52 protein-coding genes, 1 pseudogene and 1 other annotated feature (1 of these 54 only partly in view) are annotated in these 57671 nt (G+C 31.9%); of the genes and pseudogenes, 16 read left to right on the forward strand and 37 right to left on the reverse strand.

Features of this window, described 5'->3' with window-relative positions; genetic code table 11:
- The first annotated feature begins 452 nt into the window (after positions 1-452).
- Positions 453-1670, forward strand: a complete 1218-nt coding sequence (locus tag RBH29_RS01660; RefSeq protein ID WP_306694676.1) for a sensor domain-containing diguanylate cyclase — start codon at positions 453-455, stop codon at positions 1668-1670.
- Positions 1671-1673: 3 nt separating this feature from the next.
- Here the strand turns inward: RBH29_RS01660 and nagA are convergent, their stop codons facing one another.
- The gene (gene nagA, locus RBH29_RS01665) at positions 1674-2819 is read right to left on the reverse strand and encodes an N-acetylglucosamine-6-phosphate deacetylase (protein WP_306694677.1); all 1146 of its coding nucleotides are present in this window, start codon (positions 2817-2819) and stop codon (positions 1674-1676) included.
- Positions 2820-3083: 264 nt separating this feature from the next.
- Here nagA and RBH29_RS01670 point away from each other — a divergent pair, with 264 nt between their 5' ends.
- Complete coding sequence (locus tag RBH29_RS01670) at positions 3084-3293, forward strand: helix-turn-helix domain-containing protein (protein ID WP_306694679.1); 210 nt, start codon at positions 3084-3086, stop codon at positions 3291-3293.
- 20 nt (positions 3294-3313) lie between these two features.
- Complete coding sequence (locus tag RBH29_RS01675; RefSeq protein WP_306694680.1) at positions 3314-4108, forward strand: PDDEXK family nuclease; 795 nt, start codon at positions 3314-3316, stop codon at positions 4106-4108.
- Between the two features lie 3 nt (positions 4109-4111).
- Here RBH29_RS01675 and dcm read toward each other — a convergent pair whose 3' ends face one another.
- Positions 4112-5119 carry a DNA (cytosine-5-)-methyltransferase gene (gene dcm, locus RBH29_RS01680; protein WP_306694681.1) on the reverse strand — a complete coding sequence of 336 codons (1008 nt, stop codon included), beginning with the start codon at positions 5117-5119 and terminating at the stop codon, positions 4112-4114.
- A 662-nt stretch (positions 5120-5781) separates the two neighbouring features.
- Between dcm and glgB the strand changes: the two genes are divergently transcribed.
- A complete protein-coding gene (gene glgB, locus RBH29_RS01685) occupies positions 5782-7989 on the forward strand; it encodes a 1,4-alpha-glucan branching protein GlgB (RefSeq protein ID WP_306694682.1) in 2208 nt (735 codons plus the stop codon).
- A gap of 96 nt (positions 7990-8085) precedes the next feature.
- Here the strand turns inward: glgB and sigI are convergent, their stop codons facing one another.
- The 8 genes from sigI to RBH29_RS01725 all read right to left on the reverse strand — a co-directional run bounded on the left by sigI (position 8086) and on the right by RBH29_RS01725 (position 16593).
- The gene (gene sigI / locus RBH29_RS01690; RefSeq protein WP_306694683.1) at positions 8086-8796 is read right to left on the reverse strand and encodes an RNA polymerase sigma factor SigI; all 711 of its coding nucleotides are present in this window, start codon (positions 8794-8796) and stop codon (positions 8086-8088) included.
- Positions 8797-8915: 119 nt separating this feature from the next.
- The gene (locus tag RBH29_RS01695) at positions 8916-9176 is read right to left on the reverse strand and encodes a hypothetical protein (RefSeq protein ID WP_306694685.1); all 261 of its coding nucleotides are present in this window, start codon (positions 9174-9176) and stop codon (positions 8916-8918) included.
- Between the two features lie 46 nt (positions 9177-9222).
- Complete coding sequence (gene cimA / locus RBH29_RS01700; protein WP_459076746.1) at positions 9223-10791, reverse strand: citramalate synthase; 1569 nt, start codon at positions 10789-10791, stop codon at positions 9223-9225.
- A gap of 6 nt (positions 10792-10797) precedes the next feature.
- Positions 10798-12315 (reverse strand): 2-isopropylmalate synthase, encoded by a 1518-nt coding sequence (locus RBH29_RS01705; RefSeq protein WP_306694688.1) that lies wholly within the window; start codon positions 12313-12315, stop codon positions 10798-10800.
- Positions 12316-12448: 133 nt separating this feature from the next.
- On the reverse strand, positions 12449-13441 hold the full coding sequence (gene ilvC, locus RBH29_RS01710) for a ketol-acid reductoisomerase (protein WP_306694689.1): 993 nt from the start codon (positions 13439-13441) through the stop codon (positions 12449-12451).
- A 5-nt stretch (positions 13442-13446) separates the two neighbouring features.
- Positions 13447-13959: an acetolactate synthase small subunit gene (gene ilvN / locus RBH29_RS01715; protein WP_306694691.1), complete on the reverse strand. Its 513-nt coding sequence runs from the start codon at positions 13957-13959 to the stop codon at positions 13447-13449.
- 81 nt (positions 13960-14040) lie between these two features.
- Positions 14041-15669, reverse strand: a complete 1629-nt coding sequence (gene ilvB, locus RBH29_RS01720; RefSeq protein WP_306694693.1) for a biosynthetic-type acetolactate synthase large subunit — start codon at positions 15667-15669, stop codon at positions 14041-14043.
- 72 nt (positions 15670-15741) lie between these two features.
- Positions 15742-15980: a binding site (T-box leader), on the reverse strand.
- Positions 15981-16128: 148 nt separating this feature from the next.
- Positions 16129-16593: a nucleoside deaminase gene (locus tag RBH29_RS01725; RefSeq protein WP_306694695.1), complete on the reverse strand. Its 465-nt coding sequence runs from the start codon at positions 16591-16593 to the stop codon at positions 16129-16131.
- 464 nt (positions 16594-17057) lie between these two features.
- Between RBH29_RS01725 and RBH29_RS01730 the strand changes: the two genes are divergently transcribed.
- Positions 17058-18590: a serpin family protein gene (locus RBH29_RS01730; protein ID WP_306694696.1), complete on the forward strand. Its 1533-nt coding sequence runs from the start codon at positions 17058-17060 to the stop codon at positions 18588-18590.
- Positions 18591-18783: 193 nt separating this feature from the next.
- On the opposite strand, the gene RBH29_RS01735 is transcribed toward RBH29_RS01730, so the two are convergent.
- The 8 genes from RBH29_RS01735 to RBH29_RS01770 all read right to left on the reverse strand — a co-directional run bounded on the left by RBH29_RS01735 (position 18784) and on the right by RBH29_RS01770 (position 26098).
- Entirely contained in the window at positions 18784-20175 is a 1392-nt protein-coding gene (locus RBH29_RS01735) for a TraB/GumN family protein (RefSeq protein ID WP_306694698.1), read from the reverse strand.
- A gap of 249 nt (positions 20176-20424) precedes the next feature.
- Positions 20425-21960: an HlyD family efflux transporter periplasmic adaptor subunit gene (locus RBH29_RS01740; RefSeq protein ID WP_306694699.1), complete on the reverse strand. Its 1536-nt coding sequence runs from the start codon at positions 21958-21960 to the stop codon at positions 20425-20427.
- Positions 21957-24206 (reverse strand): peptidase domain-containing ABC transporter, encoded by a 2250-nt coding sequence (locus RBH29_RS01745; RefSeq protein ID WP_306694700.1) that lies wholly within the window; start codon positions 24204-24206, stop codon positions 21957-21959. The genes RBH29_RS01740 and RBH29_RS01745 overlap by 4 nt, the downstream gene beginning before the upstream one ends.
- A 111-nt stretch (positions 24207-24317) precedes the next feature.
- A complete protein-coding gene (locus RBH29_RS01750) occupies positions 24318-24509 on the reverse strand; it encodes a hypothetical protein (RefSeq protein ID WP_306694701.1) in 192 nt (63 codons plus the stop codon).
- 35 nt (positions 24510-24544) lie between these two features.
- Positions 24545-24718, reverse strand: a complete 174-nt coding sequence (locus RBH29_RS01755; protein WP_306694703.1) for a hypothetical protein — start codon at positions 24716-24718, stop codon at positions 24545-24547.
- A gap of 147 nt (positions 24719-24865) precedes the next feature.
- Complete coding sequence (locus RBH29_RS01760; protein WP_306694705.1) at positions 24866-25120, reverse strand: hypothetical protein; 255 nt, start codon at positions 25118-25120, stop codon at positions 24866-24868.
- 33 nt (positions 25121-25153) lie between these two features.
- Positions 25154-25420 (reverse strand): hypothetical protein, encoded by a 267-nt coding sequence (locus RBH29_RS01765; RefSeq protein WP_306694706.1) that lies wholly within the window; start codon positions 25418-25420, stop codon positions 25154-25156.
- 210 nt (positions 25421-25630) lie between these two features.
- On the reverse strand, positions 25631-26098 hold the full coding sequence (locus tag RBH29_RS01770) for a GyrI-like domain-containing protein (RefSeq protein ID WP_306694707.1): 468 nt from the start codon (positions 26096-26098) through the stop codon (positions 25631-25633).
- Positions 26099-26726: 628 nt separating this feature from the next.
- Here RBH29_RS01770 and RBH29_RS01775 point away from each other — a divergent pair.
- From RBH29_RS01775 to RBH29_RS01785, 3 genes are all read left to right on the forward strand, one after another.
- Positions 26727-27110 (forward strand): hypothetical protein, encoded by a 384-nt coding sequence (locus RBH29_RS01775; RefSeq protein ID WP_306694709.1) that lies wholly within the window; start codon positions 26727-26729, stop codon positions 27108-27110.
- 223 nt (positions 27111-27333) lie between these two features.
- Complete coding sequence (locus RBH29_RS01780) at positions 27334-27891, forward strand: RNA polymerase sigma factor (RefSeq protein WP_306694710.1); 558 nt, start codon at positions 27334-27336, stop codon at positions 27889-27891.
- Between the two features lies 1 nt (position 27892).
- Complete coding sequence (locus RBH29_RS01785; RefSeq protein ID WP_306694712.1) at positions 27893-29296, forward strand: hypothetical protein; 1404 nt, start codon at positions 27893-27895, stop codon at positions 29294-29296.
- Positions 29297-29358: 62 nt separating this feature from the next.
- Here RBH29_RS01785 and RBH29_RS01790 read toward each other — a convergent pair.
- The 3 genes and pseudogenes from RBH29_RS01790 to RBH29_RS01800 form a co-directional block, all read right to left on the reverse strand.
- Positions 29359-30366: pseudogene (locus RBH29_RS01790) on the reverse strand (class I SAM-dependent DNA methyltransferase); the annotation flags it as partial.
- Complete coding sequence (hsdR, locus tag RBH29_RS01795) at positions 30363-33623, reverse strand: type I restriction-modification system endonuclease (RefSeq protein ID WP_306694714.1); 3261 nt, start codon at positions 33621-33623, stop codon at positions 30363-30365. The gene hsdR and the pseudogene RBH29_RS01790, both read right to left, overlap by 4 nt.
- Before the next feature lie 175 nt (positions 33624-33798).
- Positions 33799-34383, reverse strand: a complete 585-nt coding sequence (locus tag RBH29_RS01800) for a vWA domain-containing protein (RefSeq protein ID WP_306694716.1) — start codon at positions 34381-34383, stop codon at positions 33799-33801.
- A 101-nt stretch (positions 34384-34484) separates the two neighbouring features.
- Here RBH29_RS01800 and RBH29_RS01805 point away from each other — a divergent pair, with 101 nt between their 5' ends.
- Positions 34485-34988 carry a hypothetical protein gene (locus tag RBH29_RS01805; RefSeq protein ID WP_306694717.1) on the forward strand — a complete coding sequence of 168 codons (504 nt, stop codon included), beginning with the start codon at positions 34485-34487 and terminating at the stop codon, positions 34986-34988.
- Positions 34989-35337: 349 nt separating this feature from the next.
- On the opposite strand, the gene RBH29_RS01810 is transcribed toward RBH29_RS01805, so the two are convergent.
- Positions 35338-35997, reverse strand: a complete 660-nt coding sequence (locus RBH29_RS01810; RefSeq protein WP_306694718.1) for a DUF3800 domain-containing protein — start codon at positions 35995-35997, stop codon at positions 35338-35340.
- Positions 35998-36078: 81 nt separating this feature from the next.
- Positions 36079-36456, reverse strand: a complete 378-nt coding sequence (locus RBH29_RS01815; protein WP_306694719.1) for a helix-turn-helix domain-containing protein — start codon at positions 36454-36456, stop codon at positions 36079-36081.
- 205 nt (positions 36457-36661) lie between these two features.
- Here RBH29_RS01815 and RBH29_RS01820 point away from each other — a divergent pair, with 205 nt between their 5' ends.
- Positions 36662-36886: a hypothetical protein gene (locus tag RBH29_RS01820; protein ID WP_306694720.1), complete on the forward strand. Its 225-nt coding sequence runs from the start codon at positions 36662-36664 to the stop codon at positions 36884-36886.
- A gap of 183 nt (positions 36887-37069) precedes the next feature.
- Here the strand turns inward: RBH29_RS01820 and RBH29_RS01825 are convergent, their stop codons facing one another.
- From RBH29_RS01825 to RBH29_RS01855, 7 genes are all read right to left on the reverse strand, one after another.
- Positions 37070-38182 carry a slipin family protein gene (locus tag RBH29_RS01825; RefSeq protein ID WP_306694721.1) on the reverse strand — a complete coding sequence of 371 codons (1113 nt, stop codon included), beginning with the start codon at positions 38180-38182 and terminating at the stop codon, positions 37070-37072.
- A gap of 693 nt (positions 38183-38875) precedes the next feature.
- Positions 38876-39892 carry a WYL domain-containing protein gene (locus RBH29_RS01830; RefSeq protein ID WP_306694723.1) on the reverse strand — a complete coding sequence of 339 codons (1017 nt, stop codon included), beginning with the start codon at positions 39890-39892 and terminating at the stop codon, positions 38876-38878.
- Positions 39879-41168, reverse strand: a complete 1290-nt coding sequence (locus tag RBH29_RS01835) for a WYL domain-containing protein (protein ID WP_306694724.1) — start codon at positions 41166-41168, stop codon at positions 39879-39881. Before RBH29_RS01835 ends, RBH29_RS01830 begins: the two co-directional genes overlap by 14 nt.
- A 252-nt stretch (positions 41169-41420) precedes the next feature.
- Complete coding sequence (locus tag RBH29_RS01840; protein WP_306694726.1) at positions 41421-41714, reverse strand: hypothetical protein; 294 nt, start codon at positions 41712-41714, stop codon at positions 41421-41423.
- A gap of 83 nt (positions 41715-41797) precedes the next feature.
- Entirely contained in the window at positions 41798-42967 is a 1170-nt protein-coding gene (locus tag RBH29_RS01845; protein ID WP_306694727.1) for a S1C family serine protease, read from the reverse strand.
- A 133-nt stretch (positions 42968-43100) separates the two neighbouring features.
- Positions 43101-43283: a DUF951 domain-containing protein gene (locus RBH29_RS01850; RefSeq protein WP_306694728.1), complete on the reverse strand. Its 183-nt coding sequence runs from the start codon at positions 43281-43283 to the stop codon at positions 43101-43103.
- A gap of 32 nt (positions 43284-43315) precedes the next feature.
- A complete protein-coding gene (locus tag RBH29_RS01855; protein ID WP_306694730.1) occupies positions 43316-44227 on the reverse strand; it encodes a DUF368 domain-containing protein in 912 nt (303 codons plus the stop codon).
- 322 nt (positions 44228-44549) lie between these two features.
- Between RBH29_RS01855 and RBH29_RS01860 the strand changes: the two genes are divergently transcribed.
- The gene (locus RBH29_RS01860; protein ID WP_306694732.1) at positions 44550-45071 is read left to right on the forward strand and encodes a COG2426 family protein; all 522 of its coding nucleotides are present in this window, start codon (positions 44550-44552) and stop codon (positions 45069-45071) included.
- Positions 45072-45158: 87 nt separating this feature from the next.
- Positions 45159-46430, forward strand: coding sequence for a M14 family metallopeptidase (locus RBH29_RS01865; protein ID WP_306694734.1), 1272 nt, complete (start codon positions 45159-45161; stop codon positions 46428-46430).
- 51 nt (positions 46431-46481) lie between these two features.
- Here the strand turns inward: RBH29_RS01865 and RBH29_RS01870 are convergent, their stop codons facing one another.
- Together RBH29_RS01870 and RBH29_RS01875 are read right to left on the reverse strand one after the other, a co-directional pair.
- Entirely contained in the window at positions 46482-48434 is a 1953-nt protein-coding gene (locus tag RBH29_RS01870; protein WP_306694735.1) for a DNA topoisomerase 3, read from the reverse strand.
- A gap of 97 nt (positions 48435-48531) precedes the next feature.
- Complete coding sequence (locus RBH29_RS01875; RefSeq protein ID WP_306694736.1) at positions 48532-49350, reverse strand: sporulation peptidase YabG; 819 nt, start codon at positions 49348-49350, stop codon at positions 48532-48534.
- Positions 49351-49521: 171 nt separating this feature from the next.
- On the opposite strand from RBH29_RS01875, the gene RBH29_RS01880 reads away from it, so the two are divergent.
- From RBH29_RS01880 to RBH29_RS01890, 3 genes are all read left to right on the forward strand, one after another.
- Positions 49522-49758 carry a YkoF family thiamine/hydroxymethylpyrimidine-binding protein gene (locus RBH29_RS01880; RefSeq protein WP_306694738.1) on the forward strand — a complete coding sequence of 79 codons (237 nt, stop codon included), beginning with the start codon at positions 49522-49524 and terminating at the stop codon, positions 49756-49758.
- Positions 49759-49893: 135 nt separating this feature from the next.
- Positions 49894-50430, forward strand: a complete 537-nt coding sequence (locus tag RBH29_RS01885) for a hypothetical protein (protein ID WP_306694739.1) — start codon at positions 49894-49896, stop codon at positions 50428-50430.
- Between the two features lie 3 nt (positions 50431-50433).
- Positions 50434-51051, forward strand: a complete 618-nt coding sequence (locus RBH29_RS01890) for a cyclase family protein (RefSeq protein ID WP_306694741.1) — start codon at positions 50434-50436, stop codon at positions 51049-51051.
- 110 nt (positions 51052-51161) lie between these two features.
- On the opposite strand, the gene ablB is transcribed toward RBH29_RS01890, so the two are convergent.
- From ablB to RBH29_RS01910, 4 genes are all read right to left on the reverse strand, one after another.
- Positions 51162-52010, reverse strand: a complete 849-nt coding sequence (gene ablB, locus RBH29_RS01895) for a putative beta-lysine N-acetyltransferase (RefSeq protein ID WP_306694742.1) — start codon at positions 52008-52010, stop codon at positions 51162-51164.
- Between the two features lie 163 nt (positions 52011-52173).
- Positions 52174-54162 (reverse strand): hypothetical protein, encoded by a 1989-nt coding sequence (locus RBH29_RS01900; RefSeq protein WP_306694743.1) that lies wholly within the window; start codon positions 54160-54162, stop codon positions 52174-52176.
- A gap of 38 nt (positions 54163-54200) precedes the next feature.
- Positions 54201-55448, reverse strand: coding sequence for an ATP-grasp domain-containing protein (locus RBH29_RS01905; protein WP_306694744.1), 1248 nt, complete (start codon positions 55446-55448; stop codon positions 54201-54203).
- Between the two features lie 187 nt (positions 55449-55635).
- Positions 55636-56124, reverse strand: coding sequence for a hypothetical protein (locus RBH29_RS01910; protein ID WP_306694745.1), 489 nt, complete (start codon positions 56122-56124; stop codon positions 55636-55638).
- Between the two features lie 522 nt (positions 56125-56646).
- Between RBH29_RS01910 and RBH29_RS01915 the strand changes: the two genes are divergently transcribed.
- A complete protein-coding gene (locus RBH29_RS01915; RefSeq protein ID WP_306694746.1) occupies positions 56647-57024 on the forward strand; it encodes a desulfoferrodoxin in 378 nt (125 codons plus the stop codon).
- Positions 57025-57128: 104 nt separating this feature from the next.
- Here the strand turns inward: RBH29_RS01915 and RBH29_RS01920 are convergent, their stop codons facing one another.
- On the reverse strand, positions 57129-57671 hold the 3' end of the coding sequence (locus RBH29_RS01920; protein ID WP_306694748.1) for a leucine-rich repeat domain-containing protein. It continues 600 nt past the right edge of the window; 543 of the gene's 1143 nt are visible here — the last part of the coding sequence; the start codon falls outside the window, past its right edge; the stop codon is at positions 57129-57131.

Consider the following 57671-nt stretch of genomic DNA (forward strand, 5'->3'; position numbering starts at 1 on the left):
AAACAGAGCAAGGATTTTACAATCTAAGATTATATCATATAATTACCTCTATTACAACCTATTTTTTCAATTTTGCATAAATATTTTTTTATTCCCTTCAAAACTTATTGAAAAGCTTACCAATTCAACATTTGAAAACTAACTGTTACATAATGGATTCACAAAACTATTCCCAAAACTCAAGTTATATGGTATCATATAATATATAGAAAGAGAAAATTAAAATTATCAAGTATCACACTAGGGGGAGTGAATAATTTACTTGCTTTTATAGAATTAAACATAAAAAAAAGCAATGTTTTTATATGTTTAATTTTCTGGCATTTTTCAATTTCAAAATTTACCATTACAAGTTATCCACCGTTATTGACTAAAAAACCATGAAACTTACTTTTTTTGTAAACATCAAGCTAATTTGTAATGCTAGACATCCTTATGGAAAGGGTGATGATGTGTTAAAAAAATCTCCTTTGAGAAGACGCTTAGGAACCTTTAGCCTAATAATAATAGCAATACTTGCCGGAGCAGGACTTTCTGTACCTACCTTCATTATTTTTGATTGGTACAGTAACAATGTTTCAGAAGATTTAACAAAATTTGCAACTATATATGCTGGAGTATTATATACAGCTATTATTGTGATATCAAGTATTCTGTTGAACATTTTATCAAAACAGCATGCTCACGCTAAAGAATTGAAGAACTTCAAAAATTTCACTGATGTTTTGCATAGATCCACTTCTGAAATTGAGGTATATGAAACACTGTACACTTTTGTGAGAAATATGCATTTAGTGAGTCATGTGACATTATTTTACAGAAACGACAGATCAGCCAATGATATTACATGGCAACGCATAACAAATGAAAGAATGCCCCTTTGTAGGATGGAGCCAAGAAATTGTCCTTTGATAAAGTATGGGCGTGATTGTCGTGTGAAAAATATTGCTACTGATATAACCTGTGCTTATCAGCTCACAGAACATAAAACAGGTAGTTATGTCTGTCTCCCTATAACCAATGGAAATCTTACATTGGGTATACTTCAGCTTTATACAAAATCAAGATACTTTTTTGATGACACAGTAATATCAAAGTTAAAATCATATATTGAAGTTGCCAAACCAATAATAAGCAGTAAAAGAACACTTCATCAACTTAATAAAAAGGCAACTACCGACAAACTTACTAAATTATATAACAGAAGTTTCCTTGAACAGTATTTAGAAAATCAAATTGAAACTTCAAGCAAACTAAGTGTTATCATGCTTGACATTGACCACTTTAAACATGTCAATGATACATTCGGTCACGCGGCTGGGGATTCAGTTCTTGTAGTGTTCTCTCAGGTTATATTAAGATGTCTCAGAAGAACCGACTTGGTTGCAAGATATGGGGGAGAAGAGTTTATAGCTATTTTGCCTTCTACAGATACTGGAACAGCTTTAACAATTGCTGAAAGAATAAGACAATCAGTTGCTACAGAGCCTATGCCTAAAATGAACAACATTCAAATTCCAAATATTACTTGCAGCCTTGGTGTTAGTGCTTTTCCAATGTATGCAACCAACAAAAATACTCTTTTAAAAACTGCCGATGTAGCACTTTACAAGGCAAAACAATCTGGCAGAAACTGTGTTAAAATATACATGAAAGAAATGAGACTATAGTATTCAAGCTTTATATACTATATTTCCCTCAGCCATTGTTAATAATACATTCATATTTTTGTCCACAATTATAATATCAGCATCTTTCCCGTATGATAAACTTCCTTTTTTATTGAAAACTCCTGCTATCTTTGAAGGATTTTCAACAATCATCTTTATACAATCTTTAATGGGGATATCCCACTTTTGCACCATGTTTTTCATTGCATCAATCATTGTAATAGTACCCCCAGCTATTACACCATTTTTATCCTTCGAAACACCATTTTCAACATATATCTCTTTTCCTGCAAAATAATAACTTCCACTTTCAAGACCAGTTGCTATTATTGAATCTGTTATTAAAATAATGTTATCAGAAGATTTGCATTTTAAAGCCATCTTTATAAATGCAGGATTAACATGAATACCATCGCCAATAAGTTCTACAGATATGTTCTCTTTTTCTAAAGCTGCACCTGCAAGTCCAGGGCTTCTATGGTGCATTCTGGCCATGGCATTAAACAGGTGGGTTACATGACTAAATCCTCTCTCAAAAGCATTTGTCGCCATATTATAGTCTGCTGCTGTGTGACCTGCACAAAAAACTATCCCACTTTCTTTAAAATGATTTACAAGTTCAAACACACCTTCAAGTTCTGGTGCCATTGTCATCATGCTGATACTACCACCAGCTTCATCTATAAACCTTTCTAAAAGTTCGATAGATGGAAGGGTTATGTGCTCTATAGGATGAGCCCCTTTATATTCATGGTTTATAAAGGGGCCTTCCATATTAATACCAATTATTTTTGCACCAGAAGTCTTTTTTCTAATTGCCAGCTTAATATTTCTCAATGCACCCAGCATTTCTTCTATAGCTCCTGTCATTACCACAGGTAAAAAGGACGTTACTCCCTTTGACGCAAAAAAATAAGATAATTTATCAAGCTCTTCATATTTTCCAGTCATTACATCACACCCTATGCCACCATGGGTATGTATGTCAATAAATCCCGGCAAAACCCAGCAGTTATAAGCATCTATAATTTTGCACTCATTTTCAGTTATATCTTTTCCAATATTCACAATTTTAGTACCGTCAATTAATATATCTTTTTTTTCAAAACTTTTATTGTGAAATACCAATCCATTTTTTATCAATTTCATATTAAATATCAATTCCTTATATGTTTTTTGGTCTTTCTCTAATTTAAGAAAGATTCATGAAATATATATTATTTTACCATATATTTTTTTTGAATCCTAATTAATATATGGTAGGAGGATGATATATTAAAGGTGAAGAACAATGTATTTTTTAAATTTAATCACTTGTAAATGTGATAGTATAATTATTTATGATACTTATTGTCTGTAGACTTATTGTATTGATTTATTAAACTTTAAAATATAGGAGGAACTATTTAACTTATGGAAGATATAAAAAAATTGTTTAGCTCGAATGTCCGTAAATATCGTAATCAGAAAAATATAAGCCAAGAAAAACTAGCTGAAATATCTGGTTTACATAGAACTTATATTAGTGCTGTGGAAAGAGCTGAAAGAAGTATATCCTTAGACAACATTCAAAAAATTGCAACAGCTTTAGATATAAAAATTTTTAAATTATTTATTGAATAATATAAATGGAGGTGTCTATCTTGGAAAAATGGAGAGCCTTTGAAAATTCTTGTGTTGATTTTTTAAATTGCACATATGGAAGTTCAGACTTAAAATTTATCGGTACAGGACAAAGTGATTCAACAAATTCAGATATCAAAGTTGTAAAAAATGGGAAATCATTATTTAATATAGAGTCTAAAATGCCCAAATCACAAAGTGGACAATTTGTTTTATTAAATAATGATTATAAATTCATATTTAGCACTAAAAATAAATCCAATAAAAATGAGTTCATAGACTTAATTGTTAACTATATAAACTCTAATTATGAAACCTTCAAAAATGTTTCTACTAACTCTATACCCATCAATTTACCTACTTTTATTTTTGAAAACTGGATTAAAGGATATTACAAAAACAAAGATGTGAGATTTTTAATAAGTTCAGGCAGACATAGCGATTTCGTCATTTTCCCAATTAATAAATATGGAGATTATTTTGAGATTACAGGAGATTTTAGAGTTAAAAAAAGCGGTTCCAGAAATTTACCAAAAAAGTATGACGGTGAAATAAAAGAAATTTTCGAAAAAAATTTCTCTCCCTGCACTATTCTAAGAGAAGAAAAAAAGGCATATCTAGTCACAGACTACATATTGCCTGACAAAACAAAAATTCAAGGTAATGACTACAAATTTCAATTTAATGAACATGGTAATAAATACTTAGTAAGAACGCTCTCAAATACAAATAATGCAAATGTTATTTTTTCAATACAACTGAAAAAGGAACAAGATGAAAAAGATTTAAATGAATTCTTAAATGCAATTAAGTAAATATTAACCTACTTTTTTTATTGAATCTCTTTTTAAATTTGTCATCATTTTCATAACACTGGCATTACTTACAACTTGCTCCATTATTTTAATTAAAACAGGTACTGCTACAGAATTGCCACATTGCTTCCATGCTTGCGAATCACTAACTGGTAAAATATACCCCTCTGGAAACCCCAGAGCGGCAAGACACTCTTTAGGAGATAACTTTCGAATAACTCCATCTACTAGATATGCTCCTGTTTTAGCACCAGATCCGCCTCCATAAGCTGATAACGTTATTGCATGACCTTTTGGACTATAAATTCTGTCACCTTGCCCACCTTTGTTTATTATTCCTACTCGAATGGGACGATTAGCCCTTTCTGCTACCTCAATATTCTTAAGCATAATATCTTCTCTATTAATGATATAATTTGACGCTTCATTATTACTTACCAATATATCTTCTAAAGCAACATCTTCATTTGTAGGTAAAGGAAATTCAAAATTTTCAACATGCAAATTTTGCCTAAATGCAATAAAATAGACTCTTTTTCTAGACTGTGGCACTCCATAGTTACTAGCATTCAAAACCTCATAAAAAACTTTATATCCCATATCCTCAAGTATCTCTACCATTCTTAATATACTTTTTCCATCAGAATGATTTTTTAAATTTGCTACATTTTCCAAGAATAATATCTTAGGTTTGTGGCATTTAACAATTCTTGCTATTTCAAAAAAAAGTGTTCCTCTTGAATCCTCAAAACCTTGTTGTTTACCACTAATACTAAAAGCTTGACACGGAAATCCTGCACATAAAATATCATGTGGAGATATATCTTTTTCACTAATCAAAGATATATCTCCCTTCGGAGTTTCTCCAAAATTAGTTTCGTATGTTTTTTGAGCATATTTGTCCCATTCAGATGTGAATACACATTTAGCTCCAAATTTCTCAAGTGCTATTCTGAATCCTCCTATTCCTGCAAATAAATCTACAAATGTCATATTTGCCAATTCTTTCATGTTTGCCATCCTCTCCCTATTGCTAATAATATATATAATACCATACCGAACGTATATTCGCAATCTGTTTTACACCTTAAATTCATATTGAAAAACTGTTTTTTTTTTGAATCAAAATTGATAATTTTTAAGGGTTTACTGCTTAAATAAGTTCCTCTTTTATTTCCTACGTAATTATAGATAAAAGCGTTATAAGAATAGAATATTATTTATTTTTTTGTATATAATATTTATTGTGTCTTTTACAATGGTGTCAGTATGTTAAAGAAATTTTTTATAGTAAAATTTAAAAAAATAATAAAATATATTTGAAATAGTCACTTAAAGTATGGTATTATTATACTTGCCAATAAATAAATTTAAGTGTGTTTCAAAATTATAGCAATCTTGCTAATGTAGAGCCTGTAAATCAGGTGAAAAATCTACTTCATCTGATATTTTAAAAGATTAGATTTTTACGTAGTTTTTAATTTGGAATTTGAGCACTAGTATAATATTAGCAAAGCTGTGTAATCGGTTCCAACTGTTCATAAAAAATCAGTTATATGTTCCTTTATTATCAAGAAAAACGTTATTCTTTATTATTTGGATTGTTTTATATTAATAATAAAAAAATATAATGTTTATACTAAAAAAAATACAAAAAAAAAGAGGTATGAATTATGGTGAAAACAACTGCAAATTATGATGAAATTTCAAGAGTTATTAATGCCGAACATTCAGATCCATTCAGCGTTTTAGGTATGCATTACCTAGAAGAAGAAAAGTCCATGGTAGTAAGAGCTTTTTTCCCAAATGCTGAGGAAATTTATGTGATTGATGTTTCCAGTGATACTAAATATCAAATGACTCTAGTAGACGACAGAGGGTTTTTTGAAGTGTTGTTAAAGGAAAAATCAGGTTTTTTCAAGTATGTTTTGGAAGTAACGGACAGTACAGGAAACACATTTTCCACTTATGACCCATATAGTTTTCTGCCAGTTTTGACTGACCTTGACTTCCACCTTTTTAATGAAGGTAACCATCATAAGATATATGATAAACTTGGTGCTCACATGATGACTATCGATGGTGTTCAAGGTACTCTATTTGCTGTCTGGGCTCCCTGTGCAAAGAGAGTAAGTGTTGTCGGCAGTTTTAATCAATGGGATGGCAGAAGGCACGTTATGAGGTCTAGAGGTCCATCTGGTATTTGGGAGTTGTTTATTCCAGGTCTTAAGCAAGGCGACCTGTATAAATATGAAATTAAAACACCTCATGATGAATTATATGTTAAAACAGATCCATATGCCTTTTATTGTGAATTAAGGCCAAATACCGCTTCAATAGTATACGATATAGATGATTACAAATGGAATGACGATGAATGGATGAAGGAAAGAGATAATAATAGTAATTTTGAAAAACCAATCTCTGTATATGAAGTTCATCTAGGATCATGGAAAAGAGTTTCAAATGATGAAAACGGATTCCATACATACAGGGAACTAGCAGATGATTTGGTTGAGTACGTAAAATACATGGGGTACACACATATCCAACTTCTTCCTGTTTCAGAACACCCCTTTGATGGATCATGGGGATATCAAATAACTGGATACTATGCAGCAACAAGCAGACATGGCGAGCCAAAAGACTTTATGTATTTTGTAGATAAATGTCACCAAAATGGCATAGGGGTGCTAGTTGACTGGGTACCTGCTCACTTTCCAAAAGACGGACATGGCCTAGCAAGGTTTGATGGAACTGCACTTTATGAGCACTATGATGAAAAACAGGGTGAGCATCCTGACTGGGGTACTCATGTATTTAATTATGGAAGACTTGAAGTTAAAAACTTTTTAATATCAAATGCTTTATTCTGGCTTGAAAAATACCATATTGACGGACTTAGAGTTGATGCAGTTGCATCCATGCTTTATTTAGACTATGGTAAAAAAGATGGTCAATGGCTTCCTAATCGCTGGGGTGGAAAAGAAAATGTTGATGCTATAGACTTTATGCGTCAATTGAATTCTACAGTATATGGCTATTACCCTGGTGTTACAATGGTGGCTGAAGAATCTACTTCTTGGGCTCTTGTAACAAAGCCTCCCTATGTTGGTGGATTAGGTTTTTCATATAAATGGAATATGGGTTGGATGAATGATTTCTTAACTTATATGAGTATGGACTCTGTATATCGTAAGCATCATCAAAACCTTGTAACTTTTTCCTTAATGTATGCCTTCTCAGAAAACTTCATATTAGTTCTTTCTCACGATGAAGTAGTACATGGAAAATGTTCAATGATAGAAAAAATGCCTGGGGATTACTGGCAAAAGTTTGCTGGACTCCGTGCTAGCTACGGTTATATGTATGGTCATCCTGGAAAAAAACTTTTATTTATGGGTTGCGAATTTGCTCAGTTTATTGAATGGAACTATAAGCAAAGCTTGGATTGGCACTTATTAGACTATGACATGCACACAAAAATGCAAAATTATGTAAGAGATTTAAATGCCCTTTATAAAAATGAAAAAGCTTTATTTGAAGTTGATTTTCACTATGAAGGTTTTGAGTGGATAGATTGTAATGATAATGAACACAGCATTATATCATTTATACGAAAAGGTAAGGACTGGCGTGATTCTTTAGTATTTTTGTGTAATTTCACACCTACCCCACATGATGATTATCGCATAGGAGTGCCTTTTGACACTGAATATACAGAAGTTTTCAACAGTGACTGGGAAAAATATGGTGGAAGTAACGTTGGGAATTTTGAACCTATTAATGCACAATCTTCCGCTTTCCACGATAAACCATATTCTATAAATGTAAAAGTTCCACCATTGGCAACTATAGTATTAAAACCTAAATTAAAGTGACCTATCTTTAGGTAGATTTAAAACTTAAAATCAATAATCTTAGAAATGTAACATTCTTAAAAAAGCAAAGAAATTTGAAATTTCTTTGCTTTTTATTTATATCCCATTTATATAGTTAACATATTCTTTTATAAACTGATAATCCCCTGTGTATATTAATAAAACTGTTATTATGTATTTTCTAAACCTCTCTATTTTTTTTCTTGGTATTTTCAAATGTTTCTCTATTTCAGCCATTGGTATGGTCTTGCTTTTTTTTATCCCCTCTAACATTTCTCTTCTTGAAAGTATAAATCTGACTATCTGTGACACTACAAGTCGTGTACTTTTATGTTTAGGAGATATTTTTACAAGTTCTAAAAAAGATATATTCCACTCTTCCAATTCCTGACTCAATTGCTGTAGTTCTAACCGTCGATACTCGCTGGCTTCTTCTTTAGAGTAATTTTCCAAAGATTTCATCACCGAAAGATCAATTTCACTTTCCTCATCATTATTGTTGCTTTTTAAAGAAAGTACCTCTGCATGCTTTTTTTCTTTTCTATAGTAATCAATAATTCTTCTTTTAATTACATTTTGAGAAAAAGATAGAAAGTTACCCTTAGAGCTTTTATATGCTTTAATTGCTTCAACAAAAGCAATTAATCCAATACTGAGTTCATCATCACATCCATAGGAAACATACCTGCCTGCAACTTTTTTTGCACACGCAGCAATAAACGGCTTGTATTCTTCTACGAATTTATTTATATCTTCCTCACTATTTTTAATACTTTCAACTCTCTGATTGATAACATTAGGGTGCATAGATGCCTCCTATATTCTAAGAAGAGAAATAGAAAAACGTTAATATTTATTATATCAATAAACCTTAAAAAACACAAATACAAATTGAGACAAGGGAACCGCCCCCCTGTCTCACTGTCTCATATTTCGGCTCTTATTTCGAATCTATCAAATTTGACTTTCTCAACAAATTGATCTTTTGTAAAAAAAGTTTTTCTATATCGAACAAATTCAGACGTATTTTTATCAAGCCACAAAGGCACAGGAATATCCAATTCTCTACAAAGATTAATTAAAGTATCTTCCAGTTCATCTCTAAATGATTTTTCCTGGCCTCTTCTATCTATTTTAGATTCTTTTATTATTTTATTTTCTCTGTATAATTTTCCAGTTAATATCATTTTGCCTTTCCTTTTCTAAGTGAGACAAGAGAACCGTCCCCCTGTCTTATTTTTCTTCAATAAGTTTATACTCTATTGAATCAACAAGAGCTTGCCAGCTTGCCTCAATTATGTCTGTTGATACACCAATTGTTGTCCAGACTTCTTTTCCGTCTGTAGACTCAATTAAAACTCTAACTTTTGCAGCTGTTGCAGAACTTGAGTCAAGAACTCTTACCTTATAATCTGTAAGTTTCATATCTTTTATCTGAGGATAAAATCTCTCTAAAGCTTTTCTCAATGCATTATCCAATGCATTTACAGGTCCATCGCCCTCATCTGCTGTCATTTCTTGCTGACCATCTACATTGATTTTTATTATTGCAGAGGAATTTGCTTTGCTGATTGAAGGCTCATTTACAAGCACTTTAAACTCTCCCAAATCAAAATGAGGCTTGTACTTGCCTAAAATCTTGCGTATTATCAACTCAAGTGAACTCTCTGCTCCTTCATATTGGTAACCTTTAAATTCCATTTCTTTGAGCTTTTCCAAAATCACTTTAGTCTCTGGAGAGTCTCTAGTTATAGATTTATCAAAGCTGTTTACAAAGTTTAGCAGTGCACTTCTTCCTGCAACTTCAGACATAAGAAATACTCTTTCATTCCCCACAGTTTCAGGAGCTATATGCTCATATGCTGTAGGATTTTTATTTACTGCATCAGCATGCATACCCGCCTTATGAGCAAAGGCAAAATTCCCTACATAAGGAGCTCTTTCATCATGAAGAACATTTGCTATTTCACTTATATATTTAGATGTTGTTGTAAACTCAGAAATACTGTCTTCAAGTATACAACTATACTCATCTTTTAGCTGTAAGTTAGGTATTATTGTAGTCAGGTTTGCATTACCTATTCTTTCCCCATAACCATTCATAGTTCCCTGAACCTGAACAGCTCCTGCCTTAACTGCCATAATTGAATTAGCAACTGCCATACCAGTATCATTATGACAGTGAATTCCTATATCTTCTTTAAATTCTTTTACCACCCTTGATGTTATCTCGTATATCTCATCAGGAAATGTCCCTCCATTTGTGTCACAAAGGCACAAGCTGTCGGCACCACCCTCTGATGCTGCTCTAAGTGTTTTAATAGCATATTCTGGATCAGCCTTGTACCCATCAAAAAAATGCTCTGCGTCAAAAACCACTTCTTTATTTTTGTTTTTAAAAAAAGCTATGGTATCACGAATCATGCTTAAGTTTTCATCCAATGTGGTTTTCAAAATTTCAGTAACTTGGAACCCCCAACTCTTTCCAAATATTGCTATAGCAGGTGTATCAGCCTTCAAAAGAGATTTTACGTTGGCATCTTCTTCCACAGGTTTGTTAACCCTTCGTGTGCTTCCAAAGGCAATAACCTTTGAATGTTTTAGATTGATTTTTTTTACCCTCTCAAAAAATTCCAAATCTTTAGGATTAGAACCAGGATTACCTGCTTCAATATATGCTACCCCAATACTGTCCAGCTTCTCAACGATTTTTAGCTTATCCTCAACACTAAAGGAAATTCCTTTAGCCTGAGCACCATCTCGAAGTATAGAGTCATATATTAAAACTTTTTTCATTTCCATTACCTCCTAACTTTCCCCTTCGCTTATTGCTCTGTTAATCGCATTTAAATATGCTTTTACACTGGCCTCTATAACATCAACACTTACACCTCGTCCTATAAATATTTCATCATCTTTAGCAACTCTAACTGTAACTTCGCCTAATGCATCCTTTCCTTCTGTAACTGCTGCTAAAGAGTAATCTTCAAGTGTAAAAATCACACCCACTACTCTCTCCATAGCATTGAAAGCGGCATTTACAGGACCATCACCTGTTGCAGCCTCTGTAAGTATTTCTTCATTCTTTTTAAGAGAAATGGTAGCAGTTGAAACACTCTTGTTACCACTGGTAATCTGAAAACTATCCAGTTCATATATTTCAACAACTTCTGAAACTTTCTCTTCTACAAGTGCCTCAATATCTTTATCAAGTACAACTTTCTTTTTATCTGCCAAATCCTTGAACATTACAAATGCTTTTTGTATTTCCTCAGTTGTCAAAGTAGTATATCCAAGTTCTTTAAGCCTTTCTTCAAAAGCATGTCGCCCTGAAAGTTTTCCCAATACCATTCTATTTTTAGAAAGTCCAATGGATTCAGGTGTCATTATCTCATAAGTGGTTTTTTCAGACAAAACACCATGCTGATGAATTCCCGACTCATGTGCAAATGCATTAGACCCCACTATTGCCTTGTTAGGTTGAACTTTAATGCCTGTAAGGCTTGAAACCAGCTTGCTTGTTCTGTATATCTGTGTTGTATCAAAATTATGACCTATATTATAAAAGTCCTTTCTTGTCTCTAAACCCATTATTATCTCTTCAACTGCTGCATTGCCTGCTCTTTCTCCTAATCCATTTATTGTACATTCTATCTGTGTTGCTCCATTTGCTACAGCTGCAAGGGAATTGGCTACAGCTAACCCTAAGTCATTATGACAATGAACACTTATATCTGCTTTGTCAATATTTGAAACATTCTCTTTAATTGATTTTATCAAAACACCATATTCTGCTGGGGTTGTGTAACCTACAGTATCAGGTATATTAACAACAACAGCACCTGCATCTATTACACTTTCCAAAACTTTAAATAAAAATTCAGGCCTTGTTCTGCTGGCATCCTCTGCTGAAAACTCTATTTCATTACAATATTTCTTTGCATATTTAACCATTTCCACAGCTCTTTCAAGCACTTTTTCTTCTGACATTTTAAGCTTATACTTCATATGAATATCAGAAGTTGCAATAAAGGTATGAATTCTCGGACTCTTTGCACCTTTAACAGCTTCCCAAGCTCTATCAATATCCTTTTCTACCGCTCTGCAAAGGCTTGCAACAGAAACATTTTTTACATTTTCTGAAATTGCTTTAACTGCCTCGAAATCACCAGGAGACGCAATAGCAAATCCCGCTTCAATAACATCTACTCCTAATTTTTCTAACTGCCATGCAATCTCCAATTTTTCATGAATATTCAAATTAACTCCTGGAGTTTGCTCTCCATCTCTTAATGTAGTATCAAATATTTTTATTCTATCTGTCATATTTATACCTCCAATCGTACACAATCAATCCCATATTTATAAATAACTTCATTTTATTTTTCTATTAACCAATGGTTTTTTTATAGTTTGCGAAGAAAATATATTTTCTTCGCAAAACTATAAATATTGTTTACTATTTTAACCAACTCATCATTTTTCTCAATTCAGCTCCAACCTTCTCAACCTGATGTTCTGTTTCCATAGTTCTCATTGATAGGAAGTTTGCTCTTCCTCCTGAATTATTTTCAGAAATCCAGTTTGAAGCAAACGTACCATTTTGTATTTCTGTAAGTACTTTCTTCATTTCTTTTCTTGTCTCATCAGTTATAACTCTTTTTCCTGTTACATAGTCACCATATTCTGCAGTTTCACTTATTGAGTACCTCATGTATGAGAAACCACCTTGGATAACCATATCTACAATAAGCTTCATCTCATGTACACATTCAAAATAAGCTATTTCAGGTTGGTAACCTGCATTTACCAATGTTTCAAAACCTGCCTTCATCAATTCAGTAACTCCACCACAAAGCACTGCCTGTTCACCAAAAAGATCCGTTTCTGTCTCTTCTCTAAATGTTGTTTCGATGATGCCTGCTTTACCAGCTCCTATTCCAGATGCATACGCCAGTGCATAATCTTTCGCTTTTCCTGAAGCATCTTGATGTATAGCTATCAATGAAGGTACTCCCTTACCTTCTACATATTGACTTCTCACAGTGTGTCCTGGTCCTTTAGGTGCAACCATTACAACATCAACGTCTTCCGGCGGATCTATTTGGCAATATTGAATGTTAAATCCATGAGCAAACATCAACACGTTACCAGACTGTAAATTTTCTTTTATGCTTTTTTCATAAATTGTCTTCTGTACCTGATCAGGAACAAGAATCATTATTAAGTCACCAAGTTTTGCTGCTTCAGCAGTATCAACAACCTTAAGTCCATCATCAGCCACCTTTTGTCTGCTTTTAGATGTAGGAGATAATCCAACAACAACATCCACTCCGCTATCTTTCAAGTTTTGTGCATGTGCATGCCCCTGACTACCATATCCTAAAATCGCCACAGTTTTACCTTTTAATAAATCAAGATTACAATCACTTTCATAATACATTTTCGCCATTAAAATCACTCCTCATCATTATTGTTAGCTCTTATATATTTATTGCCTCTTTCGATGGCAATTTTACCTGTTCTTACAATTTCCTTAATGCCAAACTGATTTAACATGTCTTCTAAAGCTGCAACTTTGTTGGTTTGCCCGGATATTTCGATAGTAAGCGTGTCTTTTGATACATCAACTATATTTGCCCTAAATATTTCTACAATCTGAATTATTTCAGATCTTGTTGACGTATTAGCCTCAACCTTTATAAGTGCCAGTTCTCGTCCTACAGATTCATCCTTGTAGAGCTTCTTTATCTTTATTACATCTACAAGTTTATTAAGCTGTTTGCCAACCTGCTCAACAATATAATCGTCTCCGTCAACAACAATGGTAATTCTTGAAATTTCAGGATTCTCTGTCACTCCAACTGCCAAGCTGTCAATATTAAATCCTCTTCTACTAAATAACCCAGCTACTCTTGATAAAACTCCAGCATGGTTTTCAACTAAAACTGATAGAGTGTGTTTTGCCATTAATACAACCTCCTTACTCCAGTAAATTTTCTATTATATAAACTCTTATTACAACTTAAGCTGCAATCAAAGTAAATAAGCTTAAAGCGTTGACTCCTCATAATCAACCATACATTCTAAAAGATACGGTTTATCATCTGAGAGCATTTCTTTTATTGATTGCTCAACCTGAGAATTTTTATCAACTCTTTTTCCCTTAAAACCATATGCTTCAAACAGTTTTATAAAATCAGGATTTTCACCTAAAGATACTCCAGAGTACCTACTGCAAAATTTCACCTTCTGTATTTCGCTTACAAGTCCAAGCCTAGAGTTGTTAAAAAGAATAATCTTAACTCCAATACCATTTTGCTTTATAGTTCCAAGCTCATTCATAGACATTTGAAAACTGCCGTCACCTGCTATACAAATAACTTTTTCTGAAGGCAAACCTATTTTTGCACCTACTGCCGCTGGAATACCATATCCCATTGTCCCCATACCTCCAGATGTTATAAATGTGCCTGGTTTCTTAATTCCCACCCAATTGGCAGCCCAGATCTGATTTTGGCCGACTTCTGTTGTGACAATGGTATTTTCGTCCATGTTTTTTGTCAAAGTAGAGAGAACATGCTTAGGATTAACAAAACCATTCTCACTTTTTAAATCTGCTTTTAACTTATGCTCTTCCTTTATTCCTTTTATTTTAGTTAACCATTCATCTATATTTCCCTTTTCTGCTTTACTAATAAGCTGTTCTAATGCTTTTTTAACATCCCCTGTTACAGGAATTTCCACTTTAATGTTTTTACCAATTTCGGCAGGATCAATATCAATATGAACTATTTTAGCTTTATTTTCTACCTGACTTGGAGAACCTACTGCCCTGTCCCCAACTCTTGCCCCCATAATAATCAAAAGATCTGCATTGTGAACAGCATGGTTTGCAACATGAACACCATGAGAACCCAACATCCCTAAATTCAATGGATTATCATAGGGTATAGAACCTATTCCCATAAGTGTGGTGGTTACAGGTATATTGCACTTTTCTGCAAATTCCACAAGTTCCTTTGATGCACCAGCTCTTATTATACCACCACCGGCACATATTAATGGTTTTTTTGCTTCTGATATGGCTTCAACAACTCTCTTTATTTGAAGAGAATGTCCTTCGTAATTTGGTTTGTATCCTTTAATATCAACACTTTTAGGATATTCAAACTCCAACTCCCTTGTCTGCATATCAACAGGTATATCTATAACTACAGGACCTGGTCTTCCTGTAGATGCTATATAAAAAGCTTCCTTAATAATCCTTGGCAATTCCCTTTGATCTTTTACAAGATAGCTGTGCTTACAAAAAGAAGCTGTTGCCCCTGTTATATCCGCCTCTTGAAAGACATCCCTACCTACCAGTTCTGATGATACCTGCCCTGTAATTGCAACCATCGGTATTGAATCCATATAAGCTGTTGCAATGCCTGTTATAAGGTTCGTAGCTCCAGGACCTGATGTAGCAACGCATACACCTGTTTTACCAGTTACTCTGGCATAAGCGTTAGCTGCATGAGCTGCCCCCTGCTCGATTCTTGTAAGTATATGCTTAATATTAGAATCCACCAATGCATCGTAAAAGGGACATATGGTTGCTCCCGGATACCCAAAAATAATATCCACCTTTTCATTTTCTAACGACTTTATTATTGCTTGTGCTCCTGTAATTTTCATATTTAACACCTTCTTGAAATTTATATTTCCCTTTTAAGTAAAATTAAACCCTTCATCCATGCAAATTGATTTTGCAGGGACGAAGGGATATCCTACGCGGTACCACCCTGATTTGACACACCCTTAAAGCATGCCCTCTGTAGAGCATATAAAATGCTCCCTAACCTTAACGCAGATTAACGTCATTGCCTACTAATATTTCAACAATGAAGCTCCAGAACGAGTTATCCATACACACCATCCACTGATTTTCACCACCCACCAGCTCTCTACTGTAATAATGTGTATCTTTTTTCCTTCACAGCCTTTGCACTTTCCTGTATATAGTTAATAAACATTTTACCAGTGCTTTAGTTTAATGTCAATAATTTTTTAAAGCTTTTTTATGCTAAGCATACCAGCCATCTATAAACCTAACTAGACGTAGTCTGAGTAGCTTTCGACTTTACGTCCTTCATTTTAATATTTAACCTTGTCACTTTTACCTTCCCACAATTTAAAAGCTTTCATACCTAACTCTCTTCCTATTTGCTTAAGGTTTACCTGCTTTTCTTTTGCAACACCTTTTATTACATCATATATGTAATTATCGTCAAAACCAATACTAGCTGCATCTTCTCTGGTACACCCATAATATACTTTTTGTATTTTGGCCCAGTGCATAGCTGCAAAGCACATTGGACAAGGTTCACAGGAAGTATATAGTTCACAATCTGAAAGATCGAATCTCCCTAGCTTCTTTGAAGCTTCCCTTATTGCTATCATCTCCGCATGGTCTGTAGGATCATTATTTTTAATTACTTCATTGTGTGCCCTAGAAATAATTTCCCCATCCTTTACTATAACTGCTCCAAAAGGGCCTCCATGATTTTCATTTACTCCCGCCACGGCTTCATCTACAGCTTCTTTCATAAATTTATCCATTAAGTTTATACCTTTCTAATTAGTAATTCCCAAGAAATTTCATCCCATTCTCATCACTCAAAATCCGTTAAATCATAGGAATTTTGTCATTGAAAATAGGTCATTATTTCTAAAGCATTGCTTAGTAGTCTCTTAATTTGTATTATACCACAATTTATATAAAGTGAACCATAAAAACAATCGAAACCTCACCATATTTACTTAGGATGTACTTCAAAGAGCAACTCTACCCTATAGAGGATGGAGTGTTAGAATAAGATGAAACTATTAAAGAAGCATTGTTGTTTTCTGAATTATTTGATAAAATAATACTATATACAGTTATGTTTTACATGTATTTCAGTTGTGAAAATATATTTGTAGTTTATTTTACAACCTGTTTTCGTTATTGTTATCTATATAGCAATTTATGTTATCCGTATTTTGAAGTTAATATATTTTTTTATTTTAAAGGAGGCGTTTTTATGTTTAAAAAAATGATTGTTTGTGGTCTTGTTTTTGTTATGTTTAACTCAACTTTACTGGCACCATTTGCTTTTGGCACTGAAAGAGATTTAATCATCGAAAGGGATTGGATTACTGAAAGAGATTGGCTTATTGAAAATGATGAAGTTGCTCATATTGTTTATTCCCCTCTCTATGGCGATTTAACTGGAGACGGCATTATAAATTCTACAGACTATGCAATGTTAAAGAGACATATTCTATCTGTACGCCAGCTGTCAGAGGAAGAAAAAGTCTTAGCAGATTTAAATGGAGATGGTGTTATAGACAGTTCCGATTGTGTTCTTTTGCAGCGTTATATTCTTGGTACGATAGATGTATTTCCTGTAGAAGAAAATAACAACGTTATTAATGAAAACATAAGTGATGGCTTTATTGATGGCAACAGTAATTTTGCATTTGATATTTTCAATCAGCTTAACCTAGAAGATGGAGATAAAAATGTATTTATCTCTCCATTTAATATTTCTGTTGCACTATCTATGGTTTACCAAGGAGCAGATTCAGAAACCAAAGATGAGATAGCTGAAGTTTTAGGTTTTGACAACCTTGAAATTGAAGATGTTAATGCCAGCTACAAATATTTATTAGATTATTTTGACCAACTTGATAACAAAATTAAGATTAATAATGCCAATTCAATTTGGCTCAACTCTCTACAAGGCGATGTAATTAAAGATGATTTCCAATCTGTTAATGAGGATGTTTTTGATGCTTTAGTTTCTTCAAGGAATTTTAATGATCAAAGTGTTTTAAATGAACTAAATAACTGGATTTCTAGTGCTACAGAAGGCATGATAGAAAATATGCTTAGTTCCATCAACCCTGAAGTTCTAACCTATATTATATCAGCAATATATTTTAATGGAACTTGGACGGAAGAATTTGATGCTGATAACTCTTATGAGAAAGCATTCTATATGGAAGACGGAAGTAGTAAAGATATTATGATGATGTATAAGAGAAGCGAAATAGAATATGGCGAAGGTGATGAATACAAGGCTGTCAGATTGCCTTATGGAAACGGCGAAGTTTCTATGTATTGTATTCTTCCTGACGAAGGTACATCAATAAATGATTTTATTGAAGATATGGATGTTAATATGTGGAATCAAATCAAAAACAGTATTTCTAAAAGAGAATCTGTAAAACTTCTATTGCCTCGTTTTGAAATTGAATATGGTGCTAAAAGTATTGTAGATAGCTTAACGGCTTTAGGAATGACAAATGCATTTGATGCAGGTTTGGCAGACTTTTCTAATATATTTGAAATTGCTTCATATATAAGCGATATTCAGCACATGGCAGTTATCGAAGTAAATGAAGAGGGAACAGAAGCAGCAGCCGCAACGGTAGTAATAATAACACCTACAGCAGCAGGTCCTACAATTGAAAGACCAGAATTTATTGCAGACAGACCGTTCATGTTTGTAATTGCAGACGATGTAAATGACACCATTCTCTTTATGGGTAAGTTGTGCGATATTGATTAATATATTGCTATAAAAAATAAGGTGGGGCTAAAGCTCCACCTTATTTTTTTAATGGCTAAGAAAGTTCTTTGCTTTCTGGCATCAAAAAAGTCTACCGAAAGGCTGTACTTTAAAAGATTACCCTAGCTTTAAATCGGCGAAGCCGACTTTTTTATGTTTTCTTGTCAGATTTATTAACTTTAGCTAAATGAGTTCACTTAACTTGTGTTATTTCATATATGCCTTCTGCTTCTAATTGTGTAATAATACCTGTATCACCTATCATATGTCCTGCTCCAACTACCACAAAGTATGTGTTTTGTGAATCAACAAGATATTCTTTTATTTTTTCAGTCATATTGTTATCTCTTTCTTCCCACATTTTTTCATTGAATTCCTGTAAATCTTCATCATCTTCATTATCCCTTACTAATTTAGCCAAATCTTCTACATTACCTGATTTCCAATACGCCATTATATCATCTAATAATTTCATTCCTTCTTCCTGCTCTTCTTCAGAGCCTAGTGTTCCTTTAAAAAATTCTAATTGAAGCTCTTCTGAAAACGAATCAAACATATCTACCTGAAATTCCATTCCTTCTATTTCAATAATTTCTTTTGCTTCCATTGCTTTTGATGTGAAAAACAAGTCAATTCCCATATCTGCACTGTAATTATTTTCTTCAATACTCAAGCTTGTAATAAGCAACGCTGCATACCATGGCTTTAATTTATTATAAAATTCTTCCTGCAATCCAAAAGGTTGTATTACTTCTACAAATCTTTCATAAACTTCTTCTGGTACATTTTGATCTAATGTGTTTTCATCTTGGTACATTCCTTTTAGCATCATATATGTTGCTGCTTCTTCCACTTTTCCTAAATCTGCCTCAACAGCCAAAATGTCAGATGCTTCAAATGCATTTAAAATATCTTTAGAAAGTGGGTACATAGAACTATCAGCATAATGCACAGAACCTAAAAGATATACTGTATTATCATTATAACTTACTTCCCAAAATGCTCCTTTAGAATCTAACCCTGCTTCGTATACAACAAACTCATAGGCATTTTTAGCATAAACCATTAATTCTTGCCTTGTACAAACAGTTGCTAAGTCAAGTATTTTATTATTTCTTCCATTTAGTATGCCTCTTGATACTGAGTATTTTATAATACTCAGTGAATCTTCTGATAAATTGTTCACATCCTCAAATGTAAGCTTTACATCAACTTCGAAATCAAAATCAGGCTGTGCTTTCTTTATTACGCTGTATACTGCTTCTACCATTTCAAGCCTTGTTGCATTTCTTTGTGGTTCTGATAATTCAACTAAATTACTTGGTGAGATTTCTTCCCCTGTTATTCTTTTGTATAAGTTTGCACTAACTGTTGCAAGTTCTTCACAAGTTACTTTTGAAGTATAGTTTGTATACATTTCTTCTTGTGCAAGCTCATATATAGCCGACCACTGAACACCTTCTAAAGCCCATATACTAGGCTGTTCTGCCTCTAGAGACTGCTGTGCAAATATCCCTGTTATCTGTAAGGAAATAACCATAACCACTGCTAATAATAGTGCTGTTACTCTTTTTGTTTTTTTCATTTAATACCACATCTCCTTGTTATTTGTTTTAAATATATACTATATTTTAGTATCCAATATATTGTAAAATTTTCACCAACCATGTGTAGCACTAACATTTCAAATAAATATATTTATTTGTATCTTTAAGGTGCTATTACACTACCTCCTAAAACCAATACAAACATTGTCGTGTTTGTATTGGTTTTATGTGCTAATGGATTAGTTATTGCTTTTATATAATTTTTATAAATCACTTGATGTTTTTACCTAATCCCTTAAATTTATCTTTTCAAGTAGCCATCTCAAAATACTTCTTGATTTTGTTACAACCTGAGCTTCACATGCCATTCCAACTTTTACTTCTCGTATATCTCCTTTATAGCTTTCCATCTTTGTTTCTTCCAATGTTGCTTCAACGACGTAATAACTAATTCCAGTTTCGCTATCCACTCTTGAATCATTACTTATTCTCTGTACCGTTCCTTCTGCTTCTCCATATTCCCTAAATGGTAGTGCATGAAAATGATACTTTATTTTCTGTCCTAATTCTACTTCTGCAATATTCTCATTTGGAACCATTAATTGCACTCTATATTCTGTTGAAACATCAGGTACGATAGTTGCTATTTCCACGCCCCCTTGCAAAAAGTCCCCTCTGCTTATTTCTGAATAAACATTAACCACACCACTTATAGGAGCTTTTACACTTGAATCATCTATGTTTATTTCAACATTTCTAAGAGATAAATTTGCATTATCAAGATTACTTTTGTTTAAAGAAAGTTCATCTTCTATTTGCACCAACATATCAATTTTCATTTTCTCAAGCATAAGGTCTTTATCCATTAATTTACCATCATACATCTGGGTAACTGAACTTGACTTTTCTATTGTAGCTGTTATTTCTTCAATGTTTTGGTTGGTCTGTCTAAGAGTAGATTTTATATTTAATATGTACTCACTTTTATATCTGTTCAAATCTACTGCTGCAAGTTCCATCTGATTTTTTGCATCTTCTAAGTCTATTTGTGATATTCCTCCTGCTTCATACAACTTTTCTAATCTTTCATAATTATCTGATTTTTGATCTTTTAATATTTCAAGCTGTCTTATGTTTATTTCATACTCTGCGTACTGGTTGTAGAACTCTATATCATTTTGATCAAAAAGATTTTTGTTTTCTTCTATAGATTTTTCTAAACGCTTATATTTTTCCAATCTCTCTTTTTCTTGCTCTAATCTTCTTTGACTAAATTTTAAATTTACATTAGATTCATTTTTAAACTGTGTCATATCAACTCTTTGGTTTTCATACTGTTCAATACTTACAAGCCTGTCTGTTTCATATTTTCGGTATCTGTTATAAAAATCTATTTCATCTATATTTTCATTATCAAATAAATTATTATTTTCAAGTATACTGTTTTTAAGCTTTATCAAATTGTTATTTTCTGTTTCAAGTCTGTTTACTTTTCTTTCTAACTGTTCTTTTTCTGAAATAAGCCCATCAATTTCTATTCTATATAGTACATCTCCTTCTTTTACTTTCATTCCTTGTTCAAAATATACTTCATCAACTCTTCCAGTAACCATATTTCTTATTGTGCTTATCTTTTCTCCTGGTCTTACTGTCCCTGCCGCCTTTACATAATCTTCTATCTGTCCGAAATATGCCCATATTAAAGCAGCTACAAGAATACCAATTAATATATATGCAAACCATGCTAGAAAAAAGTGTGGTTTTGATTCTAACATTTCTCGGCTGTCTGTAATATCTTTTAAATCCTGTATATATGTCTTCATTTTGATTCACCGTCCTTTACAACTGCTGACTGGTCAAATCCACCCACAAAAGGAACAAAAGGTGTTTGTCCCGTTGTCTCAGGCAATTGTTCTTTCCAAAGATCATAGTAAAATCCTTTTTTATCTATAAGTTCTTTATGTGAGCCACTTTCAACAAATTCTCCTTTATCCATCACAAATATTTTGTCACATCTCATAATTGTAGATAGCCTATGTGCAATTATAAAGGTGGTAATTCCTTTTGTATGCTCATTTATAGTTCTTTCAATAGCTTTTTCTGTGATTGAGTCAAGGTTACTTGTGGCTTCATCCATAATAAGAATGTCAGGTTTTTTAAGTAATGCCCTTGTAATTGCAAGCCTTTGTTTTTGACCACCTGAAAGGTTTGCACCGTTTTCTTCTAACATAGTTTCATAGCGAAGGGGCAGTGAATTTATAAAGTCATGTGCTCTTGCCATTTTCGCAGCTTCAATTACAGCTTCCATATCAGGATTTTCTATACCAAGACTTAAGTTTTCATAGATTGTTCCACTAAACAAAAATACATCCTGTGATATGTAGGCAATTCTATCTCTTAGGTGATGCATATTAATATCATTGATATTACATTCATTAATGAGTATTTCTCCTTTTTTAACCTTATAAAGATTTAAAAGTAGTTTTATTAAAGTTGTTTTTCCCGAGCCACTTTCTCCAACAAATGCTATTTTCTCACCATTTCCTATTTTAAAATTTATATTTTTTAATACAAGCTCTCGTGTTCCATATCTAAAGTCAATTTTTTTATATTCAACAGTTCCCTTTAATGTAGCAGGAACAATTTTTTTATCTTCATTTTCACTTTTTTCAAGTTCTAAGTCTAAAATCTCTCCAAGCCTATCAGATGCTACTATTGCAGTTTGCATCATAGGCTGTAATTCAATTAGATTTTTTATAGGGTCTAGAAAGTATGCAAGTAATGCATTAAATGCTAAAAGCTGACCTATTGTCATTTCGCCATTTAAAACACTGTGTGCTCCAACCCAAAGTATTACAACACCACCTACTAAGGCTACAAATCCACTTAATGAATCTTTAAGGTTATATATCCATCCACCTTTAAATACACTTTTTAAAAACTTTACAAACTTCTTTTCTGTTTCAATATTTGATTTTCTTTCTGCATTAAAAGACTTTATTGTCTCTATACCATTTAATGATTCAACAAGGTATGATGTAAGCTGTGCATTGTTTTCCATCTGTTTTCTGTTTATATTTTTTATTGGCTTGTTAAATACAAACACTATAATGGCATAGGCTATCACCATTAAAAATGCAATTCCAAACAAAAAGGAATTTTGAGTATATAGAATTATTCCACCAGCTACTGCCATCAATGTATCTATCATAATGGTAAGTGTAGCACCTGATATGGCTTCTCTTACCTTTGATGCATCCATAAACCTTGATATAATTTCTCCAACCTTTCTAGTTCCAAAAAAGTTCATTGGAAGCTCTAAAACATGATTGTAATATCCCAATATCAGAGATATATCAAGCTTTTGGCTTAAATATAGCATTAAATGTGACCTAAAGGCATTTAGCAAAATTTTAAATAGATTTAAAATTATTATGCCTATAGATACAATATGTAATGTTTTTGTCAAATTATTTGGCAGTATGTCATCCATCATAAATTTAAAATAAAATGCCCCTAGTATCCCCAAAACTGTGTATATAAGTGATGTAAAAAATATATTTATGACAAGTCTTTTTTGAGGAAGTAACAATCCAAAAAATCTTGAAAATATACTTTTTGTTTCATCACCTTTTTCAAACTTTGGTGATGGCACAAGTAATATTAAAACACCTGTCCATAGTTTAAAAAACTCTTCTGGTGTGTATTTGACTATACCTTTCCCAGGGTCTGCAACAATAACTTCTTTTTTTGATATTTTGTGAATTACAACATAGTGTAGAAGGCTTCCATCCATAACAACATGTGCAATTGCAGGCAATGGAAACTCAGAAAAAAAAGCCTCCTTATCACCACGGACGGCTTTTGCAGTAAAACCAAGCTGCTCTGCTGCCTTTATGACACCATATGCATTTGTTCCCTGCTTATCAGTCCCAGCCACTTCACGTATTTTTGTAATTGGAATTTTCAAACCATATTGTTTACTTATTGTTGCAAGACATGCTGCCCCACAATCTGTTATGTCATATTGCTTTATACAATGATATTTCTTAAATGGATTTTTTAACATCTCTTCCCCCAAGTATATTTAAATCTTACTTTAATCAAAAATCATACCATAAAAACTTGAATAATAAAATATTAAAAAGTATGTGTTTTTATTCTTTTATCACAGTTTTAGTCAATCTTCTCTTTTGTTTTGTTTTTCTATATTATAGCAAATAATTGTAATAATACATACAATTATTCCTACAATAAACGCCACACCAACTGCTGGCACTTTAAAAACTAAATAATTAACTCCTGTCAGAACAATACATATAATAGACATTAAAATTGAGAACTTATACGCTTTAACTTTTTTTTTCACCATAATGTTTGTCTCCTAAACATTTTTAAATTTTCTTTCTATTTCTCTATATTATAAGCAATGATTACAATAGTCGATGAAATTATTGACATAATAAATGCTACTCCAACTGCTGGCACTTTAAAAGCTACATAATTAATTCCACTCACAATAATACCTAGAATAGATATAAAAATCGCATATTTATACACTCTTTTTTTTTGTTTTGTCACACTATTTGCCTCCTTTAATAAAATTCTATACTTTATTAATTGTTTTTAAAGATCTGTGTGTAAGAAAGAATCTAATTTAGGATAAATAAAATTTATAAAAAATATAGATTCTTTCTTACACGAATATCAATATATCAGCTTATATAATTATATGTTCATTCCTATCTGAGCAACACCACCGCCAACAAATGCTGCTCCAGTTGCTATCATACCTGCTCCTGCAAATTTTGTAGCTGTTGTTGGTTCAGGAATACAAAGCATAGCTACACCACCAACTACTGTGGCTGCACCAGCAACTACAGTAGCTACACCACCGACAACTCCCCAAACACTACCTGCATTTATTTGAGTTAGAGTGTCTTCCTTTAATTCAATAAAGTTATTTGAAATAGATAATTCCATAATTTTGTCTCCTTTCTAATTATTTTTACTAATTTATCTTGTAGCCCAATCCAACATATTCGAGCCTGCTGCTACCATACCAGCTCCTGCTGCAACACCTGCCGCTACTCCTACTACTGGTGTACCTACAACGCTACCACCCATTCCAGCTATTACTCCTACAACTGGAGCGATTCCAATACATACTGCTCCAGCAGTTGCAGCAAGAGCCTTACCTAAACTTCCTCCATCTACTAACATCATATCCTCATTGGTTAACTCCACAAAACTACTGTTATTTAATACCAATGTACCTGTCATACTTATTACCTCCCTTGTTAGTTTTTTATTTTGAACATTCGCCCTGATTACTTTTTAGTCCCGCGGTAAACCTCAAGCAATAGAGAATCATGTCCACTTATTATATCAAACTGCTTTTGCAGTCAGATAGCATAATACATTTCCATTCAACCTTAAATACATACAACTCAAACTGCAATACATGCAATTCAAGCATAAAATCAAACTACCTTACAACACATTCTCACTTACACCTATGTACACATCTATAACAACCTCATCCATACTCATATTTGGTGTAATATCTTTAACTGTAACATTATATCCTGTTGTTATTTGTTGTAAATTATTTTCCTTAATATATCCCAGCATTTCATTGTACACATTTTGAAGATTAGATGGATTTCCTTCATGCCTTGCATATACTGCATTTACCAATTTAAATACAGGCTTTAACCTATATTCAGATGGCAATTCAACTAACTTGTCCATTGGTACAAGTATTTCCATATCTAATGTTCCATCTGAATCTACGTAATAAGTAGTAGTTGTTATATTGCCTGCTTTCTTTATAGCATTAGCTTCAAAAAACTGTCCTATTTTAGCCATTTCCTTCTGCATTTGTTCTTGTGTCATTTTCTTTCTAAGAGAAAGAACGTTTTCCATTTTTAATTCTTTACTCCTTTGAATAACTGCCATATGTAACCAACCTTTCGTTGAAAAAGTTTAATATAACCCAACAATTTACTTGGGTTTTGCTTGCTAAAATCATAATACTATATTAATAATTGATATACAAGTGCCATTAGTCACTTCTTTGCGTGACTTCGGTCACGACTTTTTCAAAGATCTCGTGACTTTAGTCACTTTTTTTGTGACTAAAGTCACGAAAAGGTCACATTTTGTTTATTTTTTAACAAACATAGCTTTAAAAACAAACCTTTTATGAATAAAATCTTATGTTAAATCAATTATGTTTTTATTCATAAACCAACTATCAGGAGGGTGTTGAATGGATAAAAATATAATTTTGTACTTTAAATTAAAATATTTTTCTTGTAACTGTGATGATAGTATTTCAAAAATCAGTTCAGAGACTAAATTTGTATCCTTAGTGTTTGTTGTTTACATATATTTGTTATATTATGTATGGTAAATTTAAAGAATGTATCGGAGGTTTTATATTATAACTCGAGTTTCGCACCTTGAAAAATCAATAAAAAAACCTTGCTAAAATCGATAAAGAAACTCTTAAAAGCCGCATACTCACTGAGTTTTATGGTATAATTAGTTTGAGATACAAATAAACCAAAAACGGAGTGATATTATGCGGCAAAATGTAGACGAAGTAAAAAAAGCACTTGATAAACACGGTTATTCAATTAATAATATTATATGCAATGTTATGAAAAAATTCAACTTCAAAACCCTTTGCTGGAAATCAGAAATTTCTAAAAAAGCTGGATATAGTGCTACAGAAATAATTATATTATTAGTTATGTTCCCACTTATAATTTTAAGTAGTGTACATGCATTTTATAAAAGTGAGTATCAAAAAACAACTGAAATGAAAAAAGATGTGATTTATAGATTGAAAAATAATGATAAACTACCTTGGAGAACGCTACTTTACAAAGTGTCTAAAGAAATTTCAGCAACTGATCAACCCATAGGGGTGCGAAACTCCAAAATATACTGCTATAAAAAATAAGGTGGGGCTAAAGCTCCACCTTATTTTTTTAATGGCTAAGAAAGTTCTTTGCTCTCTGGCATCAAAAAAGTCTACCGAAAGGCTATACTTTAACGGATTACCCTAGCCTTAAATCGGCGAAGCCGACTTTTTTATGTTTTCTTGTCAGATTTATTATATAATTTGCGAATAAACAAATATAATCATATGATTTAACTATAAAACTTGAGAGGAAGATGTTCATTTGGATGAGTTTTTGCTTAATCTTTTACTGACTAATCCAGAAAAAGGACTTAAAAAACTAATAGATACTTACGCTGGGCTAGTTTACACAATTATATATTCTAAGTTAAACTCAAGACTTTTTAAAGAAGACATTGAAGAATGTTCTAGTGCTGTATTCTATGAAGTTTTTAAAAATAGGAATAGCATAGATCTCAACAAGGGCTCTTTAAAAGCATTTATAGCTGTTATTGCAAAAAGAAAAGCAATTGATGTAATAAGACGTAATAAAAATATTGCAGATTCGGTGGTTTCGATGGAACAGCTAAACCATGATTTGTCTACACCCAAGGAAGAATATGCTGAAACAATTGTAATGAATAAGGAAACTAAATCTATTATTATAGACAGTATAAAATCTTTAGGCGAGCCTGACAGTGAAATATTCATAAGAAAGTACTTTTTTGGACAAAGCACAAAAATTGTATCAAAGATTCTAGGTATTAAAGAAAATACAATTGATAAAAAAGTTTCACGGGGACTTATAAAATTACGAAAAATACTTAAGGAGGTGTTGTAAAATGGAAGATAAAATAATGAATGCTCTTGACAATTTTGATATTGAAGATGTTGATAAACTACTTAAAGATAGCAATATAGGTTTTGATATTGATAAAAAAACTAAGGCTAAAATAAACTCAATGGCATATAAGAAAACAGGAATTAATAATAAAAGATTTTTTTATAGAAAACTTTTAGCTTCAGCAGCTATAATATTAATAATTCTAACCTCTTTATTTACAGTTGGATTGGATAATATTGTTGGAGCTTTGGGAAAATACTTTGCCTTTATACCAAACTATGGCATCATCGAAAATAATAATACTATCTTATATGTTATTGACCAGCAAAATTTAAAAACAGAAAATGATAGTTATACCATGCTTATAAACAATGCATTAGCTACAGAGGATACAGTTAGTATTTCTCTAAGAATTGAAAAAAAGGACTTTGATGAAGAAAAACTTATGAAAAAAAAGCAAGAAGAATGGGATAGACTTGTTAAAACTAATCAAATGAAAGAACTTAATCTTTTTTTGATGGCAGGTGATAAAAAATATACTCCTTCTAATTGGTTATCAGGTGGAGGAGGTATTAGTAAAAACATTTATGCTAACTTTGAGCTAAACCCAGAAGATATTAATACAGAGACAGTATATAAAATTAAATACATTGATTCTAACTTATCTTCAAGGTTTAGATTTGAAAACTATAAAAGTTTTGACAGCCTCGAGCAAATAGGTTCTACAGGATACAACAATAATATCTCTATTACAGCTGTAGCAAATAGAAATGAGGATATCTTAGAAGTTGACCTTTATCCTATAAATAAGAGTGAATATGATATTTATTCCTTTAATAAAAAAGATGGAGATGGGTACATGAATATGGATCTTCACTTAATGACCAGTACAGGAAAAAAAGAATATAGAACGCCTGATGGTTACATGAATCTCAATAACAAATTTTACTTTGATGTGTCCTGCGACGAAAAGGATTTTGTCTTAAATATTCCTTATATTATGGTAAAAAACCATGAATCCAAAAGAACATCACTTAAAATACCAAATGAAGGTGAAAAAATAGCTGTAAACAAAGAAATCAAATTTAAAGATTCTATTGTTAAAATAACAGAAGTTGAAAAGGTTACAGTAGAAGGCAATGAACACGGAGCTCTTAAAATTTACTTTGAGTATGAAAATAAGAATGAAAATAAAATAATCCGCAGTTTTCACATAAACAGAGTCAATCTTTTAGGTATTCCACAAGGCGGAGGCTATTCATGGGATACAGATGAAAAAGGTATTATAAAATATGTTTGTTATAATCTTGAAGAGGGCGAAGACAGAGTGCTGAGGATTAATATTGAAAACCCTGTGTATTATTTACTGGGAGAATATAATCTAGAATTGGAAGTAGATTAAATTTGTTTTTGATGCAGAGACTGTAAGTAGAAATGTGTAAATTAACAATCTACTTACAGTCTCCCTGTTGGCAAACGCAAAACAGTGTGTAAATCACATTTATCCATTAAGTCTTTTCGAATTGATGCTCCATCTCCATCTGCAAAAAGTACATTATCTGGCAATACAACTGCTGCACGAGCTTTGCCATTTGATTTTAAACTTCTGTAAATGTGTTGTAAAAAGTTTAACTGTTTGTTAGATGTAGGATAGGTGAAGTCATCACGGGTAGTACGCTCACCACCTTTTTTAGTACCAAAGGGTGGATTTGTAAGTACCACATCAAAATCTTTCATAACCTTTCCATGATTAGAAAGAGTGTCTGCAAGCATAATTTCTCCTTCAATACCATGAAGCATTGCATTCATCAATGCAAGTCTGTGAGTTTCATGTACCAGTTCACACCCTGTAAAAGCTTTTTCCTTCTGAAATTTCTGCTGATCTAATGACAGATTGAATAAATTATCAGTACCATCTTTTACAAAACGATCAGCAGCTATCATAAATCCAAATGTTCCACAAGCAGGGTCATTACAAAGTTCACCTGCTTTAGGTTCTATTAGTTTTGTCATAACATCTATAAGTACACGAGGGGTAAAATATTGCCCTGCCCCTGATTTTTTCTCGTTTGCATTTTTTTCTAATAAGCCCTCATAAAGATTACCAAGACCTTCTTCCTTTGCAGAATACCAGTCAAGTGAATCTATAGAAGTGATAATCTTTTCAATGTTTTTAGGCTCTTCGATACTAGAGAATGCACCTGCATATATTTCTCGAATTATTCCTATAGAGTCTTCACCTAAATGGCGAAGTAGTTCCTTATAAAAGCGTTTTAGTTCAATACCTTTTGGCTCTTTTAGCCTGTCCCAACGGTAATTCTCTGGTATTCCTCCCTCTGTCTCTGTTTCTTTTGCCATTTTTAAAAACAAAATATACGTTAGTTCAGTAACATACTGATGATAAGTAATGCCATCATCTCTAAGTACATTACACAAATTCCAAAGCTTTGATACAATTTCTTTGTTGTTCACGCTGTTTTACCCCCATCATCATATAAATACTCATTTAATTCCGATATAATATTTTCTAATTTATTTTTAAATATTTTATCAATACGTTCAAATCCACCATAATCTCTAAATGCACCACTATTAAAAGTCTCTTTGTTTATTATGGTTTCATGAATCAAGTGACTTTCAATTCGATTTAACCAATCTAGTTCCATTTTACTAAATGAGTGATTACTTTTTAGTTTCTTCACAGCATCTATTATACGATGTTCATGACTGATAAGTAAAGAGCCAATAGCTTCCCTTCTGATAAAACTAATAATATCTGCTGCAATGTCCTCATTTTTAAGTTCGCTCCATGCAGTATTAAGCTGCTTTTCAGTAAAGCCCTGTTGGTCTAGCTCTACTTTCAGGCTTTTAAGACTCTCCCTTGTTAATTCCTTTGGCTTTGTGCATACTATATTTAATGCAGTAATTTTATTAAAATTGTTTGTTATAAATTCTTTAAATTCCTCTAAATAGTCCTCAGGCTTTAGCCCTTTTCCATAACCTCTTGTGTGACTTATAAGTTCATCTTTTTTCTCAGATATAATAATTTTACGTTTTGGAATTATGCTTCCTTCATCTAAAACCTCTAGTACTTCTCTATTTTTAATCAATAATTCCTTTGCATTTTCTAAAGGCAGTGATTTGATTTTTTCAATAAACTGTGTTGGATTATTCTCTCCTAATAAATGTTTAAAGTGTTCCACTGTTTTTTCGTTTAATTCTCGCTTCTTTCTCTGTAGCTTCCCTATAATTAAATCTATTTGATTTTGTGTTTGTGCTTTAGTTGAAAATTTCCCCAATTCTTCTATTAGATTGCCAAATGTCACCTTTGGATTTACCACAACAGGTCTCATTGTATTAACATCTTTTAAAGAGTCGTACACTCCAACAGGATCAAATATTTCAAAATGAGTTTTATCAATTTCAGGGCAAAGTCTTGTAGCCCTTCCTAGCATTTGCTCAAATAAAATACGAGACTTTACACACCTCATAAAAACAATTGAAGTTATCTTAGGCACATCAATTCCTGTTGTAAGCAAGTCAACGGTCACAGCTATATTGGGGTACTTCTCATTTTTAAATCTTTTTATGGCTTCTGATACTTTCTTTTTATTTCCACCTTCAATACTGCCTGTTATCTTCATAATAGCATCATTATCTATACCACAGGGCTTATAAATCCTTTTTAAAATATCCACTATAAGATCTGCATGAGTGTCATTAACTGCATATATTAATGTTTTTCCATCACCTTCTGGATTAATATATTGGGCAATATCTTCTAATACTGTGTTGTTAAAACTTTTTGTAATAACCTGACGATTAAATTTATCCACATCAAACTTAAGTTCATCTTTAATTTCATAACTGTTAGTTATTTCACCGGTATTAGGATCATAAGCTGCTACAATTTCACCTTTTTTAAAGTTGATTCCCTCTTTTCTAAGCTTTGTAAGTGTATCATGTGGAGCATCGTGGTCAACTAAATACCCTTCAATTACAGCTTTTCTATATGAGTAGTTAAATATGGGTCTGCCAAATATTTGTGCTGTATGTAGTGCTGGTGTTGCTGTTAGGGCAATCTTTGTTGCATCAAAATATTCTATTACAGTTCGGTATTTGCTTATATAGTCATTTTGATTTCTATATAGCTGCTCATCTTCTCCCATCTCCTTATCAAGAATATAACCTCTGTGAGCTTCATCTACAATTACAAGGTCATAATCAGTAACAGCAGGCATTGTTTCACCTTCATTATATAAAATTCTCTTTACAAGGCTTTGCACCGTTGAAACATGAATTTTTGTCTCTTTCTCTATTTCCTTGTCTTCAAGGTTTTTTATATCAAAAATTTCATCTAAAGTCATTAACTCTTCAATTTTAACTTCTTTAAAAACATCCTGTGCCTGTTCTCCTAAAGATGTTCTATCAACTAAAAACAATACACGCTTAAACCTTTTTGTGGTTATAAATCTATAAATCATCCCTAAAATTGTTCTTGTTTTGCCTGTTCCTGTTGCCATTGAAATAAGAACATTTTGTTTTCCGTTAACAATTACATTTTCTGCCTCTTCAATAGCCTCTATTTGATAATCACGTAAATTAAGCCCATTCTTATCTCTTAAAAGATCATAGGGCATGTTTTTTAAAGACTTATTAGCCGTTTCAATATCCTTTTCTAATAATTCCATAATTCCATCAGGGCTCATCCAACCCTTTAGAGGCTTTGAAATATTAGACTTTTTCCGTGCATCTAAAAACCAAATGCCTGATTTTATTTCAAGCTGCTTTAAATATTTTCTTCCGTTAGTTGCAAAAAGAAACGGAACTTTATATTCACCCCAAGTACCTACCTGATAATCTTCATGTTCTTTTTTTATTTCTTTTGCATAATCTTTGCACTGATAATCTATAACAGACGGTATATCTGTAAATTTTCGCTTTGCTTCAACAACAGCTACAAGATTCAGTCCAACGAAAAGGGCATAGTCTGCCGAACCTCTTTCAACAACTTTTGAATTTGTCGGCCACTCAGCAATGGCAATATTTCTGCCCTTTTGCGGTCTTGTTCCTTTTGAATAACGTAAATTTATAGTGTCAGTTTCCCATCCCACTTTGCGAAGTTGTTCATCAATTAGATAACGGGTTTCTTTTTCTGACAAATTAATTTGTTCTGCTGCTTTACTTGATTTTTTAGCTCTTTCCCTAACAGATACTTTTTTACTATCACCTATTTTTTCAATCTCTTTTGACAGTTTTTCTATTAGCTCTTCCTTTTCCTTTAAAAGAGTTTCATAATCAACTTTATCTGTATTATTTTTTGGCATGACAAAATTTTCTGGTTTATATCCCCAATCTCCATAGGTCTGCATAAACCATACACCTAAGTTATATGCCATTTCCAAAAGAATTTTGCAATCATAAAAGGAATCATAATTTGCATGAACAGCTTTATTTCGTGCCATTCTAAGAGAATAGAGTATATCATCAATATCTTTTGGCAGTAAATCGTTTTTCTTTAAAATCTTTATGCGATTTGCATGAGTATTGTCATAAGAGGGTGAATCAATATTATCCAGTTTAAGCATTATGTTTACAACTGTCTCCCCAAATAAACCTAATTTTATCAAACAGGAATTTGTATCTTTATACAAATAGTCTTCTGCAGTACTGCCTATTTTTGATAAAATAGGGAAGGCTTTTTCTAAAAACATGAAATTTGATTTCACTTTTTTCGCCTCCTGTTCACTTATATACTTTTAAATTAGCTCACAACTTAATATAAAACCCAACTCTATTTACTCTTATGAATTTACATTACCATATATTTCAGTAACAATCAATATTAATGGTATTTTTTAATAACATTAATTTATTATAGTATAGGGGCTTTTTAAAAAATACTTAATCCTTTCTCATTTCTGATACCACTTCATCTACAAAGTAATACATTCTTTTTGTGCCTTCCTCAGTTGTATCATAATTGTATGATTTATTTTTATCAATCCCAATACTTTCAGCTTCCTTTGCTGAATCTATATTTGCACCTAGAAAAATAAATTCCCATCCATATTTAACACTTTGGTGACTTATCAAATCTTTCACTTTTTCGTAAGTATACTCTTTACTGGCATTTTCAAGTCCATCTGTTGTTATTACAAATACAACTTTCCCAGGCCTTTCACTTTCTTTTGTTTTAGATAGCCTCACCCCAACATCCACTATTGTTTTTCCTACAGCATCTAATAAAGCAGTACTGCCCCTAACATAATAATCCTTATTACTTATTTTAGCATCACTTGATAAAACCCCATTTAATAATATTTCATACATATTATCAAAAAGAACCGTAGTTATAATCGTTTTAGCTTTTACCCTGTTTTGGTTTTCAATAAAATTATTGAATCCTGATATTGTTTCACTTTCTAACCCTGCCATTGAGCCACTTCTGTCAAGAAGAAAAATAATTTCTGTCAAATTTTTATTCATTTTTCTCATCCTTTCAATTTTATTATGATATAATACTATCTGAAATCAGTTTTTCTTTGGTCGCCTGTCAAGCGACATTCTTATAATAGGGGGGCAGCTAGATGTTAGATTATTCATTACTTAATCAATTAAACGAATATGTAGATTATCATATTAATGAACAAGAACTAGTCGTTTTTGAAGAAGTACGACAAAAAAAATCTTGTTATGATTGTTTTCACCATTTTGAGCTAGACGATTTTATTAAAGAAAATAAAAAAGAAGCATTTAATAGGGTATTGTTTAGTTTTATTGATGAAAAAGGGTTTCGTGATTCTGAAGTATACAAAAAAGCTGGACTTGACAGAAGGCACTTTTCAAAAATTCGTTCAAATTCTAGTTATAGATTATCAAAAAATTCGGTGATTGCTCTTGCATTAGCTCTTGAGCTAAACAAGGAAGAAGCTGACATGCTTTTGTGTGCTGCTGGATTCTCATTATCTGATAATGAAATATTTGATTTAGTAATTCAATTTTGTCTAGACAAAAAAATTTTTAATATACACGATGTAAATCAGGCTTTAAATCACTATGATTTAAAGCCTTTAGCTGGCACATGTGAATGATAATATTTTGTTAGCTTCACCCTTTTTAAGCCTTGATATAAAAAATATAATAGAAAACATATTAATTAAACCTACCCATATGACAAATTGAAAATTGTTTGATATATGATGTTAATTTATAATAATAAGAGTATTAAAAAGCTAAGTTCACATATTTAGTGTAGACAAAATTGTATATTTGAAATATAATAGTGTATACTAGTATTAAAGGTATTTGAATAATAGTAAAATGGTAATTAAATTTGATACTTAAGATGATAAGCAGTTATCGCTTATGGCTTCCTTGCTAGGTCGGGGTAGAAGCTGATATTGACAGCAAAGCCATAAGGATTAACTGCTTTTATATTTTCTAATCATTTACCTTAATAAAATTAGTGATTTCTTTTATTAATTCAAATCCTTCTGAATTTTCTTCATTTATGATTCTTCTTGCACAACCTATACATATATCAGCTGCTTGCAATTCTTTGATTTCTTGCGATTTTCCTGGAGAAATAGATTTAACATTAATATATTTGTTCCTGATTATATTATTTAATTCCTTTTCAAAATCATTGCTCCCAAATTCATCATAAACTATATCATATATAAGTTCTATTTCTGAATCTATTTTATAATCAATTAACCTCTCAAGAACTGCCATTATGCACTTTATATATATTTTTTCTTTACGTTCTTGGTTAAAATACTCACCAAATTTTTTATCATAGTAAGCACAAAAAACCCTTACAGATTCCCTTTCTGCTAAGTGTTTTTTGTTTTTCTTCTTTTTGTGCAAAATATTTTTTATAAAAACAAATCTTATGTCTTCGCAAATACCTTGAAGGAAATGATCTTTCATTTCATTTAGTATTTTTTGTCGTATACTTTTTGTCAATCCCTTTTTATTTTTTACATATTTTCTAGTTCTATATATTCCATCTAATAAAGCTTTTTTATCACCTGTAATAATGCCACCAACAGCAAATCTTTTTGAATCTTCACTTTCGTCAATAAAAATAGATATCAATTTAAAAACCTCACACATATATTTATTGTAAATAATAATACTAAGAGACTTATTTCTTAATATTTTATAAACAGATTATCTTCAATATGGTTTAAGAAAAGTGTTGGCAACTCTTTTAAAACCTTTTTGTATTCTTTGAATCAATTCCAATTCTTCCAAATTTCCCAATGCCCTTTCTACTGTTCTTTTATCCATTTCAAAATAATCAGCTATTCTTTCAACACTGTGCCAACATTCACCAGTTTCATTTTTTACATGAATGCCTAAATATACATATACTTTTAATGCATTACCCTTTATATGTTTTAATTTTTCACTAATATAAAAATCGTTATATATAATAAAAAAACCATCTTTTTTTATTAATTTATCTTTTCGCCATTTGCCATAGTTTCTTCTAAGTTGAGCCATAGCTATTTCTGCTTCTTCTTTTTTTTGAGGTCCTTTAAGCTTTTCCATAATTATATATCCTCCAAAAAATTTAATTTTTCTCAATTAATCATATTGACTATACTAATCATGCTATATAACTATACTTTATAACTATACTAATAAAAGTACGACATTATTTGTATACAATTATATATTAACAATATTAATAAGTCAAATGTTATTATTTTGATGTCAACTCTAAGGAGTAAAAATATTTATTCATTCTTTAAATTTGGTATTTTTTGCTTTGATATTTGTTGTAAGAAAGATTATAATTAAATTTAAGATGGAAGGTGATTATATAAGTTTTAAAGAAAGGTTAAAAATGATTGATGAATTCTTTGATAATTTGACAATGGAAGAATTCGAAGATACAGCAATTGAGTGTGGAATTAATGAAATTAAACCTTCAAGCCATTTTGGAATGGAATTGGTTTCAGACGATTTAATTAGTTAATATAAAAATTAAATTTATAGAAGATTATAACAATATCATGTTGCTACATTAGTTAAAGATATTGAAACTAAATAATCATTTTATATAAATTAAAAGACACCAAAGTCAGGTGTCTTTTAATTATGGGCTTTAATTTTGTAACAGCCCCTTGACTTTCAAATATTAGCCGTATCATTCCAAACTCTATGCTCCACATTTTTTGTTTGAAAGAAGAGTATTTAATTCTTCTAGCAAGCTACTACCCCCTGTTAGAGAAACATTACCGATTTTTTCACAAATCCTTTCTAGAAACTCCAGCTCCTTTAACCTGTAAAGTGTCTGATTTTCTTCCATTAATTTTGCAGTATTTAATAAGCTCCTTGTTGAAGCCACCTCCTCCCTTCTTGTAATAACATTGGCATGAGCTTTCTTTTGAGCAATTAGCACAGTATTTAATATTTCTTTTATTTCACCAGGCAATATAATATCTTTGACACCAGCAAATAAAAACTTCACACCAAAGCTATCGCTTTTTTCTTTCAACTTCTCTAAAACATAGTTTCCTATCTCCTGCTTTTTCAAAAGAATATCATCTAGCTTTAAAGCACCAACATATTCTCTTAAAATCAGCTGCATCATTATATAAAGCTGCTCTTCAAAGTCTTTTATTTCTACAATCTTTAATGGATCTACTACTTTATAATGACATACAAAATTTAAACGCAATGTAATTTTATCTTCTGTCATAATTTCCTGCCCTGTCATATCTAACTGCTGTTGCCTCAAGTCAACTGTTTTAACATATGCATACACAGCACTTCTCCAGAAAAAATGCCTGCCAGCATCTAAAGTCTTTTTCATTACATTGTCATAGTAAAGTATGCCTTTTTCGTAGCTTTTCACATCAAAGGAATCTACGTAAAAACTAAGCATTGGATTTTTGTATATTGAAGAATCTATATCTGATTTTATTTCTGGATCTTTAATATCCACAACTTTAAAATCATGCTTTTTTAATACATTCCAAAATGCATATTTACCTGAATTAAGTACATCTATAAGCTTACCGTCTTCAAAATGATTGGCAATTTCATTATCTTTTACATCTACAACTGTAAGCTCATCTAATAATTCTTGATCTTCAAGGAACATATTTATGTTTTTTCCTTCTACATAAAAAGCCTGGTTTACATCCATAACAGTGACGCTGTATTTAATAAATGGATTTAGAGTGTATTTTCCTGGCTTTAGGCATTTAATATAGCTTCCATCCTTGAACAATAAGCCTCTTTCATCATTTCTAATAATTACCTTCATTTTGAACCATCCTTTCAATAAACTAATTGTTTTTGTAATCTTTTTCAAGAGTTCTCCCGAAACCTTAGCGGAGTGTCGCTTAAGGGAACTACTCACAAGTGGTTATATATGTAGTTATCTATAGCTTAAAGCTTTTCGCTCAAAGACTTTAGATAAAAATCATACATAAGCAAAATGTTGTAATACCCGGTATCCACACACTTCATGGCTTTAGTCTCGGTACTTTTCCAGAAGTCTCTGTAAAAGCACGAGAACTCTCTTAAAAGATTCTTGCTAAAAGTCTCGATTAAATCGAGCATATAACCAACTCAGATCTTATATCTGCTGGGGAATCGAACCCCATTTCCCGTTCCTTATGCTCTACCACTGAGCTAATTACTTTTTAAGTAATGGAGGAATCGAACCTCCGACACTAAGGGTTATATAGAGTTCCGTTTTTCAGGCATACCTCTTATAATTAAAACAAGGGGCACCGCAAGATCATTTGAAATCTTTGCATATGAATCAGGAACAATTTCAGTATACTAAAATAATTTTCCAATCAACAGACAAAAAGTTTGCAACTTTTAACTTATTGCAAACTTCCATATTTAAAATGGTGCAGATATTGTTGTAAGAAAAACTCCATCTAGAAGTTGGAGTCTTAGATTAAAAATGTAGAGTGTCTTTTTAGCTGTAGAACTTTACCCCACACTAAAAGGCTTCATCATATAGTTCTATAGACTTTTTTACCCTTTTTATAATTTCATCACAAATTTTCTTTGGAGAAATCACTTTCACAAATGGACCTAGAGAAATAATGCTTTTTATAAGGTTTTCTTCTTCAAATAGATAATAATTTAATCGTATTTCATATTTGTTGTTGCCTAAGCTTCTTGCAGTTCTTTCCACTCCTGAAAAACACATAAAACATCTTTCCATTGCCTTCTTTTTATCTGTTACCTCCAATATTACAGGCTCCTTTGAGTATTTTTGTTCTGAAATTAGTTTTTTTGCAGTTTCTCTATCTATGTTTACTTTTTCATCTACCATTTTAACATGTGATAATGTAAATATATTAGCCATTACAGGACGGTTATCATTTATTGAATACATAGATAATCTAAATCTTCCATCTCTCATAGAATACTCAATCCTAACTGGGACAGATAGATTGTTTTTGTAAACATTTCCATTTTTGTCTATGTTATTATATCTTATAGGTTTTTCTTTTATAATTGCAGCTAGTATGGTTCTAAAATTTTCTTCATATGTTTTGGTTTTGTTGATTTCTGGTAACTTTATTGTATTTGTCATTTCAAAATATTCATCTTTTATTGGTGAATCGTCGTTAGAAAGCTCTTTTTTAAGCTTCTCAATTGTTTTACTTTTTAAAAGTATTCTTGTTTCATCTTTTTCTAAAAGAGCCTTAAGCCACGCTTTTTCAAGCTTTGTAAACCTAATTGGTATAGGTGGCTTACCTGCATTTTTAAAGGAAGGATAAAATAAACCTTCTTTTTCATTTAAAAGGTCTAAATTTTCATCATCATTACATCTGTTTAACATTATATCTGCAAAAGTTTTTTGATTTTTTCCAATTACCTTTTGCTCAAATTCTCCATCATCAATTAGTTTTAATATATCTCGTTGTCCTTTTCCATCTGCACATTCATTAACTATTTTTAAAACCAACTGAAAATACTTGTTTTTGACCTCATTAAACAACTCCATAAGATAAAAGCGTCTCCTTCCAGTCATTTAGAATTCTATGTGCAAGCCTTTTAGGTTCTAGCACTCTCACATGCCCTGCATATCCTCTAATCCAGGGAATAATTTCACCAGTATCATTGACTTTAAAACTTAGATTATAGCGTCCTTCTTCAATTTTCTCTAAAATGCCATTAAAAGCTTCCCTCATAATTTTTTCTAAAATATAGTTTTCAGACCCTTCATCAATTACAACTTCAAGTTTTACATTTTCAGGTTCTTTTTTATCCTCTAATGGTACGCTAGACCAGCTGTTGCACATAGTATATGAATAAATTTCATCAAAGTCTTGCCTATTAAATGTTTCTTCTATAATCTCCACCTTTTCTATTCTGTCAAGCCTTGATACAATACATCTTTTACTATCATTAAAAGAAATCAAATAAAGTCTTCCATGCCTCACATCATACCTTATTTTATATGGACTTAAAGGCTTATTGCTGTTTTTATCATCTTGATTTTGAGTCAGTTTATAATACATATTTACTTTTTTTCTATTATGAATAGACTTTAAAATCTTCCACAACAGCTGTTCTTCTATTACTGAATGATAGTGAACATTTCTATAGTTAAAATAATTTACTTCATGGGCAATAATACCTCTTTCATAATACATGTAATTTTTTAAAGTTTCTTCACTAAAATAACCTGCTGTAACAGGAAATATTATATTATTATATAAGCTGATAGCCATATGTAAGTCATTTAACTCATTTTTATCTAGTTTTTCTAATATATCATGAGAAATAGAATATAGCTTTGTTCTCTTTTCCACAGAATAATTTAAAACTCCAATTTCCCTACACATTTCCAAAAGCTTTCTTTCATATGTCTTGCTACTGATTTTATTAAGATAATCACTACCTTCTTTGGCTAATCCACTTTCTATTGTACTCAATGAACAAGGAGTATCCTTAGACTGAAGATACAATAAAATAAAAAAGTATGTCAAAAGGTATTTGCGTGTAAAGCTCTTTGTCATGTAAGTGTTTATAAGGAAATTATCTGAATGTTTCATAAAGTCGTAGGTTAAATTTAAAAGCTTATACCTTCCATCTTTATCAACCTTGATATACTTTTCTTCTACATACTGCTGTATACGGCGCATTTCATAACTGACTTTTCTAGAACTTATATTTCTCTTATTCTCTATCCCTTCCCGGGAAAAGCATCCATAAAGAAAACAATCTCTTAAAATGTCCCTTATTATATTATAATTTTTTATAAAATCGTTAAACATAAAGCCCCCAACTCTATAAAATAAAGATTATAAAACTGCTAATTTTTTATCTTATACTTAATTTTACTACATTAACAAGAATAATTCTATTTTTTATCTTATTCTAAGACTCCACCTGAAGTCTCGATGTTTAACTTTAGCTAAACGAATTCACACTCAAAAAACACCCTAGCTGGAATTATCCAACTAGAGTGTTTTTATACAACCTTTTAACGTTTACCAAAAACATCTTTTTTTAATGATTTTACCCTGTTATACAAATGCTCTGCTTTCATCTTTGCCTTCAACCTTTCCCACTCCATAACCATAACAAAAAGATTGATACATTGCTGCCATAATCAACGTACTTAAATAATCTCTTTCCTCTTGGTTTAGTCCCCTATCCATGCATTGCATAAACTCTCTTGTCTTATCTTTTGCAACAAGTTTCATTGCTTCTCTTGTACCAGTATATTCATGCTCTAATTTAAATTTAGCCTGTTTTAAATATTCTCTTAAAATTTTTTCAAAATCACTTTTTTTGTAAAACTTCCTATTTCTATTCACAGTTTTACCCTCCGTAAGAATTCAGTATTTGCTTATACACTGTAATTCTTTCCACTTTACTTACAGAAGATACAATAAATTTTTTATCTACTAAAACCTACATCGCTTTCTTTAGCTGCAAGCCTTACTTCTACCTTTTCAGTTTCACCATCATTATTATATGTTATTTCTACTATATCACCTGGATTTTTTGTATATATATAGGTTCTTAAGTCCATCATTGTATCAAGTTCTCTTTCGTCAACATGAGTTATTATATACCCTGTCCGTATTCCATTTCTATAAGCAGGTCCATTTTCATCTACATTGGCAACATATATTCCATGTTCTAAGTTTATATCTCTGTCAAGATACTGTATCACTTCTTGGTCATAGGCAAAAATACCTATATACGGTTCTATAAATTCACCAACTTTTACATACCGATTAATAATGGGAGTTGCTACATTTATGGGTATTGCAAACCCCATTCCCTCTGCACTGGCTACTTTTATGGTATTTATCCCAATAACTTCACCTCTAGAATTTAATAGTGGTCCTCCACTGTTACCAGGATTTATACTGGCATCAGTTTGAATTAAATCTTCCATATAGCTTGTTCCCTGGTCAGTAGCCACTTCAATTGTACGATTTAATGCACTGATAATCCCCGATGTAACTGTTCTTTGAAACTGAAGTCCTAAGGGATTTCCTATTGCTATGGCAGGTTCTCCCACCCTGAGATTATTTGCATCTCCCAAAGGAACTGCTACAATATCTGGTGCTTCTATTTTTACTATAGCCAAATCCAGTACAGGTTCGCACCATACAGATACTCCTTCAATATTTCTACCATCAGATAATGAAACAATAATTTTTCTGTTTCTGCCTCCAACTACATGATGATTTGTAAGAATATAGCCTTCAGAACTAACAATTACTCCAGATCCTAGCCCCCATTGGTCAGAAGCCCCAGTATCAAACAGTGCACTGCTGTCAACTTTTTGAACAGATATTCCAACCACTCCTGGAGATGCAATTTGAGCAACATTTTGAGCATAATCATCTTGAGCTGAATGTTCTAACTGAATATTTCTTGGAGGAACATCTGGACTTTGCCCTGTTTGAGGGTCATCTGGTAAAGAATCTGAGTTTCTAGTTATATAATTTGTAAGTCCAAAAATTAAAAATAATGTTATACCTAAAGTTGTTAAAACTACTGTTGATAATAACTTAATAAAATTTCTACCTCTTTTTTTATCCTCATTAAACATAAAATCATCCTTTTAGATTTTTATTTTTATTATCCCAATTAAAATCTAAAAGAATTCAAACTTGTAAAAACAACTGTTTTAGAAATAATTTTCAGTATGATTTTACCCCTTCACATATCTATTTTACTTTGATTCATTCTATAATTTTTTTTACGCTTTTTTCAAATTTTATCCTAGGGAGCATTACCTGATGACCACATCCCATGCATTTGATTTTTATATCAATACCCACCCTTGTTATCTCCCATTGCTTACTGCCACAAGGATGCTGTTTTTTTAATTCTACAATATCTCCTATATTGAATTTAGGAACCATTTATAACACCCTCCTTAAATCAAAGCATCATGTTAATTTTTTACTTTCTTATTTTTTATTAAATCTATCCCTATAACTAACGCTGCACCAACAGCTATAAATGCTGTCATCAAAAATATATTATCTGCTAGGTTATGCTCTCTCATTTCATTAAATGGTACTATCAGAGCTCCTGTCATCAGTCCTGTTAGTAGTGCCATAGTTTGATCTCTTTTGGTTTTTAAAAGCTTTGTAAGAATTCGTGAAAAAACCATTAATCCTACAACCATTCCTACAACAAAGGAGATAAGTTTAAAGCCCTCCATTGAAAAAACAAGCATTGGATTTGATTTTACTTCACTAAGCAATTCTAAAACAGGCCTGTAAACTCCCAGTATCATTAAAATATACGCACCACTCAGTCCGGGCAACAACATTGCACTGATGCCTAAAAATCCAGAAAAAAACAAATAATAAAAGGCAATGTTTTCAGATGTTTGATTTCCAGATGAAATAACAGAGACAGCAAAAGCGAAAACAAATCCAGCAATTAATAACATCCAAACATTTAGGTTTTTATTTTCAATTAACCTAAAAGGTGTTTTTATTGAAGCTATTATTAGACCTATAAAAACAGAAAAAGTCTGTATTGGGTATCTATCCATTGAAGCAGGTATAACACTTGAAAGCAACAGTAAAGCAAACACTATACCTATACCTAAAGGTATTAAAAATGGAAGATTCAAACTTGCAACATCTTTTTTAAACTGCTCTTTGTTGCCCTCTTCAGGTTTTGTTATTCTCTTTAAAAAAGACTTTACTATCTTAGGGGAAAACGACTTTATTGTCGATATAAATTCTTCATAAATACCACAAATTAATGCGATAGTTCCACCACTAACTCCTGGCACTGTATCAGCAGCCCCCATAAATATTCCATTAAAAAACAAAATTATCTTTTTCATTTTTTTCTCCTTTTAATAATAGCCAAGAAATAACATCTAATTTTCATCGTCCAAAACCCATTAAATCATCGGGCTTTGTCCTCTATAATAACAATTTATTTCTAAAGCATTCTTTAATTGATATCTAAAATTTTAAAAAGCAACAGATTCCTCTAACATAAGCAGAGATACTGTAGAATATAATTTTACCATCAAATAAAGTTATTTTCAAAATTTTTTTACTGCAAAATGTCTATTTAACAAAACTTACGAATAATAATTGATTAACACCTATTGCAAAAAAACCTGAAAATTTTGTAATTATTGAAATGGGGGTCTTAAAATGTTTAATCTGCTGCCTTATATTTTTCTTGCTTTTATTTCTGCTTTACCAGTTATTGAGCAACGTGGTTCAATACCTATAGGTATTTTGTTATATGAACTAAATCCCTCCTATGTATTTTTAACATGCCTTTTAGGAAGCTTAATTCCCGCTCCGATAATTCTTTTATTGTTTAAACCTATATTTAACTGGATAAAAAAATTCAGCTTTTTAAACTGGTTTACAAATTTTGTAGAAAATAAACTTCAAAAAAATACACCTAAAATTGAAAAATACAAAGAGATAGGTCTTATTTTGTTTGTAAGCATTCCTCTTCCATCAACAGGAGTATGGACAAGTTGTGGAATAGCTGCTATTTTAGGTCTTGATATAAAAAGATCTCTTTTTTGTGCATTTATAGGTGCTCTAATTTCAGCAATTATTCTTTCACTATTTTGCTACTTTGCTCCATCAATATTAGGAGGTTTAGGATTAAACATTGAAAATTTAGATGATAAAATACCCTGGCTTCCTCAATTTTAATGATATAAAATTTTTTTAACATAATGAACGAAATTCATTCCACCTTAATAAACTATATAATAACTAATATTTTTAAGGTGGTACTAAATGGAGATTTTGAGACTTGGATCAACTGGACCAAATGTAAAACTTGTTCAAAGCCTTTTGATAAGAATTGGCTATTCACCTGGGCAGATAGATGGTATCTATGGCCCTCAAACTCAGGGAGCAATTATCAATTTTCAAAGAGACAACCAACTTACTACAGATGGTATTGTCGGTGAAAGAACATGGAGTGCATTTTCAAGATTTTTAAAAGGATACGATATTTATACTGTTAGGTCAGGAGACACACTTTATAATATTGCAAGAAGATATTATACAACATTAAATGCAATTACCACTGCAAATCCTGAAATAGATCCTAATTTAATATACGCTGGACAAAGAATAGTTATTCCCTATGGCTTAGATGTAGTATTCACAGACATCGATTACACTTATGAAATAATGGAAAGAGATATTGAAGGTCTAAAAGCCAGATTCCCCTTTATTGAAACAGGTTCAATTGGAACAAGCGTTTTAGGTAAAAATTTATACTATTTAAAGCTGGGAAACGGCCCTAGAGAAGTCTTTTATAATAGTTCACACCACTCTCTTGAATGGATCACAACACCGCTTGTAATGAAATTTGCAGAAAACTTTTTAGATGCATATTCTGAAGGCAGACGAATAAGAGGATATAGTATATCTAATATATGGGAACAATGCAGTATATATATCGTTCCTATGGTAAACCCTGATGGAGTTGATTTAGTTTTAAAAGGACTTGATCCTTCAAACCCCTTCTATGAGCAACTTCTCTCTTGGAATACTACCGGAAGACCTTTTTCAGAAGTTTGGAACTCAAATATTCGAGGCGTTGATCTAAACAGGAATTATCCTGCAAGATGGGAACTTGGAAAAGCTCAAGAGCCTATGCTTGGTATATATGGCCCAGGGCCTACAAGGTTCGGAGGCCCAAATCCTCTATCTGAGCCTGAAACCATAGCAGTTGCGAACTTTACTAGGCAACGAGATTTCAGAATGGTAATAGCATATCATTCACAGGGAAGGGTAATTTATTGGACTTATCTAGACCTTACGCCACCTGAATCTTTAGGCATTGCAAACCTGTTTTCACGAGCAAGTGGATATGCTGTTGCAGACGTTCCCCCTGAAGCCGCTTTTGCCGGATATAAGGATTGGTTTATACAGGAATATCGCAGACCTGGCTTTACAGTTGAGGTAGGCCTTGGAACAAATCCACTTCCAATACAGCAATTTGACACAATATACAGAAACAATGAAGAAATTATGCTTCTGGCTCCGCTTTTATAATAATTTTAATTAGAGGAACTGCCTTTTTAAAATTCAGTTCCTCTAATCTAATCATTTTGAATTGGGCTTTGACTCTCTTTTAATAATATTTGCTAAGTTAAAATTGCCCCTGCTTTTTTTTACTTTATTTATTGTTTTGTTAATATATCCATGAAGCTTTTCTTCAAAAACACTTTCAGTGGTTTCTCTGTTTTCTATCATCGTAAGACCTTTTTCCCAGCTTGCAGTAAGTGAGGGGTTTAAAAGCTCTTTAGCAGTTCTTCTAACCACTTCAACTATTGCCTCACCTTTTATTGTTGGTGTAATAACTTGGGTTTTTGAATTTATTTTTACATATCCTATATCCTTGAGTTTTTTTATTATTCCTGATCTTGTAGCGGAAGTACCTATTCCTGAAGTTTTTATCTGCTCTCTAAGTTCTTCATCTTCAATAAACTTTCCCGCCTTCTCCATTGTTATTATAAGAGAGCCATCGGTATAACGAGATGGGGGCTTTGTCTCCTTTTCATCTAAATCAAACCCTTCTACATTACAATTTTCATTTTTCTTTAGAAGATGAATAGGAACATCTGTAAGCTCATTACTCTTAGAACGACTTACATCATATACTTCTTTCCACCCCGGTTCTTTTAACGTCTTTGCATTTGATATAAAAATCTCACTGTCAATATGCGTTTCAACTTTTACTGTATTATAAACTGCTGGAGGATAAAAAATTGCCAAAAATCTCTTTACAATTAAATCATATATCTTTCTAGAATTATCATCCATATTGTTTGTGTTAGCAGTAATATACGTTGGTATAATTGCATAGTGATCCGTCACTTTTTTATCATCAACAAACCTCTTTGTGGTCTTTTTAACTCTAAGTTCGCCAAATTCTTTGATTCTAGACACATTATCTCTGTAAACAGAATTTTTAAAAAGCCCATTTAATACCTTTGGTATTTCACCTAAAACATCAGTAGAAATCACCCTGCAATCCGTCCTTGGATAGGTTATTAATTTTTTCTCATAAAGCCCCTGTGCAATTTCAAGTGTCTTTTCCACTGGAAGCTTAAACTTTTTATTTGCCTCTGACTGAAGTTCGGCAAGGTTAAAAAGAAGAGGGGGCTGTTCATTCTTTTTTTTAATATTAACTTTCTTAATTTGAGCCGGCTTATCTTTAATCCTTTCAATAACTTTTTCTGTCTCTTCCTTTTCAATGTATTTTTCTTCATCATCCTTGCTTTTTTTCTTTTCTGGTTGCCATTTTCCCTTATATTCAAGCTCACTTTCACAGGATAAAAAAACTGCCGTTATTCCATAATGTTTTTTAGGCACAAAATTTCTTATTTCCTGTTCCCTATCCACAACAAGTCCTAAAACGCAGGTCATAACCCTTCCAATTGCAATAACAGAAGATTTTTCCTGTTTCACTACATCTGAAACTTTTCTTCCATACATACAGGTATAAATTCTGCTGAAATTCATCCCAAAAAGCCAGTCTTCTTTTGCTCTGCAATATGCAGCAGTAGAAAGGTCATTGTATTCACCTATATCCTTTGCTTCATCAATTCCCTGTTTTATGGCTTCCTCTGTCTGAGAAGAAATCCACACTCTTTTTGCAGGTTTGCTAGAACCACTGTGTTCATAAACAAGTCTGTAAATATATTCACCTTCACGCCCACTGTCGGTACATGCATATATTAAGTCAATGTCTTCTCTTGTCATCAACGTTTTTATAGTTTCAAACTGCTTCTTAACACCTTCATTATCAATAACAATGTACTTATATTTTTCAGGTATTATAGGAAGATACTCAATTCTCCATTTTTTATATAACGGATCATAGGCATCTGGAAATGCCATGGTAATTAGGTGACCAAAACACCATGTCACCACAAAATTTTTTGACTCTGCAAATCCTCTTTTTCTATCCTGGCCTGTTATCTTTATACCAAGTACATCTGCAAAACTTGATGCCACCGAAGGTTTTTCTGTTATATACAAGTTTTTACCCAAAGCTTCCTCCTTGTATTTATTATCGTTTCTTTTATTTATTTTACAGTATCCTACTTTGAAAGACAAGGTGAGACAGGGGGACGGTTCTCTTGTCTCACTAAACCAAAACTAGGCGTCCCCTTGTATTCACTCCTCCTATTCCCTTGCTACCTGAAATAGTTGTTTTTGATACCTCTTCAGGTACTACATAGTATCTTCTGTCTGTAAGGGCAACTCGCTCTGATACTATTGCTGGATCCAATGCATTAATATTTATTCTTCCAGGTGAGCTTGCAAAGTTAGCTCCCGCATCCATTATAGCTTCAAAATAAGATTGACAGGCTCCGGCAAATATACACAGTTTATCAGAATCTTTTTGATATCGTCTTGCTTCCTTTACACTTCGAACATAGTACTTTGAATTCCTATAATTTTCTATTTTACTTAAATTGCTTTTTCCTTTTTTAATACCATCATGTCCTGTTACCACAAGTATATCTGGCTTTGTTTGAAATAACGCCTGCCTTATTACACCTGGTTGATTTCTCTCAGCTACAACATACCCTTTGCTCTTTATACCAGCTTCTCTATATAATTTTGTACACATGTTTAAAAATCTACTGCTTGAGTCAATTTGTAAAATTGTTCCCGGTTTTTTTCTCAACCGATATACCCCAAACAGCCTGTTTAAATAAATTGCCCTAAAGATATTATTTCTTGCTCTCATAATTTCCATTTTTAAATTTAACTGAACATTTCGAACATCTTCTTTTAACAAGTCTTCTTCATATGCATCCGCTTCTATCCTGTAAAACAACCCTTTTAAAATATACTCAGGTTTACGTAACTCACTTTCTTTGAATCCAGCTATTGTAAAATATATGTCTTTGCCATGGGATTTTCTTACCACTATATCGCATATATTAAAAGCAGCCATAATTCTCTCTCCAAAAATTAATTTACATATTGCATAATATGCAAAACAGCACGTAAAGGGGAAGATATTATGACTACTTTTTATGATTTTTATATTGACAAGCCGTATATAAACTGATTAACAGCATCATACTATTTATAGATTTAATTAATTTTTAGGAGTGAAGAAACATTGATTAGTGCAGAAGTTGCCGTTTATCCTTTAAAAACTAAAAATGCCTCAAACATAATTAACAAATCAATTAATATGTTAAACGGAAGTAACGTAGAATACAGTGTTAATTCCATAAATACTGTAATTACAGGTTTAAAGGAAGATGTCTTTCAAAACCTTCAAAAGATGTTTAATGAAGCAGAAGAAAAAGGCGGGGAAATAAACATGGTAGTCACAATATCTAATTCAAACTAAGACAACAAGACAGGGGGACGGTTCTCTTGTCTCATTAAAAATGAGACAAGAGAACCGTCCCCCTGTCTTGTTTGCAATTATTGTTATATTAATATATACTTATTATTAATTATAGTAAAAAGGTGGGTGTTTAAAGTGAAAGGTTTATGTAAGATTTTATTAAGGGTAATAGCTGTTTATTTTTTGTTTTCAAACTTTGATTATTTTGTCGGTCTCTACTCTGCATTAAGATTTTCTTCAGATGAAATCACAACAGTTATCACGTCGTTGTTATTTTTATTTGTAATTATTCTTTCATCAGTTCTTTTATGGATATTTTCTGATAAGATTTCTAATTTAATAACTAAAGATGAAAGTCTTCCTGATTTAAATTATTCGTACAAATCTTTACACGTGATTGCTATTTCAACTGTTGGAATTGTTATTATTGTTTTGGCAATTCCACATTTAATTACATCAACAAGTAACTGGATGGTAAACAGAGAGCTTTACAGCCAAGTAAGCTCTATTGAAAGATTCAATACTTATAAAGGAACTATTATATCCAGTATTGCTCAGATTGTTGTAGGACTTATTCTCGTAATAAGCTCTAATGGAATAGTAAATGCAATAAGATCTCTCGGCAATGCCGGAATATATGATGAAAATAAAGAAAAGAAGGATATTGAGTAATTCATGAAAAGTATTGTGGATTTAAGTCACACAATTGAAAAGTCCATGCCTGTTTATCCAGGAGATAAAAACGTGGATATTTACTTTGATAAATGTTTAAAAGCTAATGGCTATAATGTATCTGTAGTATCAATGGGTATGCATTCAGGCACACACATTGATACTCCTCTTCATTTACTTGACAGTGATGATTTAATCAATAGTTATAATTTAGATAGATTCTATGGAAAAGGTGTATTGCTTGATGTAAGAGGGCAAAAAATAATAAAAATGAACCACTCTTATTCAGAATCCATTGAAGAAAACTCCATTGTTTTACTGTATACAGGCTTTGACAAAAATTACGGAAAAGAAATTTATTATACAAAACACCCTGTAGTTGATTTTAAATTAGCTGAATTTTTTATCCAAAAAAAAATTAAAATGCTGGGAATTGACATGCCTTCTCCTGATAAATATCCCTTTGAAATTCACAAAATGCTTTTTAAAAATAATATTTTGCTTCTTGAAAATATGACTAATTTAAATTCCCTTCTCCATATTAAAAATTTTGAAATCACAGCTTTGCCATTAAAAATCAAAGCTGAAGCATCCCCTGTAAGAGCAGTAGCAACATATTGAGTGAACTCGTTTAGCTAAAGCTAAACATCGAGGCTTCAGGTGGAGACTCAACTACACCTGAAGATTTATAAGAGAAAGACAAGAGAACCGTCCCCCTGTCTTTTTTGTCTTTAAATGTTTTTGTACCATATATTCATAGTTTCCAATCTTCCACTGATATTACTGTTTTGTATCAAACGACCTCCATATTTAAAGCCAAACCTTTTATTAATTAAATTCATTCCAACAGACACAGCCCTAGAATAAGAAAATACCGTTTTAATATTTTTTTTCTTCATAAAATCTATAAGATAAAAAAACTGACTTGTCAAAAGCCCTTTACCCCTGTATAGAGGCAAAGTTGAACAATCTGTCAATTCTGCTGCTTCAAATTCAGGTAAAACATCTGCAGAACAAGCACTTATTATTTCACCATCTTTTTCTATTACAGTAAAATACACATGATTGTTCATAGCTTCAATAATATAATCCGGGTCATTCATAGGCGTTGGATAAGTCTTAAATACTTCAGTATATAACTTTGCCATTTGAAAAACATCAGTTTCTGCTGCCCTCCTCATAGTGTAGCCTTGAGGCATAGATACATCCTGTATTGTTTTATTGTCACCGGCAACAATTTTTAATACATTTTGTTCTTCTAAAAGTGAAACATGAGTTTTTCTTTTAGGGTTACAAAACAGTGAATATATATATGCAGTATCCCCATTAAAAAAACCTTTTATAAAGCCTTCTTTATGAAACTCATTTTGATCTATCAGTTTTCTTTCGTTTTTTTTAACATACAATATAATTTTATCGCATTTTTTTTCTTTCGCCAATTCTTTTAATTCACTTACAAACCTAGCATTGTTATAATTAGATGGTAGTTGGTATACTTTCATCCTTTTGCTAATAGGTTCTATTTTGACTGTTTTTTGCCAATAGTCCATCTTAAAAGATTCTTCTTTTAGATCAAACATAAAAATACAGCATCCTCCTTGTGTACATATTTGCCTTTACTAAACTTTAAATTATTAGAAAGTTAATTTTTAGATACTAAATATATATATTAGGGCACTTAAAAAAATATTACACAAAAGCACTGTAAATTTTTATATAACCAGCTTTAATAATTAGTACGGTTTATGTCCATGTATATTTTTTACCCCAGCTCTCTTTTGCCAAAGACTCTGTTTTTTCAACAATTTCATCGTCCACTAATGAAACATCACCCTTTTCATATGGATTGTAATGAAAAGCATACAGCCTTGAAACAAATTGATGAAAAGGTAAAGAAGACTCTCCTGGCTCTTCTCCATTTCCAATAACTTCTGGGGTAATGTTTTGCCCCCAATCCTGGGAACTGTCATTGTTAGGGTTATAAATATAAATTCTGTATTCGCCCTTTTCATCTTGTGCAATTCGTTGAATGGATACTGCGTGAAATCCTAATAAATCTCCGAAAGAATTTGTTACAAAAATACCTACAGGATTTGGATAAATCAATTTGTGCTCATAATTATACTCTGGGTGATGAGTTGCATAAAACAACTTAACAAATCCGGCATAATCTGCTATTACCCCTGTAAAGGCATCTATAACACTCATAAATCCTTTAGAAACCCAATTGCCATAAAAGGCTGGATTAACCCACTTATGAGCATCATCTCCTCTGAATTTTGATAATTTAACCAATTCATAATACAAACGGTCAAGATGGGGAACAAGTGCAAGAGAAACAGGATCTAATTCTTCATGTAAATCCTTTACAAGCCCTTTACCTAAATGTTTAGAATGTATCTGCGTACCTTCAAACACAATATCAACATCCCCATCCCTAGCTGCTCTGGCAATCAGCTCTAACAAAAAACCCGGGGAATGAGTTGACCAGAGGCTTATTCCTCGTGCTGTCTGACATGTTGGATTAAGTCCCTGCCCAACACCTAAAGGTTGACCCAACACACTTATAGTACCTGCGACTAAAATATCATTTGCCGTTACACCAGCACTTTTTTCAATAGAACTCAAAAGAACCTTCCGTGTCTCAGGCTGTATATCCAGTTCAACTAACCTGTGTAATCCAGGAATTACAGGCATTGAAGATAAAACCCCCCTTTCCAGCATAAGAGTCAAACCATAAACAGCTTGTCTTGTAGGTGGATGAATAGCTGCATTAATCAAATTGTGAACTGTTTCATAATACTGCTCTAGTTCAGCTTTTCCTTTGTTATTAAGCCCTAACACTGCAACCATAAGTTCATGATTTTTAGTGTCGTATCTGTTTAAATATTTTACCAGCACAGCATGTTGTGGACATACAAGCCCTGTATCTCTCATATATTTTGCAAAAATTTCTGCCTCTTTTTTTAATTCTTCATGTTCTAAACCTTTTATTGATTTGCCATACTCTGACGGCTTTAAATTTTCTTTACTCTTAGGTGTAGGACCTGAAATAGCATTATAATAAAATTCAATTTGCTCTCGCTCCTCTGGATTTATATCTGTATTTAATAACTCTTTAGCTACCCTGATAAAACCTACAACTCTATTAACCATAATTGTCCTTTGAGCAATCAACCTGTCAATTTCTTTAATTAATACTCCTGAAATTCCTTTGAGTGAAAGTTTTTCGACTAAAAAATCAAATAACTTTTTTGCTCTCTCTTTTTGTTTTTCTTTTCCATCTATACGAGAAGCCTCCGTCTGTTCTGGAAATAAGATGTCAAGATTTAATGCTATAACTTCATTTAAATAGCCCTTTGCCTGATCTTTAGTTACATCAGATTTTTCAAGCTTCCCCTCTGCTATAGCAAGCATACGCAATTCACTTAAAATCTCAACAGTTGATGTTGCATCCTCCATCATTAAAGAGCCTTTTACCAGTTTAGGCTGTAGTTTAGCCGCATGTTCCCATGGTCCATCTTGAAAAACACCAACTTCTTCAAATCTATCAGCGTATTCATATAATTTTTTTATTCCCTCTTCTTCATTTATTAAATTTTTTGCTTCTTGCAATACTTCTGACTGATACATGCTCTTAGCATAAGAAAAAGCAGATTCTAGCAAATTGAGCGCCTCTTCAAATTTTGTTTTTTTTTCAGTTTTAGTGGTTTCATCAACAACTAAAGGCATAAAATTTTCTCCTCTCTTTTATAAAAATTTTCCCTTTCTTATACATAAAAATTGTGATCTACATATCGCATAAGAGGTTGTTTTATTTCTTCACTTGCCTGTCCATGAAAAAATATTGTTCCATAATGTCCACCAAACCCTTCACATTCGTGGACTGGAACTTTTCCTATAGATGGTTTTAATAAATCCTGTTTTTCAAAACAAGGGTGATCCTCCAGTTCTTTAGGGATGTTTATGTCTTTGATATATTTCACACGGGGATATACCAAAAAGCTCCCTGCATGCCCATTATGATTTTTTTCATCTGGAAATATCTTTCGTATTTCTTCTTCCGATTCATTAGGATTATTGCACATAATAAATGCCTCAAAGGGATTAAAATTGTATGTCCTTTGTATCAAATCAAAAATATGACCTCCTGGTACACGGTAAGCAACTTCTCCAAAAGAAATCTTACCATCTTTATTTATAAAAAACTCAGGGTGAACAAATCCATAATCAACTTCAAATTCATCTATAAGCTGCTGAACAACTTTCCGAATATCCTCCCTGTAATTTTCAAGCCATGGAGACGGAGGAACAATCATAGAATATCCAAGTCTTACATACTCTGTGATGTTCATAAAAATTATTTTTCTATTAAATACAAAAACTTCACATGAAAATTCTGAACCATCTAAATGGCTCTCTATCAAACATGGAAAATTATCTTTCCCCATTTCCACATCAACATCTTCAACTCTGTTAAATAATTTATGACCAGAAGCACCTGCTCTATTAAAAGGTTTAACATGAACAGGGTAATACTCAGTGGTATGGGTTTTTAAGTAAACATCTTTTATCTTTTGTATAAAATCCTTAACATGATCTTTTGTTGTCGCCTCTTCAAAAATCCCTACTCTCAAGCCACCTAATAACGCTCTTCTTTTCATTCTTGCCTTATCTCTAAAAAGAAGAGAATGATAAAAGTAATAAGGATTGTCATTTATACGTGCTCTTAAAGCTCCTGTCCATTCAACAGTTTCTTCAAATACCGGAACGACAGCTTGTACATTTCTGTCTTTAAGTTTTTTATACAATTGCTCAGATCGAGTATACACTTCATTATATGAGGGATTTTTCCCATAGTCCCAAGCAAGAAATGGAATATTATGTTTTTTTGCATAGCTTTCATAATCAGAAAAACTTACAACTATAAAAGGCTTTCCTAATTTATCTGCTGCTTCTATTGTTTGTAAGCTCCATCCTAAAAGCACAATGGGACTTTCTGTAGTTTTTGCACTCAATTCAAATTCCTCCAAACTATTAATTAATATAAGTAACACATTGATAGCTTCTCCAATCAATAAATATTTATAACAATAGATTGTTTAGTTCTTGTATTTTAATTTCAAAATTAAAAAAAGTGTTGCTCCCACTTTATACGTGGTTATGCAACACTTTTTGTTAAATTCTTTTGTTTTAAGATAATTTTCAATGCTTTCCAGGCAAAAATGATATGTCTACCCAATATTTATCATAACCAGATGACTCCAAAATTACTTTTACTTCTTTTATTCCTTTAGATGCAATATAAGAAGATGGATCATAAAAAATATCCTCACTATAAAAGGTATGTACTTTTCCATCAGCTGGGCTTCTCCATCTAGCAGTAATTCTATAATTTTTTAAATGAATACGGTTTTCTTGATCCCATCGACTTATATCGACTATCTGAGCAGTAACTTCTCTTTGATAAAAAAAATTTTTTTCATTAAGTCCAGCATCACTTTTCTTTAACCTTTTCATAAAAAAGGCTATCCCTAAAAACACTCCTCCAGTCACAATATAACTAAACGGAAAATAAGCAGATTTAAAATCACCAGTAGCTTTTATGCTAAGAAAATATAACAATAAACCACCTATAAAATAGTATATTCCAATTATGGTTAAAATTACTTTAACAACTTTTATTCCTTTCATTCTGTATACTTTCCTCTCTCACAAAATTTTTAAATTTCTTTGATATATATAGTTATAGATTAAATTAAGTAAAAATATTAGAATTATCAGAACTTTATATACTCACATCTATTTTGCACATTTATCCAAAAAACTTATCTTATTCATGTATAAACTATTTGAACTCTTCTTTCTAAGATACGAACTAATTTAAATTTTATTATACAATTTTTGAAAGTAAATGTCAATCTTGAATCTAGAGCAAGGGTGCATAAATTAAAGGTTAAGAACAATCTTCCAGAAACTAAAGTTCCGCAATGTTTCCTTCATATTTTCATATTATTCTAAGATTCCACCTGAAGCATCGATGTTTAGCTTTAGCTAAACGAGTTCATACATATTTATCGATTAAATTAAATGTAAGCATTAGTACTTTTATCTAAAGATAAAAATTTATCCTTTAAAAGAATGTTTACTCACTTATTTTCCGGGTATATATCAGTATGTAAATAAAGTACTCAATCTTTGAAAGGAGCTGTCAAAATGAAATCTGAAGTAGCATTTTTTAGATGTGAGATTTGTGGGAATATTGTAGAACTTATAAAAAACGGTGGAGGAGAACTTGTCTGTTGTAATCAGCCAATGATAAAACTTGAAGCAAATACTACCGACGCTGCAACTGAAAAGCATGTTCCTGTTGCCGAAAAAAAAGATGGAAAAGTTCATGTTCAAATCGGTTCAGTAGCCCATCCAATGACTGAAAAACACTATATTGAATGGATTGCTGTTGCATCAGATAATGGAATTAAAAGAATATCTCTTTTTCCTGAAGATGATCCAAAAGCAGTTTTCTGTGCAAAAGAAAATGTAGATGTTTATGCATACTGCAACCTTCATGGTTTATGGAAATCCAGTGTGTAGAAATTTTGTCTAAAAGACTGAATTAGGTGCTGGTAGGAAGTTAACTTTCTATCAGCACCTTTATTTTATTCTCTAAAACATGTATTTTCATTTTAATATATGTTTTAACCTAATTCAGTGATTATGCCCAAAATATATCTTTTCAACAAAGCTGCATCTGTTGAATCTATTGAACCATCGTTATTTAAGTCTGCAACCATTAAAGGGTCTTCATCAACTGATAATTCAGTAATTTCACTCAAAATATATTTAGTTAGCAAAGTATAATCTATAGAATCAATTATACCATCACCATTTAAATTTCCTTTTAATATCGCAGTTTCTTTTTCAACAACCCAAACCTCATATTCTGTTTGATCTACTATAAAGTCTAGTTCTGATTTATGAACTGCATTTGGTGTATCTGAATTATTAACAGGATTGCCCTCTAAATCCAAATGTCTTAGGTTTATCAGCCCACTTAACGCAGATATATCACTAATGTTATTTTGCATAAAATTTATCCGTTCTAAATTAGTTAATTGGCTAAGAGCAGCTATATCGGTTATTTCATTATTTCTTATTGCCAACCACTCCAAGTTTTCTTTTAATTCACTAAGAAAAGTTAAATCATTGATTTCATTATAGCATAAATCTAAGGATCTCAA

This window comes from Herbivorax alkaliphila (assembly GCF_030848475.1).
In the GTDB taxonomy this organism is placed as follows: Bacteria; Bacillota; Clostridia; order Acetivibrionales; family Acetivibrionaceae; genus Herbivorax.

What these genes read in the sequence shown, in the direction of transcription:
- RBH29_RS01915 (WP_306694746.1), top strand. Translation starts at nt 56,647, where the DNA reads ATGAAATCTGAAGTAGCATTTTTTAGATGTGAGATTTGTGGGAATATT.
- RBH29_RS01785 (WP_306694712.1), top strand. Translation starts at nt 27,893, where the DNA reads ATGGAAGATAAAATAATGAATGCTCTTGACAATTTTGATATTGAAGAT.
- glgB (WP_306694682.1), top strand. Translation starts at nt 5,782, where the DNA reads ATGGTGAAAACAACTGCAAATTATGATGAAATTTCAAGAGTTATTAAT.
- sigI (WP_306694683.1), bottom strand. Translation starts at nt 8,796, where the DNA reads ATGCACCCTAATGTTATCAATCAGAGAGTTGAAAGTATTAAAAATAGT.
- RBH29_RS01805 (WP_306694717.1), top strand. Translation starts at nt 34,485, where the DNA reads ATGTTAGATTATTCATTACTTAATCAATTAAACGAATATGTAGATTAT.
- RBH29_RS01855 (WP_306694730.1), bottom strand. Translation starts at nt 44,227, where the DNA reads ATGAAAAAGATAATTTTGTTTTTTAATGGAATATTTATGGGGGCTGCT.
- RBH29_RS01865 (WP_306694734.1), top strand. Translation starts at nt 45,159, where the DNA reads ATGGAGATTTTGAGACTTGGATCAACTGGACCAAATGTAAAACTTGTT.
- RBH29_RS01850 (WP_306694728.1), bottom strand. Translation starts at nt 43,283, where the DNA reads ATGGTTCCTAAATTCAATATAGGAGATATTGTAGAATTAAAAAAACAG.
- RBH29_RS01745 (WP_306694700.1), bottom strand. Translation starts at nt 24,206, where the DNA reads ATGTTAAAAAATCCATTTAAGAAATATCATTGTATAAAGCAATATGAC.
- RBH29_RS01750 (WP_306694701.1), bottom strand. Translation starts at nt 24,509, where the DNA reads ATGGTGAAAAAAAAAGTTAAAGCGTATAAGTTCTCAATTTTAATGTCT.
- RBH29_RS01800 (WP_306694716.1), bottom strand. Translation starts at nt 34,383, where the DNA reads ATGAATAAAAATTTGACAGAAATTATTTTTCTTCTTGACAGAAGTGGC.
- ilvB (WP_306694693.1), bottom strand. Translation starts at nt 15,669, where the DNA reads ATGAAAATTACAGGAGCACAAGCAATAATAAAGTCGTTAGAAAATGAA.
- RBH29_RS01860 (WP_306694732.1), top strand. Translation starts at nt 44,550, where the DNA reads ATGTTTAATCTGCTGCCTTATATTTTTCTTGCTTTTATTTCTGCTTTA.
- RBH29_RS01845 (WP_306694727.1), bottom strand. Translation starts at nt 42,967, where the DNA reads ATGTTTAATGAGGATAAAAAAAGAGGTAGAAATTTTATTAAGTTATTA.
- RBH29_RS01835 (WP_306694724.1), bottom strand. Translation starts at nt 41,168, where the DNA reads ATGTTTAACGATTTTATAAAAAATTATAATATAATAAGGGACATTTTA.
- RBH29_RS01695 (WP_306694685.1), bottom strand. Translation starts at nt 9,176, where the DNA reads ATGATATTAACTGGAAAATTATACAGAGAAAATAAAATAATAAAAGAA.
- RBH29_RS01705 (WP_306694688.1), bottom strand. Translation starts at nt 12,315, where the DNA reads ATGACAGATAGAATAAAAATATTTGATACTACATTAAGAGATGGAGAG.
- RBH29_RS01825 (WP_306694721.1), bottom strand. Translation starts at nt 38,182, where the DNA reads ATGAAGGTAATTATTAGAAATGATGAAAGAGGCTTATTGTTCAAGGAT.
- RBH29_RS01670 (WP_306694679.1), top strand. Translation starts at nt 3,084, where the DNA reads ATGGAAGATATAAAAAAATTGTTTAGCTCGAATGTCCGTAAATATCGT.
- RBH29_RS01775 (WP_306694709.1), top strand. Translation starts at nt 26,727, where the DNA reads ATGCGGCAAAATGTAGACGAAGTAAAAAAAGCACTTGATAAACACGGT.
- RBH29_RS01830 (WP_306694723.1), bottom strand. Translation starts at nt 39,892, where the DNA reads ATGGAGTTGTTTAATGAGGTCAAAAACAAGTATTTTCAGTTGGTTTTA.
- ilvC (WP_306694689.1), bottom strand. Translation starts at nt 13,441, where the DNA reads ATGGCGAAAATGTATTATGAAAGTGATTGTAATCTTGATTTATTAAAA.
- nagA (WP_306694677.1), bottom strand. Translation starts at nt 2,819, where the DNA reads ATGAAATTGATAAAAAATGGATTGGTATTTCACAATAAAAGTTTTGAA.
- RBH29_RS01765 (WP_306694706.1), bottom strand. Translation starts at nt 25,420, where the DNA reads ATGACAGGTACATTGGTATTAAATAACAGTAGTTTTGTGGAGTTAACC.
- RBH29_RS01875 (WP_306694736.1), bottom strand. Translation starts at nt 49,350, where the DNA reads ATGGCTGCTTTTAATATATGCGATATAGTGGTAAGAAAATCCCATGGC.
- cimA (WP_459076746.1), bottom strand. Translation starts at nt 10,791, where the DNA reads ATGGAAATGAAAAAAGTTTTAATATATGACTCTATACTTCGAGATGGT.
- ablB (WP_306694742.1), bottom strand. Translation starts at nt 52,010, where the DNA reads ATGTTTGATCTAAAAGAAGAATCTTTTAAGATGGACTATTGGCAAAAA.
- dcm (WP_306694681.1), bottom strand. Translation starts at nt 5,119, where the DNA reads ATGAAAGAATTGGCAAATATGACATTTGTAGATTTATTTGCAGGAATA.
- RBH29_RS01740 (WP_306694699.1), bottom strand. Translation starts at nt 21,960, where the DNA reads ATGAAGACATATATACAGGATTTAAAAGATATTACAGACAGCCGAGAA.
- RBH29_RS01760 (WP_306694705.1), bottom strand. Translation starts at nt 25,120, where the DNA reads ATGGAATTATCTATTTCAAATAACTTTATTGAATTAAAGGAAGACACT.
- RBH29_RS01900 (WP_306694743.1), bottom strand. Translation starts at nt 54,162, where the DNA reads ATGCCTTTAGTTGTTGATGAAACCACTAAAACTGAAAAAAAAACAAAA.
- RBH29_RS01730 (WP_306694696.1), top strand. Translation starts at nt 17,058, where the DNA reads ATGTTTAAAAAAATGATTGTTTGTGGTCTTGTTTTTGTTATGTTTAAC.
- RBH29_RS01815 (WP_306694719.1), bottom strand. Translation starts at nt 36,456, where the DNA reads ATGGAAAAGCTTAAAGGACCTCAAAAAAAAGAAGAAGCAGAAATAGCT.
- RBH29_RS01890 (WP_306694741.1), top strand. Translation starts at nt 50,434, where the DNA reads ATGAAAAGTATTGTGGATTTAAGTCACACAATTGAAAAGTCCATGCCT.
- RBH29_RS01910 (WP_306694745.1), bottom strand. Translation starts at nt 56,124, where the DNA reads ATGAAAGGAATAAAAGTTGTTAAAGTAATTTTAACCATAATTGGAATA.
- RBH29_RS01770 (WP_306694707.1), bottom strand. Translation starts at nt 26,098, where the DNA reads ATGGCAGTTATTCAAAGGAGTAAAGAATTAAAAATGGAAAACGTTCTT.
- RBH29_RS01725 (WP_306694695.1), bottom strand. Translation starts at nt 16,593, where the DNA reads ATGGATAAATTTATGAAAGAAGCTGTAGATGAAGCCGTGGCGGGAGTA.
- ilvN (WP_306694691.1), bottom strand. Translation starts at nt 13,959, where the DNA reads ATGGCAAAACACACTCTATCAGTTTTAGTTGAAAACCATGCTGGAGTT.
- RBH29_RS01735 (WP_306694698.1), bottom strand. Translation starts at nt 20,175, where the DNA reads ATGAAAAAAACAAAAAGAGTAACAGCACTATTATTAGCAGTGGTTATG.